Source organism: Planococcus dechangensis (assembly GCF_042654465.1).
Classification (GTDB): Bacteria; Bacillota; Bacilli; order Bacillales_A; family Planococcaceae; genus Planococcus; species Planococcus dechangensis.
The window spans coordinates 1-57178 of sequence record NZ_JBHSGL010000001.1 but is presented as its reverse complement, the minus strand read 5'-3'; the positions used below and the strand labels follow the sequence as shown (position 1 = coordinate 57178).

At 48.5% G+C, this 57178-nt stretch carries 57 protein-coding genes, 1 rRNA gene and 2 riboswitches (1 of these 60 cut by a window edge); of the genes, 9 read left to right on the top strand and 49 right to left on the bottom strand.

Translation table 11 applies throughout. The features are described from left to right. Window positions 1-44, bottom strand: the start of a protein-coding gene (locus ACFO5U_RS00290) for a pseudouridine-5'-phosphate glycosidase (protein ID WP_377275653.1). It extends 868 nt beyond the left edge of the window; only the first 44 of its 912 coding nucleotides appear in the window; the start codon lies at window positions 42-44; its stop codon lies beyond the left edge, outside the window. Next, window positions 41-1135: a carbohydrate kinase gene (locus ACFO5U_RS00285; RefSeq protein WP_377275651.1), complete on the bottom strand. Its 1095-nt coding sequence runs from the start codon at window positions 1133-1135 to the stop codon at window positions 41-43. Before ACFO5U_RS00285 ends, ACFO5U_RS00290 begins: the two co-directional genes overlap by 4 nt. A gap of 146 nt (window positions 1136-1281) precedes the next feature. On the opposite strand from ACFO5U_RS00285, the gene ACFO5U_RS00280 reads away from it, so the two are divergent. The 4 genes from ACFO5U_RS00280 to ACFO5U_RS00265 all read left to right on the top strand — a co-directional run bounded on the left by ACFO5U_RS00280 (window position 1282) and on the right by ACFO5U_RS00265 (window position 4478). Continuing rightward, complete coding sequence (locus ACFO5U_RS00280) at window positions 1282-2514, top strand: aminopeptidase (protein WP_377275649.1); 1233 nt, start codon at window positions 1282-1284, stop codon at window positions 2512-2514. 84 nt (window positions 2515-2598) lie between these two features. Continuing rightward, window positions 2599-2739, top strand: a complete 141-nt coding sequence (locus tag ACFO5U_RS00275) for a hypothetical protein (RefSeq protein ID WP_377275647.1) — start codon at window positions 2599-2601, stop codon at window positions 2737-2739. A gap of 124 nt (window positions 2740-2863) precedes the next feature. Continuing rightward, entirely contained in the window at window positions 2864-3871 is a 1008-nt protein-coding gene (gene mreBH, locus ACFO5U_RS00270) for a rod-share determining protein MreBH (protein ID WP_377275645.1), read from the top strand. Between the two features lie 31 nt (window positions 3872-3902). After that, window positions 3903-4478: a beta-class carbonic anhydrase gene (locus ACFO5U_RS00265; protein ID WP_377275643.1), complete on the top strand. Its 576-nt coding sequence runs from the start codon at window positions 3903-3905 to the stop codon at window positions 4476-4478. A gap of 8 nt (window positions 4479-4486) precedes the next feature. On the opposite strand, the gene ACFO5U_RS00260 is transcribed toward ACFO5U_RS00265, so the two are convergent. The 3 genes from ACFO5U_RS00260 to ACFO5U_RS00250 form a co-directional block, all read right to left on the bottom strand. Then, window positions 4487-4969: a DinB family protein gene (locus tag ACFO5U_RS00260; RefSeq protein WP_377275641.1), complete on the bottom strand. Its 483-nt coding sequence runs from the start codon at window positions 4967-4969 to the stop codon at window positions 4487-4489. A 76-nt stretch (window positions 4970-5045) separates the two neighbouring features. Then, window positions 5046-5594: a GNAT family N-acetyltransferase gene (locus ACFO5U_RS00255; RefSeq protein ID WP_377275639.1), complete on the bottom strand. Its 549-nt coding sequence runs from the start codon at window positions 5592-5594 to the stop codon at window positions 5046-5048. Window position 5595: 1 nt separating this feature from the next. Further along, window positions 5596-7386 (bottom strand): M3 family oligoendopeptidase, encoded by a 1791-nt coding sequence (locus ACFO5U_RS00250; RefSeq protein WP_377275637.1) that lies wholly within the window; start codon window positions 7384-7386, stop codon window positions 5596-5598. 186 nt (window positions 7387-7572) lie between these two features. Here ACFO5U_RS00250 and ACFO5U_RS00245 point away from each other — a divergent pair, with 186 nt between their 5' ends. Further along, window positions 7573-8313, top strand: a complete 741-nt coding sequence (locus tag ACFO5U_RS00245; RefSeq protein WP_377275635.1) for a tryptophan-rich sensory protein — start codon at window positions 7573-7575, stop codon at window positions 8311-8313. Between the two features lie 54 nt (window positions 8314-8367). Here the strand turns inward: ACFO5U_RS00245 and map are convergent, their stop codons facing one another. Then, complete coding sequence (gene map, locus ACFO5U_RS00240) at window positions 8368-9120, bottom strand: type I methionyl aminopeptidase (protein ID WP_377275634.1); 753 nt, start codon at window positions 9118-9120, stop codon at window positions 8368-8370. Between the two features lie 154 nt (window positions 9121-9274). Then, window positions 9275-9853, bottom strand: a complete 579-nt coding sequence (thiT, locus tag ACFO5U_RS00235; RefSeq protein ID WP_377275632.1) for an energy-coupled thiamine transporter ThiT — start codon at window positions 9851-9853, stop codon at window positions 9275-9277. Window positions 9854-9951: 98 nt separating this feature from the next. After that, a riboswitch (TPP riboswitch) is annotated at window positions 9952-10050 on the bottom strand. Between the two features lie 138 nt (window positions 10051-10188). Between thiT and ACFO5U_RS00230 the strand changes: the two genes are divergently transcribed. Then, a complete protein-coding gene (locus tag ACFO5U_RS00230) occupies window positions 10189-11271 on the top strand; it encodes a M20 family metallopeptidase (protein ID WP_377275630.1) in 1083 nt (360 codons plus the stop codon). A gap of 62 nt (window positions 11272-11333) precedes the next feature. After that, window positions 11334-11483 carry a hypothetical protein gene (locus tag ACFO5U_RS00225; RefSeq protein ID WP_377275629.1) on the top strand — a complete coding sequence of 50 codons (150 nt, stop codon included), beginning with the start codon at window positions 11334-11336 and terminating at the stop codon, window positions 11481-11483. 54 nt (window positions 11484-11537) lie between these two features. On the opposite strand, the gene ACFO5U_RS00220 is transcribed toward ACFO5U_RS00225, so the two are convergent. From ACFO5U_RS00220 to ACFO5U_RS00205, 4 genes are all read right to left on the bottom strand, one after another. After that, on the bottom strand, window positions 11538-12503 hold the full coding sequence (locus tag ACFO5U_RS00220) for an SGNH/GDSL hydrolase family protein (protein ID WP_377275627.1): 966 nt from the start codon (window positions 12501-12503) through the stop codon (window positions 11538-11540). A gap of 12 nt (window positions 12504-12515) precedes the next feature. Next, window positions 12516-13739: an aminopeptidase gene (locus tag ACFO5U_RS00215; protein ID WP_377275625.1), complete on the bottom strand. Its 1224-nt coding sequence runs from the start codon at window positions 13737-13739 to the stop codon at window positions 12516-12518. Further along, entirely contained in the window at window positions 13736-14896 is a 1161-nt protein-coding gene (locus ACFO5U_RS00210) for a DEAD/DEAH box helicase (RefSeq protein WP_377275624.1), read from the bottom strand. Before ACFO5U_RS00210 ends, ACFO5U_RS00215 begins: the two co-directional genes overlap by 4 nt. 109 nt (window positions 14897-15005) lie before the next feature. Beyond that, the gene (locus ACFO5U_RS00205) at window positions 15006-16472 is read right to left on the bottom strand and encodes an MDR family MFS transporter (RefSeq protein ID WP_377275622.1); all 1467 of its coding nucleotides are present in this window, start codon (window positions 16470-16472) and stop codon (window positions 15006-15008) included. A 172-nt stretch (window positions 16473-16644) separates the two neighbouring features. Between ACFO5U_RS00205 and ACFO5U_RS00200 the strand changes: the two genes are divergently transcribed. Then, window positions 16645-17487, top strand: a complete 843-nt coding sequence (locus ACFO5U_RS00200) for a TetR/AcrR family transcriptional regulator (RefSeq protein ID WP_377275621.1) — start codon at window positions 16645-16647, stop codon at window positions 17485-17487. 44 nt (window positions 17488-17531) lie between these two features. Here the strand turns inward: ACFO5U_RS00200 and ACFO5U_RS00195 are convergent, their stop codons facing one another. From ACFO5U_RS00195 to ACFO5U_RS00150, 10 genes are all read right to left on the bottom strand, one after another. Then, the gene (locus tag ACFO5U_RS00195; RefSeq protein ID WP_377275619.1) at window positions 17532-18977 is read right to left on the bottom strand and encodes an amidase family protein; all 1446 of its coding nucleotides are present in this window, start codon (window positions 18975-18977) and stop codon (window positions 17532-17534) included. A 99-nt stretch (window positions 18978-19076) separates the two neighbouring features. Then, on the bottom strand, window positions 19077-19235 hold the full coding sequence (fbpA, locus tag ACFO5U_RS00190) for a Fur-regulated basic protein FbpA (RefSeq protein ID WP_377275617.1): 159 nt from the start codon (window positions 19233-19235) through the stop codon (window positions 19077-19079). A gap of 94 nt (window positions 19236-19329) precedes the next feature. Further along, complete coding sequence (locus tag ACFO5U_RS00185) at window positions 19330-19752, bottom strand: DUF1801 domain-containing protein (RefSeq protein WP_377275615.1); 423 nt, start codon at window positions 19750-19752, stop codon at window positions 19330-19332. Between the two features lie 133 nt (window positions 19753-19885). After that, on the bottom strand, window positions 19886-20365 hold the full coding sequence (locus ACFO5U_RS00180; protein WP_377275613.1) for a GNAT family N-acetyltransferase: 480 nt from the start codon (window positions 20363-20365) through the stop codon (window positions 19886-19888). A 40-nt stretch (window positions 20366-20405) separates the two neighbouring features. Next, the gene (locus ACFO5U_RS00175; RefSeq protein WP_377275612.1) at window positions 20406-21320 is read right to left on the bottom strand and encodes a prenyltransferase/squalene oxidase repeat-containing protein; all 915 of its coding nucleotides are present in this window, start codon (window positions 21318-21320) and stop codon (window positions 20406-20408) included. Between the two features lie 53 nt (window positions 21321-21373). Next, a complete protein-coding gene (locus ACFO5U_RS00170) occupies window positions 21374-21853 on the bottom strand; it encodes a flavodoxin family protein (RefSeq protein WP_377275610.1) in 480 nt (159 codons plus the stop codon). Window positions 21854-22169: 316 nt separating this feature from the next. Then, on the bottom strand, window positions 22170-23531 hold the full coding sequence (rlmD, locus tag ACFO5U_RS00165) for a 23S rRNA (uracil(1939)-C(5))-methyltransferase RlmD (RefSeq protein ID WP_377275609.1): 1362 nt from the start codon (window positions 23529-23531) through the stop codon (window positions 22170-22172). Between the two features lie 89 nt (window positions 23532-23620). After that, a complete protein-coding gene (gene cydS, locus ACFO5U_RS00160) occupies window positions 23621-23731 on the bottom strand; it encodes a cytochrome bd oxidase small subunit CydS family protein (protein ID WP_377275607.1) in 111 nt (36 codons plus the stop codon). Window positions 23732-23746: 15 nt separating this feature from the next. Continuing rightward, on the bottom strand, window positions 23747-24775 hold the full coding sequence (locus tag ACFO5U_RS00155) for a cytochrome d ubiquinol oxidase subunit II (protein WP_377275605.1): 1029 nt from the start codon (window positions 24773-24775) through the stop codon (window positions 23747-23749). Next, entirely contained in the window at window positions 24772-26118 is a 1347-nt protein-coding gene (locus ACFO5U_RS00150; protein WP_377275603.1) for a cytochrome ubiquinol oxidase subunit I, read from the bottom strand. The genes ACFO5U_RS00155 and ACFO5U_RS00150 overlap by 4 nt, the downstream gene beginning before the upstream one ends. A gap of 195 nt (window positions 26119-26313) precedes the next feature. On the opposite strand from ACFO5U_RS00150, the gene ACFO5U_RS00145 reads away from it, so the two are divergent. Then, window positions 26314-26748, top strand: coding sequence for an NUDIX hydrolase (locus ACFO5U_RS00145; RefSeq protein ID WP_377275601.1), 435 nt, complete (start codon window positions 26314-26316; stop codon window positions 26746-26748). A 67-nt stretch (window positions 26749-26815) separates the two neighbouring features. Here the strand turns inward: ACFO5U_RS00145 and ACFO5U_RS00140 are convergent, their stop codons facing one another. From ACFO5U_RS00140 to rrf, 28 genes are all read right to left on the bottom strand, one after another. Then, complete coding sequence (locus ACFO5U_RS00140; protein WP_377275599.1) at window positions 26816-27730, bottom strand: diacylglycerol kinase; 915 nt, start codon at window positions 27728-27730, stop codon at window positions 26816-26818. Window positions 27731-27833: 103 nt separating this feature from the next. After that, window positions 27834-28394 carry a thioredoxin family protein gene (locus ACFO5U_RS00135; RefSeq protein WP_377275597.1) on the bottom strand — a complete coding sequence of 187 codons (561 nt, stop codon included), beginning with the start codon at window positions 28392-28394 and terminating at the stop codon, window positions 27834-27836. Window positions 28395-29490: 1096 nt separating this feature from the next. Next, window positions 29491-30921: an Asp-tRNA(Asn)/Glu-tRNA(Gln) amidotransferase subunit GatB gene (gatB, locus tag ACFO5U_RS00130; protein ID WP_377275595.1), complete on the bottom strand. Its 1431-nt coding sequence runs from the start codon at window positions 30919-30921 to the stop codon at window positions 29491-29493. Then, window positions 30918-32387 (bottom strand): Asp-tRNA(Asn)/Glu-tRNA(Gln) amidotransferase subunit GatA, encoded by a 1470-nt coding sequence (gene gatA, locus ACFO5U_RS00125; RefSeq protein WP_377275594.1) that lies wholly within the window; start codon window positions 32385-32387, stop codon window positions 30918-30920. The genes gatB and gatA overlap by 4 nt, the downstream gene beginning before the upstream one ends. Window positions 32388-32405: 18 nt before the next feature. Continuing rightward, window positions 32406-32696: an Asp-tRNA(Asn)/Glu-tRNA(Gln) amidotransferase subunit GatC gene (gatC, locus tag ACFO5U_RS00120; RefSeq protein ID WP_377275592.1), complete on the bottom strand. Its 291-nt coding sequence runs from the start codon at window positions 32694-32696 to the stop codon at window positions 32406-32408. A 101-nt stretch (window positions 32697-32797) separates the two neighbouring features. Continuing rightward, window positions 32798-33925: a CamS family sex pheromone protein gene (locus ACFO5U_RS00115; RefSeq protein ID WP_377275591.1), complete on the bottom strand. Its 1128-nt coding sequence runs from the start codon at window positions 33923-33925 to the stop codon at window positions 32798-32800. A gap of 13 nt (window positions 33926-33938) precedes the next feature. Then, window positions 33939-35945, bottom strand: a complete 2007-nt coding sequence (gene ligA / locus ACFO5U_RS00110; RefSeq protein WP_377275589.1) for an NAD-dependent DNA ligase LigA — start codon at window positions 35943-35945, stop codon at window positions 33939-33941. Window positions 35946-35960: 15 nt separating this feature from the next. Continuing rightward, window positions 35961-38174 carry a DNA helicase PcrA gene (pcrA, locus tag ACFO5U_RS00105; protein ID WP_377275588.1) on the bottom strand — a complete coding sequence of 738 codons (2214 nt, stop codon included), beginning with the start codon at window positions 38172-38174 and terminating at the stop codon, window positions 35961-35963. Between the two features lie 31 nt (window positions 38175-38205). Then, on the bottom strand, window positions 38206-38907 hold the full coding sequence (gene pcrB / locus ACFO5U_RS00100) for a heptaprenylglyceryl phosphate synthase (RefSeq protein WP_377275586.1): 702 nt from the start codon (window positions 38905-38907) through the stop codon (window positions 38206-38208). Window positions 38908-39036: 129 nt separating this feature from the next. After that, entirely contained in the window at window positions 39037-39357 is a 321-nt protein-coding gene (locus ACFO5U_RS00095) for a YerC/YecD family TrpR-related protein (RefSeq protein WP_377275584.1), read from the bottom strand. A gap of 32 nt (window positions 39358-39389) precedes the next feature. After that, entirely contained in the window at window positions 39390-40433 is a 1044-nt protein-coding gene (locus ACFO5U_RS00090) for a DUF3048 domain-containing protein (protein ID WP_377275582.1), read from the bottom strand. 5 nt (window positions 40434-40438) lie between these two features. Beyond that, entirely contained in the window at window positions 40439-42169 is a 1731-nt protein-coding gene (locus ACFO5U_RS00085) for an adenine deaminase C-terminal domain-containing protein (protein ID WP_377275580.1), read from the bottom strand. A gap of 146 nt (window positions 42170-42315) precedes the next feature. Next, window positions 42316-42906 (bottom strand): GNAT family N-acetyltransferase, encoded by a 591-nt coding sequence (locus ACFO5U_RS00080; RefSeq protein WP_377275579.1) that lies wholly within the window; start codon window positions 42904-42906, stop codon window positions 42316-42318. A gap of 190 nt (window positions 42907-43096) precedes the next feature. Next, entirely contained in the window at window positions 43097-44347 is a 1251-nt protein-coding gene (gene purD / locus ACFO5U_RS00075) for a phosphoribosylamine--glycine ligase (protein ID WP_377275708.1), read from the bottom strand. A gap of 18 nt (window positions 44348-44365) precedes the next feature. Continuing rightward, window positions 44366-45901, bottom strand: coding sequence for a bifunctional phosphoribosylaminoimidazolecarboxamide formyltransferase/IMP cyclohydrolase (gene purH, locus ACFO5U_RS00070; protein ID WP_377275577.1), 1536 nt, complete (start codon window positions 45899-45901; stop codon window positions 44366-44368). A gap of 11 nt (window positions 45902-45912) precedes the next feature. Continuing rightward, window positions 45913-46497: a phosphoribosylglycinamide formyltransferase gene (gene purN / locus ACFO5U_RS00065; RefSeq protein WP_377275575.1), complete on the bottom strand. Its 585-nt coding sequence runs from the start codon at window positions 46495-46497 to the stop codon at window positions 45913-45915. Next, window positions 46487-47548, bottom strand: coding sequence for a phosphoribosylformylglycinamidine cyclo-ligase (purM, locus tag ACFO5U_RS00060; RefSeq protein WP_377275574.1), 1062 nt, complete (start codon window positions 47546-47548; stop codon window positions 46487-46489). The genes purN and purM overlap by 11 nt, the downstream gene beginning before the upstream one ends. 11 nt (window positions 47549-47559) lie before the next feature. Next, complete coding sequence (gene purF / locus ACFO5U_RS00055) at window positions 47560-48981, bottom strand: amidophosphoribosyltransferase (RefSeq protein WP_377275572.1); 1422 nt, start codon at window positions 48979-48981, stop codon at window positions 47560-47562. Then, window positions 48957-51182 (bottom strand): phosphoribosylformylglycinamidine synthase subunit PurL, encoded by a 2226-nt coding sequence (purL, locus tag ACFO5U_RS00050; protein ID WP_377275570.1) that lies wholly within the window; start codon window positions 51180-51182, stop codon window positions 48957-48959. The genes purF and purL overlap by 25 nt, the downstream gene beginning before the upstream one ends. Continuing rightward, the gene (gene purQ / locus ACFO5U_RS00045; protein ID WP_377275568.1) at window positions 51166-51849 is read right to left on the bottom strand and encodes a phosphoribosylformylglycinamidine synthase subunit PurQ; all 684 of its coding nucleotides are present in this window, start codon (window positions 51847-51849) and stop codon (window positions 51166-51168) included. The genes purL and purQ overlap by 17 nt, the downstream gene beginning before the upstream one ends. Beyond that, window positions 51846-52100 carry a phosphoribosylformylglycinamidine synthase subunit PurS gene (purS, locus tag ACFO5U_RS00040; protein WP_377275567.1) on the bottom strand — a complete coding sequence of 85 codons (255 nt, stop codon included), beginning with the start codon at window positions 52098-52100 and terminating at the stop codon, window positions 51846-51848. The genes purQ and purS overlap by 4 nt, the downstream gene beginning before the upstream one ends. Further along, window positions 52100-52813: a phosphoribosylaminoimidazolesuccinocarboxamide synthase gene (purC, locus tag ACFO5U_RS00035; RefSeq protein WP_377275566.1), complete on the bottom strand. Its 714-nt coding sequence runs from the start codon at window positions 52811-52813 to the stop codon at window positions 52100-52102. The genes purS and purC overlap by 1 nt, the downstream gene beginning before the upstream one ends. Window positions 52814-52828: 15 nt before the next feature. After that, window positions 52829-54124, bottom strand: coding sequence for an adenylosuccinate lyase (gene purB / locus ACFO5U_RS00030; protein ID WP_377275565.1), 1296 nt, complete (start codon window positions 54122-54124; stop codon window positions 52829-52831). Between the two features lie 16 nt (window positions 54125-54140). Continuing rightward, window positions 54141-55265, bottom strand: a complete 1125-nt coding sequence (purK, locus tag ACFO5U_RS00025; RefSeq protein WP_377275564.1) for a 5-(carboxyamino)imidazole ribonucleotide synthase — start codon at window positions 55263-55265, stop codon at window positions 54141-54143. Further along, complete coding sequence (purE, locus tag ACFO5U_RS00020) at window positions 55262-55750, bottom strand: 5-(carboxyamino)imidazole ribonucleotide mutase (protein WP_377275562.1); 489 nt, start codon at window positions 55748-55750, stop codon at window positions 55262-55264. Before purE ends, purK begins: the two co-directional genes overlap by 4 nt. Before the next feature lie 136 nt (window positions 55751-55886). Then, window positions 55887-55987: riboswitch (purine riboswitch) on the bottom strand. 85 nt (window positions 55988-56072) lie between these two features. After that, on the bottom strand, window positions 56073-56261 hold the full coding sequence (locus ACFO5U_RS00015; RefSeq protein WP_377275561.1) for an NETI motif-containing protein: 189 nt from the start codon (window positions 56259-56261) through the stop codon (window positions 56073-56075). Further along, the gene (locus tag ACFO5U_RS00010) at window positions 56258-56779 is read right to left on the bottom strand and encodes a DUF2179 domain-containing protein (RefSeq protein ID WP_377275706.1); all 522 of its coding nucleotides are present in this window, start codon (window positions 56777-56779) and stop codon (window positions 56258-56260) included. Before ACFO5U_RS00010 ends, ACFO5U_RS00015 begins: the two co-directional genes overlap by 4 nt. 170 nt (window positions 56780-56949) lie before the next feature. Next, window positions 56950-57065, bottom strand: a 5S ribosomal RNA gene (rrf, locus tag ACFO5U_RS00005). Window positions 57066-57178 lie beyond the last annotated feature (113 nt).

Sequence of the window (57178 nt, the reverse complement as noted above, 5' to 3'; positions counted from 1 at the left end):
ATGGCTTCCTGTACTTCTGCTGAATAGCTGATCATGTTTTTCATATTAATTCCTCCATTTCATTTGTTAATACCGTTTCATTCAATTCAGGTCGCACGGTCCGGTTACTGCCAAGCGTCTTGGCTGCATTGACCATGCCCATCTGCACTGCTTTCGTGAAATCATAACCTGATAGATAGCCGTGCAATAGCCCGCCTGTGAACGCATCTCCTGCGCCTGTTACATCTTCCACATGCTGTATGTCGATGGCTTTGAAAAGATTTACACCTGCACCGTTTCCAGCCATTGCCCCGTCTTTTCCTCCGGTTACCACAACAGCCGCCGCTCCTTGTTCAAGCAGCAGCTTCACCGCATTTTCCCAGTCAACCTCATTACGAATTGGTTGGCCGGTCCTTAAAGCCGCTTCGTCTCGGTTTAAAATCAACCAGGAAATGCCGATCAAACTTTCTCCAAGACGGTCCATCTTCGGAGCTGATACTGGGATGACCGCAAGAGGTACGTTTGCGCTCGATGCTAAACTTTGCAGATAGTGCACGGTTTCTTTCGGGCAATTCAAATCAACAACCAACAGTTTTGCACGCAACAACTTCGCACGGTGAGGCTCCAGGTATGCAGGCGTCAGTTCACTATAGATGTCCATATCTGCAAGCGCCAAGGTCATCTCGCCGTCGGGTTCCAATACAGCCGTGTAGCTGCCGGTCACCCCGTGGACTAATGTCTTTGTCAACGCAGTATCCATAAAAGCAGCTGAACTTTCTTCAATAAAACGCCATTCGGGATCGTCCCCCGCAACGGTAACCAAGCGGACATGATGCCCGAGCCGCCCTAAATTTTCTGCGATATTGCGTGCGACGCCGCCGACGCTCCGGGTCACTGTCGCCGGATTCGATGTTCCTGGAACAGAGCTCGCTTTCAAGTGGAATTTGCGGTCGACATTCGCGCCGCCGATACATAAAATCGCATCTTCTTCCGGCAGCACGTAAGCTCTTCCGACAATACGACCTTGCCTGATCAATCCGGATATTAAATTGGCCAGTGACGGTCTCGAAATCCCTAAAGCATCAGCCATCTCCTGTTGTGACATATACGGATTGCGTTCTATCAGAGACAGGATTTGCTGTTCTTTTTGACTCATAGGCTCTCCACCTTTTAAACATTTGTTTATATTATAAACTTTTATAATTAATTAAGCAAATCATTTTTCTTCCTAACCTGCTCATCTATTGCGCTACCTGTTTGAATATTGCTACTATAGAAAGGATGAGAGGAGTGTTTTTGAAAATGTTCACATTTGAAGAAAAGTTATCTCGCTATGCTGAATTAGCTGTAAAAGTAGGTGTCAATATTCAGCCGGATCAAAAGTTGTATATTGCAGCTTCTATAGATGCAGCGCCGTTCGTACGGTTGATCGTCAAAAAAGCCTATGAAGAAGGCGCAAGACAAGTTTTTGTCGACTGGAGCGACGACGCTATCTCCCGTACACGTTTTGAAAAAGCACCGGAAGATTCGTTTACGGAGTTTCCCGAATGGAAAGTGCAAGAGCGCGAACAGCTGGCTGAACAGGGCGCTGCATTTATCAGCGTTGTTTCGCAAAGCCCCGACCTGTTGAAAGGGATCGATTCAAAGCGCATCGCCGCGTCTCAAAAAGCTGCCGGCCAAGCGCTCAATAAATACCGCCAATATGTACAATCCGATAAAATCAGCTGGTCGGTTTTAGCAGCCCCTTCCGCCGCATGGGCGCAGAAAGTCTTTCCGGAGCTGCCGGAAGATGAACAAATGGATGCTTTATGGGAAGCTGTGTTCAAAGCTGTCCGGGCAGATTTAGAAAATCCGATCGACGCTTGGCTCGAGCATGACCGCACGCTTCATACAAAGGTCGATTATTTGAATGCAAAAAAATATGCGAAGCTTCACTATACTGCACCAGGTACAGACCTTGAAGTGGCGCTTCCAAAAGGCCATTTATGGGCTGGCGCCGGTTCCACTAACGAAAAAGGCGATGCGTTCATGGCCAATATGCCGACAGAAGAAGTGTTTACGGTTCCTCATAAGGATGACGTCAATGGCTATGTTTCCAGCACAAAACCGCTCAGCTACGGAGGCAACATCATCGATGGCTTTAAAGTGACGTTCAAAGACGGGCGCATTACAGACGTCGTTGCAGAACAAGGCGAGGAAGTACTCAAACAATTAATCGGCACCGACGAAGGCTCGCACCGCTTAGGGGAAGTTGCACTCGTCCCGCATCAGTCGCCGATCTCGGATTCTGGCATTTTATTCTTCAACACACTGTTCGACGAGAATGCATCCAACCATTTCGCCATTGGCAGCGCGTATGCGTTCTGCTTAGAAGGCGGCAAGACGATGTCACCTGAAGAGCTTCAACAGCACGGCTTGAACCAAAGCATCACCCATGTTGATTTCATGGTCGGCTCTGCCGATATGGACATCGACGGCATCTTGGAAGACGGCACGCGCGAACCGATATTCCGCAGCGGCAACTGGGCGTTTTAAAGGTCGTTAATTCGACACTTAATTTTCTTCAGAGTTTCATGTATACTGAGTATGATAATTACAGTTTAGAGAGGAGTTATCATTATGTTCTACGGTATAACTGCTGTTCTTGGGTTTATGGTCGTAATTTTCCTATTCTTCTTTACGCTAATGCATTTTCTGGGCAAAGAGCTTCATAGCCACGATGCAGAGCACATCGATCCACTACCTAAAGAGCGCCACTAAAAAAGCTTTGCCTCCATACACGGGGCAAAGCTTTTTTTCTATTGGCCATGCCACTATCACAACTAACAGGAAAGTGATAAAATTTGAATAAGCATTGTTCATACCGATTAGGAGGAATCTATTCATGTTTTCTGCAACGGATATCGGGATCGATCTCGGTACCGCAAACATTCTTGTTTACACCAAATCCAAAGGCGTTATCTTTAATGAGCCCTCCATCGTCGCACTCGATGCGCGAACAGGAGCAGTCATCGCTATCGGCACCGAAGCTAAAGCGATGCTCGGCAAAGCACCCGATTCGATCCGCATTGTGCGGCCGATGAAAGAAGGTGTCATCGCTGATTTCGACGTTACGCGCGAACTGCTGAAGCTGGTGATGCAAAAGGCTTCGAAACAGCTTGGCGGTTCTCTCCGCAAACCGAATGTCATGGTTTGCACTCCGTCTGGTGCCACAGCAGTCGAACGCCGCGCCATCCATGATGCAGTCAAGCAAAGCGGCGCAAAATCAGTTCATTTAATTGAAGAAACCGTCGCGGCAGCCATAGGGGCGGACTTGCCGATCACTGAACCAGTCGCATCGGTTATTGTCGATATCGGCGGGGGCACGACGGAAGTGGCGATCATCTCATTTGGCGGTGTCGTGTCTTCAAGCACGATCAAAATTGCCGGTGACCGGATGGATGAAGACATTCTCCAATATGTGCGCAAGCATTATAATTTACTGATTGGCGAGAAAACGGCCGAAGCGATCAAAAAGGAAATTGGCTATGCACCGATCTCTCATGAACCGAAAATGATGAACATCCGCGGGCGGGATGTGTTGAGTGGCTTGCCAAAAACGATTGAATTGAGCTCTGTTGAAATGCAAAAAGCATTGAATGAATCCTTATCGGCGATTTTGGAATGCATCCGTGCCACGCTGGAAAATTGCCCCGCGGAACTATCAGGCGATATGGTCGACCAAGGCGTCGTCATTTCAGGCGGCGGAGCCCTACTGAAAGGATTGCAGGAATGGCTGTCAGAAGAAATTTCTGTACCGGTCCATATTGCTCCCGATCCACTTGAATCTGTCGCTATCGGCACCGGCCGTTCGCTCAGCATGATCGACCAACTTGAAAAAATGTCCCGCTAGTTACTCAAATCACTCTCAAGGAGGAAATGACATGTCTTTATTGAACGAGATTTTGAGCTATAACGAAGAATTTGTACAAGAAAAAAAATACGAGGAATACCGCACGACCAAATTCCCCGACAAGCGCATGGTCATTTTGACTTGCATGGATACCCGCTTGTTTGAACTATTGCCAAAAGCGATGAACTTCAAGAATGGTGACGTCAAAATCGTCAAAAGCGCCGGCGCTGTCATCAACCACCCATTCGGCGGCATTATGCGCAGTTTGTTCGTGGCTGTCTATGAATTGAATGCCGACGAGATCTACATCATCGGCCATCACGATTGCGGCATGGCTTCCGTTAAACCCGAAGGCATCATCGAGAAGATGAAGAGCCGCGGCATTGATCAAAGCACCATTGAACTGATGGATTATTCGGGCGTCAACTTGGATGAATGGCTGATGGGCTTTGACGATGTTACTGAAAGTGTACGCCATAGTGTCGACATGGTGCGCCACCATCCGTTGATGGATAAAAAGGTCCCGGTTCACGGTCTTGTCATCGACCCGACAACCGGAAAACTTGATGTAGTGGTAGATGGCTATGAAGAACAAAAAAACCGCTGAGATTTTTCTCAGCGGTTTTTTCTTTGGAAATGGATATAATCAAGCGGAATGCCCGATTGCCCGAATTGCCGCAGCAAAGATGTCACTTGGCCGCGGTGGTAACTCGCGTGATTGATGACTGTAAACAGCATCTCATCGCGGGTATGGGTAAACTCTAAACCTTTCATGTTATGGTACGTAAACGACTGTTCCCAACTTTCTTCACTTAACGAAGCAAAATACAGCTCCATTTCCGCATGCAGCAACATGAATGCTTCCATGGCTTTTTCCACCGTTTCGACATCGAATTGTTCGAATGCGGGATTTTCCGCTCCGTTCATCCGCTTGAGCCATAGTTTCTCCACACCGATTACATGGGCAATGGTGTCGTGAATTGACGGGAACGAACTTGTTCCTGTTTGCGTGTAATGCGTTTCACCCAGTTCCTGGACGTGTCCCAACATTCGCTGGGTTGCCCATTTATGGTAATCAAACTGTTTTAGCCGATCCATCCCAACCACTCTCCCCTCAAGTTTCGAGCCATCTCCGCACATTTTTCCACCATTTTAAATAGGTGGCCTTACCCTTTCAAAAGTCATCTTCAAGAAGTGCGTAGTAATAATGGTCTTTCCATTCTCCGTTGATAAATAAAAAGCGCTTGAGCAGTCCTTCTTTTTGAAAACCTGCCTTTTCGAGTACGCGCAGCGAACCTGCATTATCTGGAGATACGTACGCTTCAATCCGGTGCAATCGCAATTGTTCAAATCCAAAAGTGGTGACTAGTTTGACAGCTTCGCTGGCAATGCCGCGGCCGATAAACTGCTCGTCCATCGAATAGCCCACCAATGCGCTGAGGAAAGGCAACCGCTTGATGCTATAAATGGAAATATGCCCGATCAACTGATTGGATTCATGTGAAAAAATACCGAAACTGTACTCACGGTTTTCGCGCGCCTGATAAATCGATTCGCGTATCTTTTCACGCTGTACCGCTATAGTGAAATAGCTGTCCCGGTGCCGCGGTTCGTAAATCGCCCAGTAATTGCGGTTTTTCTGCAATACACGCACCATATCTTCTGCGTCCTCGACCGTAAGCGTCCTGAGATAACATGTTTTTCCTTCAAACAGCAGATTCATCTTATCCCTCTTCAGCAGTCAATTTGATAAACTCTTCGACATCTTGTGTGCACAATGCAATACCTTTTTCCCAGAAAGCCTTTTGGGTAATGTCCTCCCCGAGATGCTTCATCGCTAAGTCTTCTGTACTCATGATCGCCGTATCGCGAAGCAACGCCATGTATTTTTCTTCAAAGCCCTGTCCTTCTTCAAGCGCTTTTGCATAGACACTTAATGAGAAGACATAACCGAACGTATACGGGAAATTATAAAATGGCACATCAGTAATATAGAAATGGAGTTTCGATGCCCAAAAATGCGGGTGCGTACTCGATAAGCCGCCTGCGAACGCTTCTTGTTGCGCTTGTTCCATCAATTCATTCAAGCGGCTTGCCGGAACGACGCCATTCTTGCGCTCTTCGTAAAACCTGGTTTCAAACAGGAAACGGGCATGGATGTTCATGAAAAAAGCGACGCTGCGCTGAATTTTATCTTCCAGCAAGGAAATTTTCTCTTGTGTTGTTTCAGCATTTTTCACCGCAGCATCCGCCACGATCATTTCCGCAAATGTTGATGCTGTTTCAGCAACGTTCATCGCGTAAGAACGGTTCAAATAATGTGCAGGACGCAATGCATATGTGTGGAACGCGTGGCCAAGCTCATGTGCTAATGTGGCAACGTTTGACATCGATCCACTAAAAGTCATAAAAATACGGGATTCCTCACTTTTTGGCAGCGATGTGCAAAATCCGCCCGGCATTTTATACGGACGATCTTCCGCTTCGACCCAGCCGTTCTCCAATGCATGGCGAGAAAATTGTTCCAGTTCCGGCCCGAACTTGCTGAATTGCCGGACAATAAAGTCAGCTCCTTGCCCATAGTCGAATTGCTGAGAGTTCTCGCTGATCGGGGCATCGATATCGTGCCAAGCAATTTTGTCTTTTCCGAGAATTTGCGCTTTGCGTGTCAAATAATCGGCGAAGGGCTGTTTATGTTCGCTGATTGCCTGCCACATGACATCCAAGGTTTCCTGTTTCATGCGGTTCATGCGAAGCGGCTCTTCAAGCACATTTTCCACTCCGCGCTTGTCGTACATTTGAAGGCGGAACCCGGCCAAGGAATTCAAGGTTTTCGCGAAAAGCTCTTCTTTTTCGGTCCAAGCCTCCTCCAATTTATCGTAGGCTTGTTTGCGGACTGCCGCCTCTTTATGCGAGCTCAAGTTATTCGCTTGTCCGACCGACAATGTTTTAAGTTGCCCATCCACTTCGACATCGACATTGGTTGAAACAATCAACAGGTCATATAATTCGCTCCAAGCGTGGTAGCCATCGATGCCAAGATCGGTGATCAACCCTTCTTCTTTTTCGGACAGCAGCCGTTTCGCTTCCTGGCGCCATTCCTCCAATACGAAAGCAAATTCTGTTAAGCTATCAGACGCCAATAACTCATCCCACACTGTTTGTTCAGTCGCCATCAGCGCCTGCTTGAACTTCAGGAAGGCACTTTGGAAACGGGATCTCAAAAGTGCCTGTTCACTTTGCAGCAATGCCGCAGGCTTGTCTTCTGTGTTTTGTGCCATCAAACAGCCGATATACGCGCCAGCTTGGCGGACATCCACTGACACCGCGGCTGTCTGCTCTATAAATTCGGCAATTTGTACGGCTTGTGTCGGCACTTCAAATTGCTCAGCAGCCTGTTCGAAGCTTTTAAGTTTTTGGTCGGTATCCTCCAAATGTTTTTTCAGTTCAGCCGAGTCGCTGCCCCCTTGAAAAAGACTGTCAAGCTCCCATACTTCCGGATAAATAGTGGTCATGTTGTTTCCCCCTGGTATGACGAATTTTCAAAATACATAAACTAGTATAACATTTACACTCGCTTAACGGGAATGGTGAGCAGCTTGCACTTTTCACGATATCGCCATTTTTAGGAAACTTCCTTCACTTTCTTATTGGTCGTACCCGCTTGCGAGTTTATACTGATACATGAGGAGGGATTTCATATGATTCGCATACTGCTGATGACAATCGCCTTTATCGCCGTCATCACAATGAATGCCTTGGCTAATATACTGCCGATCAACGGTCAGGCTACCGGTGAAATCTCCAACCGGCTTCCGGTGCTGTTTACACCGGCCGGTTATGCGTTTTCCATTTGGTCTGTTATATATATTCTGTTGGCTGTCTGGATCGTCGGCTTTTGGCTGCGCTCGAAAAAAGGAGTTTATCCATCAGCGCAAGTTACATTGTTTTTCGTATTAAGCGCTCTATTCAATATTGTCTGGCTGCTTTGCTGGCATTACGAGTATTTTATATGGTCAATTGCCGCGATGCTTGCTTACTTGCTATCGCTGATCGCCTTGTATCTGCAATACAATAATTTTGAGCGCGGCTTTACTGAGCGCTTGCCCATTTCTGTCAACCTTGGTTGGATCAGCGTGGCGACCATCGCCAACATCAGCTATGTCCTGACATATTATAGCTGGAGTGGCTGGGGCCTGAGTGATCAATTATGGACAGTGATTATGTTGACAGTGGCCACTGCACTTGCGCTCCATATCCGCTTCCACTACTCGGACGTCCCGCTGACGCTGGTATTTATCTGGGCGTTCGTGGCAATCGCTGCCAAGCATGGCATGGACGAGATGTTAGTCAGCACGGCAGCGCTGTTTTTGAGCGGCGTTCTAGTTACTGGCATTTTATTGATCAAGAAAAAACCGGTCCAGCAAAACTTTACACCATAAAAAAACAACCATCCTCCGATGGTTGTTTTTTTCGCTTTATTTTATTCGTACGTTTTAGCTTTCCAGTTTTGTCAGCAAAACGGGTTCGCCTTTTGTGACGAGAACGGTATGTTCGATTTGTGCGACGAGCGACTGGTCTGGTGTGATGAATGTCCAGCCGTCACCGGATTCGATGATATGTTCTGCTTTTTGGGAAATAAACGGTTCGACGGCGAGTACCATTCCTTCTTTTAAAATCGTCGTTTCCCACGCATCGTAATAATTAAGGATGTGCTGAGGCGCTTCGTGCAATGATTTCCCTACACCGTGACCAGTCAAGTTTTTGATGACAAAAAACCCTTGGTCTTTCGCTTCCCGCTCGACAGCTTTGCCGATCTGGTTGAGCTTCGCGCCAGCTTTGACTTTCAGCATGGCGCGGTCAAATGCAGATTCTGCAGCTTTGCATAATTTCTCCTTCGCATCATGCCCCTCGCCGACAACAAATGATATGCCGGTATCGGCAAAATAATCGCCGTAAGAACCCGATACATCAATGTTGACGATATCGCCTTCTTGGATGACCCGTTTACCGGGAATGCCGTGCGCCACTTCTTCATTGACGCTGATGCATGTGTAGCCTGGGAAATCATATTCCGATTTCGGCGCGGACACGCCACCCCACTCTTCAAACAAACGGCCGCCCAGTTCATCAATTTCTTTCGTTGTAACGCCTGGTTTCACAGCTGCCTTCATGGTTTCACGGATTTCAGCCACCATGCGGCCAGCTTTTTTCAAACCTTCAATATCTTTTTCAGTAGATGCTATCATACTTACCCTTCTTTCAATCTATTCTATTTGTGCATTATAACATAAATTCGGCACAAACTGCCCTGCCATGCCAGTCTAGACCGTATACCGAAAACCGTACCTTTCTCACAATTCACTGCCATAAAAAAACCGCCTAGTATTAGGCGGTTTTCTCTTATTGCGATTCCGGCTGCGTCAAGCGCGGTGCGGTAACAAAAAGCAGCGAACAGACAATGGCTGCGACGATGGCGACAGGAATCATATAAGTTGCGTTATACAGCGCCGAGTAGATAAACACGTTACCTTCAGCAAACATGCCGAAAAACAAGATGCCGGTGATGACATGCGTCACATAACGCAAAAATGAGCCAATTAATACACCGAGCGCCACCATTAATATGATTTGGCCGGTCTGCTTCGTGCGGACGGCTTGCAAATACTGTCCGCGCACGATGCCCGCGAGCCCGACAACACTATAGGCAACTAGATAATCCAGGAATACTTGCATGACGACAAAGCCGAAAGATAACGGAGCCACCGAAATAAATCCGGTGACAATCTGCAGCAAGCCGACCAGAAAACCGGTGGCAATGCCCGCTAAAATCCCTCTTCGGAACGCCATTAGCACAATCGGGATCATCACCAAACTGACCGATCCGCCCTGCGGCATACGGAACGCAATAAAGTCCAGTACAAAGCCAAGCGCTCCAAATATCGCGATCTCGACCATTAATAATACGCGTAAATTTCTCATTCCAAACTGCCTCCCTATGGATTTGCACATCACCAGAAGGGCCGTTTTTGCCGAACAATACTAAAACGGCGCCAGGACAGATCCTGGCGCCGTAAGGGCCGGTTTTCCATCCACATCCCTGCGCAAGTGTTAACTTACAGGTTCGAAGGGTAAGAACAAAACGTTCACTCTCAGCTATAGCTCCCCTTGTGGTGTATACAATTAATTCGGTATTATGTGTATTGTACACAAGGGATTTCAAGCTGGCAATCGTTTCAAGCAAAAAGGATAGGGTAGGTAGTAATTAGTAGACATTGACGAAAGGTGGTGGAGGCAGCTTGTGGGCTGCCGAATAAATGATTGATTTGTTAAAAGACTTGATTAAAATCCAGAGCGATACGAAAGAAGGGGCAAATGAAGCGTTGATGTTTTGTTCTGCCTGGTTGAAAGCCAAAGGCGAAGATGTGACGATACACGACAATAAAGGTTATTTGATGTTGACCGCGACCAAAGGAACAGGCACAGAGAAAATCATCTGGAACGGCCATGTAGATGTTGTGCCAGGACACCCCGAACAATTTTCCCCTATGGTTGAAGGCGATAAACTATACGGACGCGGCTCTGCCGATATGAAAGCCGGCGTTGCTGCGATGATGCAAGCTTTCATCGAGTTGGATGAGGCATCATTGAGACGCGAAGTACAGCTTCATATCGTGACCGATGAAGAAATCGGCGGCCGCAATACGTCCAAATGGCTGGTGGACGAAGGCTATTATGGTGATTTTGTCATTTGCGGCGAGCCGACCCAGTTGAAGATTGGCCTTCAATCAAAAGGCATTCTAAGAATGGATTTGACGTTTAAAGGAAAGCCGGCTCACGGGTCACGCCCTTGGGAAGGCATCAATGCCATCGAATCCGCGATGAAATTCCATGCCGGCATGGCCGATTTGCCGTTCCGTCAAGAATCGACGAAATACTATGAGCAGCCATCGGTTAATCTGCCGATCATCAACGCTGGCGACCGCTATAATGTCGTACCGGAAATCTGCACCATGTCGTATGACATCCGTTTTATGCCTGGGCAAGACAAAGATGAAATCGTTCGCCAAATGGTCGAGCTTGCGGAAACGGTCGGTGTCGACATGGAATACAAGGCGAGCGGCTCGACGCCTGCTTTGACAACGACGGACGAGCATCCGTATATCAAAACCTTAATGACAGCAGTCGAACAGACCACCAACGAAAACCCAATACTCTTCGGCCAGCATGGTGCGGCCGATACTCGTTATTATGCTGAAAAAACCGGCGGCGAGGGCGCTATCGAATTTGGACCGAGTGGTGACGATTGGCATGGCAACGCTGAGTACGTAGTGATTTCGAGTGTCCATGCCTATAAAAACATCTTGATCACCCATGCAGCCGCTCCGACAAATGTTTAGATCATGGCGAAAACGGGAAGTTACTATTAAACCCTTAATTGAAAATGAATGGAGCGATAAATATGGCTATTGGAAGACTTCTTAGGTCAGCAATCAAATACGGACCGATTGCATACCCGATCATCCGTAAAGTGATGAACAATAGAAAAAAGAACAACGGTGAAGTGACAGATGCATCACGCACACGCACTGACTCGAATAAACGCCGCTAAAAAAAGAAAAGGACGGAGAAAATGAATCATTTTCTCCGTCCTTTTTTCTATGTTCTATACAAACGGCAATGCCTGCCGGATGACTAGATAATCATTTCTTATGTGATGAATCGGCCCTGCTGCAGCTTCATCAACTTGCTCTTCACTATCCGGTGCTACAACTTCATCGGGAGCATCTTGTTCAACACTTTGCGCTTGCTCCGGTTGTTCCGCATCAGCCTCTTCTTGCATTTGCTGGATTTCTTCAAAGCTGAGCGGTGCTGGCGGCGGCAGTTCTGCATCTTCTACCACAAAGCCTTCGGCGTATTGTTCAAAAAAAGCATTCGCCATTTCTTGATAGCCGCTTATGTTCGGATGCACATCGCCCGCATTCGGCACCAACTCCACCGCATCTTCGCCGAAGCGCTCTGAAACACCGACGAATGTCGCACCTGCTTTTTTTGCTTCCTGCTCTAAAATAGCATTCAACTGATCGAGCTGTTTCGCAGTGCCCTGCTTTTGGCTGTCACGGGCATGCGGATACGCGAAATAATAACCCATTACATAAACATCTGCAGATGGTGCGCTTTCTGCGAGTTCCCCCAAAATCTCTCCGATGTTCTCGCGGGCGGCATTCAGCGCATAATCTGCCTGGATCTGCCCGAAGCTCAAGGAGCCATCAACCGGGTTCGGCTGCACGAGGCGCAATAAATCATTGGCTCCCGCAGACACGGTAACAATATTTGCTGAACCAAGTAATTCTGCTGCTTCGTCGGATTGGATGCTGTCCAATACGTCCGCTGTAGTGAATCCCGGAAACGCAAGGTCTTTTGAAAATAAAGCGACTGGCTGATTGCGTGTCAATTCCTGGGCAATCAAATCAGTATAGCCGCTGTCGATGGCACGGTCCGGCGTCTGCCCGGCAGCCAGCGAATCGCCGATCGCGACGTAGACGGCCGGCACCTGCATTTCAGCAGATGCCGCAGCCGCCGAGCCTGTGAATAAAAGTCCTGCCAATAACACACTTACTGTTTTCTTCATTTGCTCACCTCGCTAGAATGCCCAATTGCCGCTGCGGAAAATCGCTTCGGTCTTGCCATCGGCCGTAATGCCGTCAATATCCATGCTATTCGATCCGATCATAAAGTCCTCATGGACGATCGATGTATTCAAGCCATAGTCCTTCAACTGTTCACGTTCCAAGTCTTTGCCGCCTTCAAGGCAGGTCGGATAGGAATCGCCAATCGCTAAATGATTCGACGCATTTTCATCAAACAAAGTATTGTAAAATAAAATGCCGGAAGCTGATATCGGCGACTGGTGCGGCACAAGCGCCACCTCGCCAAGGTAAGCTGCACCTTCGTCCGCTACAATCAATTCATCAAGCAGTTCTTGGCCGACCGCCGCTTGTGCTTCTACAATGCGGCCGTTTTCAAAACGCAAGCTAAAGTCATCGATGCGGTTGCCTTGGTAAATGAACGGCTTCGTGTTGCGCACGACACCGTTTACTTGTTCTTTCAACGGGACGGTATACACTTCTTCTGTCGGCATATTGGCGATAAATGGAACTCCGTCCGGCGTGCGGGATGCGCCGCTCATCCAAATATGGGCTTTCGGCAAACCGATGGTCAGATCAGTGCCAGGCGCTCGGTAATGCAGTTTTTCATAGCGCCTTTCGTTGAGCAGCGCTGCCCGTTGTTCGAGTTTTACAATATGCTGCTGCCAAAGTGCAACTGCATCCTCTTCCCCGATGCGCACCGTCTGAAAGATTGCCTGCCATAAAGCGGCCATTTGGTCTTCTTTGTCCGGAAATACTTTTTGTGCCCATTTCTCCGATGGAATCGCTACGATCGACCAAGCGATTTTATCGGATCCAACTGCTTGTCGGTATCGTTCCAGCGCTTTGCCAGATGACTTTTGCGCATCGCTCAAACGCTTTGCCGGAATCCCCGTCAATAAATCGGGATCTTCAGCGTCGATCCATAAAAATGCGCCTTTCTTATCGATAACTGCATCGCGCTGAGCGACGACCCAGTCCGGAAACTCATGGAACGCGCTATCCGGCGCGAGTTCATAATGCGTCCGCGTAATAATTGGGTCCGAAAATGCGACATGCACATGTTTTGCGCCAGCCTCATAGGCTTTTGCCACAACCAAGCGCGTAAATTCCACCGTATCGGTTGTCGTCGCAATCAACAGTTCCTGGCCCCGCTGGACATTGACGCCAACACGGACTGCCAGTTCTGCATATTGCGCTAACTTTTCTTCAAAAGTCATCGGTTTTTCCCCTTTGCCGAAATGGTTTTGCTATTGCCTTCGACTAATTCCCCGCCGTGCATGATTTTCTGCACCGCTTTATCCGGCAATTGCTTGATTAATTTCTTATAATACTTCTCATCCGCATACGCAAGAAGCGTCAGTACTTCGCCGTCGGCACCTGCGCGTCCGGTTCTGCCTGAACGGTGCAAATATTGCTCAATCGACATTGGTACATCGACGTGGACGACATGCGTCACTTGGTCGATGTCCAATCCACGCGCCGCCACTTCCGTTGCAATCAATACAGCCGTGTCGCCTTTGCGGAAATCATCGAGCGCTTTTTTGCGTTCTTCTTTTTTCATTTCGGAATGCAAAGTCGCGATTTTGGCATCGCGGAACTTCAATTTACTTTCTTTCATCAGCACTTGGTCCAAGCTATTGACAAATGCCAAGGCTTTGACGCCCTTCATATGCGACAGGCTGCGCAATAAATCGGTCTTGTCCCGCTCATCCACTTTGATGAACGAATGCGTCACTTTTCCTTGCTTCGGCAAATCTTCCGCCGACACTTGCAGGCGCGTCGGATGCTTCATAAGGCGCTCCGCCACCAGTTCGATTTCTTCAGTAATCGTCGCCGAGACCAACACTAGCTGGCGTTCCTGCTGTGTTTTTTCGATCAAATCTTTCATGACGCCGCGGTGCTCACGCGCCATCAATTGATCGCCTTCATCCAAGACCATAATGCGGACTTCATGCATTTTCAGTTTTTTGCTTTTGACCAGTTCATTTAATCGGCCTGGCGTACCGACGACAATTGTCGGCTTTTTCTTAAGCTTATCCAATTGTCGCTGGACGTTTGCGCCGCCGATCAGTGGCGTGACCGTGACATCCGTTCCCTCTGTCCATTCGCGCAAGACGTTGACGATCTGCATCGATAATTCTTGCGAAGGGGCGATAATCATCGCTTGGGTATTCGGTTTTTTCGGATCGACGCGCTGGAGAATCGGCAGAATATAAGCCAAAGTTTTTCCTGAACCTGTCGGCGATTCAGCAACGATGTCATTGCCGGCGACCATTTCAGGAATCATCTGTTGTTGAATCGGCATCAACTCGGTAAAGCCTGTTTCTTTCCATTTTTCCTGCCATACAGGGCTCAAATCTTCTATACATTTCATGTGCCATTCCACCTTCTTTTCAATGCCTTAAGTGTACCATATCCAGCGCGCATACGCCTTTTTCGGCATAGGAAAAGGCGGCTCCATCTCCGGAAAACCGCCTCCTTCTCTAATCTGCGTAACGCTGTTTATAGACCCGTTCTTTTTCTTCTTCCGTTGCATGCAAGTCCGGCTTTTTTATGAACAACGCCAATATTAATGATGCGATTGCAATAAAAGTCGACACGGTGAAGGAAAAATTGATGCCTTCAAGCATTGCCGGTATCATCGCCGCCTGTTCAGTAGCACCGGCAGCGATCAAGTTTTGTGCTGCCGATTCAGTCCGCGTATTCATAAGCGTCACAAGAAATGCCGAACCGATGGCACCGGACACCTGCTGCAAGGTATTATTGATCGCCGTGCCGTGCGGATAAGCCGTTGCCGGCAATTGATTGAGGCCGTTGGTCATGACGGGCATCATGACCATCGAAATACCGAACATGCGCAAAGTATAGATTGCCATAATTTCATAGTAGCCCGTTTCAAATGATAAATTGCTGAACAGGAATGTCGTATAGACGACAATCGTCAACCCCGATATCGCCAGCACCTTGGCGCCGTAACTGTCAAATAACCGTCCTGTCACCGGCGACATGATGCCCATGATGATCGCACCGGGCAGCATCAACAGGCCGGATTGGATCGGTGAGATGCCCATGATGGTTTGGACATAAATCGGCATCAAGATCATTGCCGAGAACATCGCCATCGACAAGGTCACCGAAATGATCGACGATAGCGCAAACATCGGATGCTTGTAAACACGCAGTTCGAGCAGCGGTTCATCAAGTTTCAGTTGCCGGAGTGTGAACATCAACAAAGCGACGAGGCCGACCGCGATCGTCGCATAGACAGCCGGGCTAGCCCAGCCGAGTGAACCGGCAGAACTGAATCCGTAAAGGATGCCGCCAAAGCCGATACTCGACAAAATGAGCGACAGTGGATCCAGCGTCAGTTCCCGGTTTTGGAACGTTAAATTTTTCAACTTAAAAATGCCGAGCAGCAGCGGAATGAGCGCCACCGGCAAAACGATGAAAAATAACACGCGCCAAGAATAATTCTGGACGATAAAGCCGGAAAGCGTCGGCCCGATTGCCGGCGCGACGATCATGACCATCCCGAACAAGCCCATCGCTTGCCCTCTCTTTTCAATCGGAAACGCAGCGAGTATGACGTTCATCAATAAGGGCATCATCAAAGCAGAGCCGGATGCCTGGACCATGCGCCCTGCAAGCAGAATGCCAAAGCTCGGTGCAAGTGCGGCAAGCAAGGTCCCGAGTGAGAACAAGGACATCGCGACGATAAAGATGGCACGGTTTGAATAGCGTTGAATCAAGTAGGCACTGGCCGGAATCAAAATGCCGTTGACGAGCATATAGCCGGTGACCAGCCACTGGACCGTGGCGGCATCGACTTGCAAATCGTTCATGATTTCCGGCAGCGCAATGTTTAATAAGGTTTGATTGAATATCGCCACAAATGCACCTGTGAACAGGATGGCGATAATTCCATATGGTGGTTTCGTTGTATCTTTCATCTTTCTTTTCCTCCGTCTCGCCGACTGCATTCGGCAAATTAAACTCTATCGACATATTTTATACTCGCAGTATAATTATTACAAGAAAGATGAATCAACAAACTGAAAACATTGATTTACCCAACCTCAGGCGTTATGCTTTTGCTATACTAACAGTCCAAAAGGGGATATTATGAATCCTAAAAAACAGCAAATCGTTCATGCCGCTCACCGCTTATTCATCCAAAAAGGCTATAACGCCTCCTCGATTCAAGACATACTCGATGAAGCCGGCATTTCCAAGGGCACATTCTATAATTATTTTACGTCCAAGTCGGAATGTTTGATCGCCTTGATGGAAGCGATCAGCGAAGATATCCGCACAGAGCGCATCGCTGCCGCATTCGGCCGGTCGCCATCCGATGCGGATCTGCTTGCCAAGCAATTGGCGATCCGCATCCGCATGAACCACGAGAAAAATTTGTTCTCGCTTTATGAAAGCATATTCTACTCGCAGGATGAAGAGCTGAAGGCGTTCGCCAAAAGCCAGTACATTAGTGAATTGAACTGGATCAAGGATCGCATCATCGACTTGTTCGGTGAACAGGCACGGCCCTATGCTCTTGAAAACGCCGCCATGGCAAACGGTGCGCTCCAGCAATTGATGCACGTCTGGCGACTCAGCACAGACCAGCAATTGCCGCTCGAAGAATTGACCGACTATATCGTGCGCCGCATGAAACAAGCAGTGGAAATTCAGTTAACCGACGGCGAACGTTTCTTGTCCGACTTATTTCTCCAGGAGCCATCTGAACAAACAACGCTGGTGGACAGCTTAAAACAACTCGAGCGCTTCGCCGTTTCAGCCGAGCTGCCCGAACAGCAAGAGCTATTAACGTTCCTCGCACAAGAACTTGCTGCCCAAAAGCCGCGCATGGCTCTTATCCACAGCGCATTGACGACTTTAGGGACGCATAAAGGCTTAGATGGTCAATTGCAAATGACACTTGAACAAATATGGCGGCAATTGAAATAAACTGAAAACAGCCTCTTCGCATACTATGCGAAAAGGCTGTTTTCTTATGGACGTTTACGCCCTTTTGTTGTTTGTTCAAAGGCATAAGCATATTCGATGAGCTTAGGTTCATCAAACGCCTGCCCGGCAAATGTGATACCGAACGGTTCGCCATTTGGCGTCTGGCAATATGGCACGGTAATCGATGGGAATCCAGCAGCCGCTCCGATATTGCAGCCAAAATCCTGCGGCAATAACAGCGCATCAACCCCCGCTTTTTGAAGGCTTGTCTTCATCCCTTGCTGCGCCGCCAAAAACCGGTTGCGCTCAAGCGCTTCGACGTATTCCCTTTCTGTCAGCATGCCGCTTAACCGATCGGCTTGTTCGAGCAGGTTGTGTCCGAACTTCAGCATCGTATCCGCATGTTCTGTATTAAAGGCGATTACATCAGTCAATGAACGGATCGGCTGTTGTGGGTTGGAAGCGGCCAAATAGGCATTCAGGTCAGCTTTGAATTCATGAAGCAATACCGCAAAACCGAGATCTTCCTGATCGGCTCCGAGGCTGATGTCCTGAATGTCCGCACCGCTTATGCGCAGCTGTTCCAGCGCTTTTTCAAACGCATCCAATTGGTCGCTGCCGATCTCTTTGAATAACTCACGATCAACACCGAAACTGACACCGGACAGCCCATGTGGATTCAAGTGCTGATGCCAATCGTAGCCTTTAAACATTTCAGCGAATGCAGTAATCACATCGTCATCGTCTGTACCAATCAATGTCTCGAACACCGTGACGGCGTCTTCTACAGTTCGGGCGAGCGGCCCTGCCGTATCTTGTGTGTGCGACAAAGGGATGATGCCGGAACGGCTGATAAGCCCAATGGTCGGCTTGATGCCTACTAAGCTATTTTGCGCAGCCGGATTGATGATCGAACCCGATGTTTCGGTGCCGACTGCAGCAGCTGCCAAATTCGCAGCGACCGCGGCTGCTGAGCCTGAACTCGAACCGCCAACATCGAATGCGCCGTAAGGGTTTTTCACTTGGCCGCCGCGCGAACTATAGCCATTGGTCATTTTATCGCTCATGAAATTAGCCCATTCGGTCATATTCGTTTTGCCAAGAATAACCGCTCCCGCTGCACGCAATTTTTCAACCACTTTGGCGTCGCGCAGCGCATAATTATTTTCCATGGCCAGCGATCCGGCACTTGTATGCATCTTATCATTCGTATCGATGTTATCTTTAATGAGCAGCGGAATGCCATGAAGTTTCGAGCGCGGACCTCGTCGTCTTCGTTCAAAATCGAGCGCTTGCGCCGTCTGCAATGCGTCTGGGTTGATTTCCAGCACAGCATTGAGGTTCTCGTTGCGCAACGAAATATTTTCTTTGTACATCAACACCAGTTCTTCCGAAGTGATATTGCCCAACTGCATTTCTTCCTGCATTTGAGCGATGCTCATTTCGTCCAAATTGCCTGTGCGATAGCTTTCCAGTTTTTGATGATGCATGCTTGTCCCTCCTGTAATATCTAGAATGGGCAGTCATTTTTCTGCAAAAACAACAAACAAACCAGCATTTGCTGCTGTGAATATTAAAAAAGCCTGAGCTCATGAGCTTAGGCTTTTATCGGTGTGTTCTTTTAGCAGTTCGTATAAGGACAGTTCGTAAAGCTGTCGGCCGTTAATCTTAAAAACATTTTTAGCAACCAGTTCTTCGATCACCAGCGACCGTTTATCCTCAAACTTGGATGTGGGTATGTGTTCCATCTTGCCTCAACTCTCCTTGCACATAATCTCACTCCTTCTATACCCGAAATGAAATACCCCTAAAACCTGCCGACCGAAAAAAATCCATTGTTTCTCATTTTTCGGGGTAGGTTTCCTGTAAATACTGCACGGCATTGCGAATCAGAACTTTTAATACTTGTGGATCAATATCGCTAAGCTTATTGATATAGACGCATGATTTCCCTGATGTGCATTTGCCGAGCCGTTCAAGTGCATCCGGTTCGCGCTCCGCACAGCCGGTAAGATACAAGCTGATTTTCGCTTTGCGCGGGGAAAATCCAGCAAGCGGTGCGTCGCCTTCATGGCCCGTCGCATAACGGTAATGGTAAGATCCGAATCCGATAATGCTATCTCCCCACATTTTCGGCGGATAACCGGTCGACTGTTCAAAAATTCCCAATAATTTATAGGCATCCTCTTTCATGTCTGGTTTTTGAACTGTTTCGATGAACTCGGCTACATCGCCGCCATGCTCTTTCGTTTTCTGTTCATACATGGTCATTCCTCCTCTATTTAGTTGTCTTACAGAATCTGCTCTCTCTTCAATAACATCTTGAACTTTGCGAGTTTTTTCCAATTAACCCCATTCGACTTGCTCTGTGGTATGGAGCTCGGCTATGTGTTTCCAGTCATTTATCTGGAGGATTCTTCAACTCGAAATCAAAGTGACACACATTTTCCCGGATACCGAGCGACTCGTAAAGTATTACAGCAGCTGTATCGATGGGATCCGCTTGGACGAAAACTACCCTGGCTCCCAATTCGGTGGCTTCTTTTTTCAAAAAAACAATAAGCTCTGTAGCGATCCTTTTTCTACGATGTTGGCTATCCACTGCTAAATCATAGATATATACTTCGCTCCGCTGCTGCTCGAACTTATCCAACACATAGGCAACAAGCCCTCCGGCAACGCGGTCATCCATGAGTGCTACACAGACGATGACATGATCTTTCGATAACAATGACAGCAAATATTCATCCGTCGGCTGGTGTCCAAGATACGTGTCGGTCTCATCAAAAGCCTCAGCAAAAAGACTGTTCAATTGCCTGAAAAAACTGAGCGAACCGGCATCATTGATGAGCCGTTTGTATCGAATACTTTGTGTCATATTCGTCGTTTCCCCTTTCCTCAAACCACTGTGCAACTCCCTAGATAGCAATTTCCTTGCGCAACACTTCTACATAAACATCGAAGTCATAATGCTTCAAGACCATCAAACCCCTCAAGGTATTCATAGCTCCAATTTTGTTCGTCTCCATTTGGAAATGCACACGCCCCGAATATTGAGATCCTCTCGTTAAATAGCCTTTTGTGAATTTTTTCTTAAGGACATCCAATCCTTCCTTTAACGCTGGATCATAAGGGTAACGGATAGCCGCAAAATAACTTAGTGATCGCAAGACGTCATATTTCCATCTCGTGGGAAAATGAAAATCGACGATGTAGGGCAAAATGAGTTCTCCGGTCGACTCTCTCTTCATCAGTTTTTTGCGCAGCAAATACGCTTGCCCCGTTTGGATTTGCTCTTTGATTACTGGAAGCGAATGAGTATAGCCATGATTTTCATAATCCGCATAAGCTTCAAGAACCGATAAGGTGGTGTGAATAGAGCTTTTTCTGCTTGGCCCGTGAACGGCAGCACAATTCCAGCCACCATCCGGCATTTGCATACTACGTAAATAATGAATCATTTCCTCAATAATGGAGGCAGGCTGCTGGCCATAGCTTAGTAAACTCACGAGCATCGCCACGACACAGACATCATCTTCCACAGACTGTTCCGGATTCCACATGTTATGGAGCAAGGTATTCAACCCATGCTGATAAACGGCATGGTGAGGGTCTATTTCCAGAGATTTTAGATCTCTCAGTGTGTAGAAGGTCGATGTCCATTTAGGCCCATAAATACCGTTCCCCCATGTTTGATGCTCGCTATCGTACCGAGAGAGAAATTTACCGATCCAACCGTCTTCTGTATAAGGACTTTGTTCACCCAATAAATAGATCTGTGCCTGCCTTTTGACGGCAGGATCGCTATTCAACAAAATATCGATAATCTTCATAGCCTACCCCTCCCACTGAAACGACTCACTTGCTATCAGCTTCCACTCAAGATTCAAGCATCAAATTGTTTTTTAAAACGGGAAACAAGCTCCTCAATTTGTTGTTCTCTTTTCTTATTGGACCAATTGATGACGCCCGCTGCGTCGACCTGACCGCCTTTTTCTTTGATCAGTTTCTTCATTTTAGAAAGAGCAAAACTGCCGCCCATCCACTTGTAGCGGAATTGCTGGGTTAGGAAACACGATACATGCTTCGCCTTAATTTCAGGCACTTGTTTCATATACTGCGAAAATCCAGGACATAAATTAAAAGCTTGCACCCATGCACCAAAAATCAAAGCATCATATCCCGCGACTTCTGGCATAAAATCCAATTCAACATGTTTCGGGTCGGCTTTCGACTCTGCATTGTCGATGTTCTGCATGCGAATCAACGTCACTTTATGGCCATCCATCCTCAATTCATCTCGTAGTTTTTCACCGACAAGTAACGTGTGTCCTGTCTGAGAGTGCACGATAATACCGATATTCATAATTTAATGCCTCCTATTCATTTAAATGAGCCGATTTGAGTAATTACTCTCAATACAGCTTTTGGCGATGGAAACAAAGAAATTCACTTTATCAACCCCGGTTCTAGCAACTCAATTCACTACTTACTTCCATATGTATTCTAAATTTCCTTTATTCCACGCCTTTTATTGCAGGATGGTTGTTCGCAGCTAGTTCCTGAGCTTTTTCTCAATATCTTTACTGTCCACTAAAAACAGAAAAAACCCGCGATGCTATGATCGCGGGCAAGCTTAGAACAGTTCATAATAATAAAGTTTTGTGTTCATTCTTCAGCAGTCAGCTTCTCGTCAGCCACGCAACACATTCGACGTGCGTGGTTTGCGGAAACATGTCGACCGGCTGAACTTCCTGCGTCCGGTAGCCGCCATCTTCCAAAATGCGCAAGTCGCGTGCAAGTGTCGCCGGATTGCAGGACACATAGACGATGCGGTCAGGCTTTTGTTCAAGCATCGTCTGCAAGAGCGCTTCGTCGCAGCCTTTTCGCGGTGGGTCGACGACGAGTACATCGGCTTCCTTGCCATCTTTATACCAGCGCGGAATGACTTCTTCTGCCGGCCCTGCCTCGAATAAGGTATTGGTGAAACCGTTCAAGTCGGCGTTGCGCTTCGCGTCTTCGATCGCTTGCGGGACGATTTCCACGCCCATGACGAATTTCGCACGCTGTGCAAGGAACAGCGAAATCGTACCGATTCCGCAATACGCATCGATCACCGTTTCGCTTCCCGTCAGCCCCGCGTAGTCAAGCGCCTTCCCGTACAGCACTTCCGTCTGTTCGGGGTTGACCTGGTAGAACGAACGCGCAGAAATTTCAAAGCGCACATCGCCGATACGGTCTTCGATGATGTCCTTGCCCCATAGCTTGATGGTTTCGTTTCCGAAAATGACATTGGTTTTTTCCGAGTTAACGTTTTGCATAATCGATGTCACCGCCGGTAATGCCGCACGGATCAATTCCACGGCGCGCTCGGCTTGAGGGAATTTCTGCTTCTTCGTCACCAATACGATCATCAACTCACCCGTCACGCGGCCTTTGCGGATGACGACGTGTCGCAGCATGCCGCGGTGCGTCTTTTCCTCGTAAGGCTCGATGCCCATATCCTGCAGATTGCGCTTGAGCGATGCCATCAAGGTGTCCGCTTCCGGTGTTTGGATCAAGCAGATGTCGGTATCGGCAATGCGGTGCGAGCGCGGTTGGTAGAAACCGGCGACGACACGGCCGTCCTCTTGGCCGAACGGAATCTGTGATTTATTGCGGTAGCGCCACGGGTTGTCCATGCCTTTGACCGGATGGACCGGCACGTCCGGCAGTTTACCGAGACGCGCCATCGCATCACGGACGACTTTTTCTTTGTATTTCAATTGGCCTTCGTAAGACAAGTGCTGTAATTGGCAACCGCCACAAATCTCAAACACAGGGCACGGCGCATCGATGCGATCAGCGGATTTTTCTTCGATCGAGATTAGTTTGGCAAAGCCGTATGATTTTAAGGTTTTCAACACATGCACCGTGACAGTTTCCCCGGGCAATGCCTCTTTGATAAACAGCGGATAGCCGTCTACTTTGGCGACGCCGGCACCGTCATGCGTCAAGTCTTCGACATAGACCGATAAGCGGTCATTTTTCGTTACTGGTTTCATTACGTTCACTCCATTTCACATTTCCTTATTGTATCATATCCGCTTTTCACACAGTAAAAAACTGCGGCGGGAAGTTCCCGCCACAGCTTTTATTTTCTGCCTTTCGTTACCGGCCCGTCTTTCAGCGATATCCAAAAGCCGACGACAATCGCCAAAATGATCACCAGAAACGGCGCATAGAAAATGAAAAAATTGGTCATTCTTGTTGGCCTCCTTTAGGCGTGGTAATCCGATTTCCCTTTGACATAATCTTTGTCGAACAGGAACAAACGGAATAGCAAGTACAAGGACGGCAAGAGAAGCCCGAGCCCTGCAATAAAGGCGATGATCAACGCAATCGCCATCGATTCATTGGTAAAGCTATCGTAAATCGTCAAATGCGGATACAGCAAATATGGATAATGCGATGCACCGTAAGCGAAAAACGCGGTAAAGAACTGGCCGACGAGCAAGATGAACGCCATGCCGTAATTGCGCCGCTTCCAAACCAAGTAGACGGTGCCGAGGAATAATAGGAACGACAGCGCGAACATCCACCAAAGATCGAGCAGATTGGCGTAATGTTCCGGGTTATGGCCGCGCAGCTCAAAGATGATGCCCGTCGCCGTGATGATGGTCGGCCCTGCCCAGATAAGCGCATATTTACGCAGCAGATCCGTCGCTTTGTCGTCGCCCGCTTTCCACGAATACCAGGTCAGGAATACAGCCGAAATATAAAGAACTGCGGCAATGCTCAAAACGACGATGCTCCACATCAAGGGGCTAGTGAACAGCGCCCAATAATCGAGCGACGGCTGTCCGCCTTCAAGCCTCATAAAGCCGCCTTCCGAAATGGCCAGTACTGGCGACAATGCCGCCGGCAACAACAAGCCGGATAAGCCGTACATGTAGATATAACCGCGGTGATTGATTTTCGCGCCGTACGTCGCAAACGCGTAGTAGGACCCGCGTATAGCAAGCAGGATAAGCGCGATGCTTGCCGGAACGAGCAAAGTCGTGCCGTAATAAAAGGCGGTTTGCGGGAAGAACCCGATAATGCCGACAAAGAAGAACACGAAAAAGACGTTCGTCACTTCCCATACCGGCGACAAATACCGCTGGATAACTCCTGTTAAAATATGCTGTTTGTCTGAAAAAGCACTGTAGGCATTAAAGAATCCAGCGCCGAAATCAATCGACGCCACAATGACGTATAGGAACAAGAACAACCACAATACCGAGATTCCGATAATTTCTAGTGTCATTCTTCTTCACCGCCTTTGTTCGATTCACGCATTGCCAATTCTTCTTCCACTGGATTGCGTTTGTACATGCGGGTCAAGACAACGACCGTCCCGATGCCGAGAATGACGTACAGCCCGGCGAACAGCACAATCATCAAGTCGACGTTTCCGCTTGTCGTCGCACCTTCGCTAGTCTTCATATAGCCGCGCAAAATCCACGGTTGGCGCCCGACTTCAGTGAACCACCAGCCGGCTTGAATTGCCAGCATCGCCAGCGGTCCGCTCATAACCGTCAGCCAGCGGAACCAAGTCTTGGTGATGATCGGCCAGCCACGCCATGCCCCGACAACAAACACGAAGGAGAAGAACGCCAGCCACATGCCGAGGGTGACCATCGTATCGAACAAGTAATGGATCCACAGCGGCGGAATTTCATCTTCCGGGAATTCATTCAAGCCGATCACTTCTGCATCCGGCACACCGTGCGCCAAAATGCTTAATGCATATGGAATGCGGATTGCGTATTTTGCTTCGTCTCCGTCCAATATGCCGAACAGGATGAGATCCGCTTCCGATTCTGTTTCAAAATGCCACTCGGCAGCCGCCAATTTTTCCGGCTGGTATTCTGCCAAGTATTTTCCGGAAAAGTCGCCGATGATCGCGGTTGCGATCGAAAAGACCAATCCAAGCTTCATCGTCAAGAACAAAGCTTTCTTATGGTAAATATGGTTCGACCCGCGCATCAACCGGTATGCAGCAATCGATGCCAGCACAAACGCGCTCGTCATGAATGCCGTCGATAATACGTGCGCCACTTTCGTCGGCACCGCCGGGCTGAACATCGCAAGCAGCGGGCTGATGTTGACCAGTTCGCCGTTCAACACTTCAAAACCTTGCGGTGCGTTCATGAATGAGTTGACGATGGTAATGAACACCGAGGAAGCTGCCGCACCCAGTGCTACCGGAATCAACAGCAGGAAATGCTTGCGCTGGTCTTCAAAGCGGTCCCACGTATAAAGATAGATTCCAAGGAAAATCGCTTCAAAGAAAAAGGCGAATACTTCCATAAACAGCGGCAAAGCGATGACATTCCCTGCCATCTGCATAAAGTTTGGCCACAATAAAGATAACTGAAGGCCGATTGCCGTACCGGTCACAACGCCGACCGCGACGGTGATGACAAATCCTCTTGCCCAGCGGCGTGCCAGGAGGATATAATGCTCGTCGTTTTTCCGAATTCCCACCCACTGGGCAATCATGATCATGAGCGGGACCCCGACACCGACCGTAGCGTAGATGATGTGGAAAGATAAGGTCATTAAGGTCAATATACGGCTCTGTAAGGCCACATCTTCAAATCCCAAAATTCTCGTCCCCTTTACTTGGGCCAAGGCCCGTTATATGTTTTATTGTACCTCAAAGGGCTATATGGAGACTTCTCAAAGGCATTAGAAACGCGGCTATGTTTGAATAAGCTGTGACAAATTCCAATACATGGGCATTGAAATTTCCCTGAATTTTTAGTATTCTATAATGAACAAAAGAAAAGGATGATTTATATGGAAAAAAAGAGAAAGGTGTTTGCCTATATCACCAAAGGCGATGAAAATAACCGTGAACTGCTTGTCTTCGAATACAAGGGAGAACCGGAAGTCGGACTTCAGGTGCCCGGCGGATCGATTGGCGAGGACGAGCTATTGATCGATGCACTTTATCGTGAAGTCAAAGAAGAAACCGGCTTGCCGCGACATGTTTTGGAGTTTGTCGGCAAAATCCATAAATACAATTACTATCCGCCGCACAAAGACAAAGCATACGAGCGCAACATCTTCCACTTTGAATACACCGGCGAAGATTTCGATGCATACGAGCATACGATCAAAAGCGAAGGACGCGATAACGGGCTGGTAGTTCAATACCGTTGGGAGCCGATCGAAAACTTGCCGAAACTGGCAGCTGACCAAGACGAAGCGATCGAGCTTTTGGAGTACTGACCCCCACAATTGTGCCACCATAAAAAGCGATCCACCGTCCAGAGTACTGGATGGTGGATCGCTTTTATCATTTCCGGTCGACTTCGCGGATGTAGTCGAGCGGTACGAACATTTCGATATGGCGCTCTAAGTTTACGAATGTCGCCGGCAAAATCCCGCCGAATTCGCCGTCTAAGTTCAACAGGACACGTTCATCGGATGTCACCGAGATTTTGCTCGCTTTTACATATACAACATGTGGGTCTGATAAATGCTCGCCTCTTAGCGCAAGTGAAGCAACTCGGATAAATTCTGCCATATTGAGTTCTTTCAAGATGAGCAATGTGAATTTACCGTCGTTGATGCTGGCGTCAGGCGCTAATTTTTCAAATCCGCCGACCGAATTCGTCAAGCCGATCAAAAACATCATCACTTTATCTTCAAACACTACGCCGTCATATTCAATCCGGACACGGGACGAACGGATGGAAGGAATCATTTCGATGCCTTTTAAATAATACGCCAATTGCCCGAGCACCGTTTTCAGTTTGCTCGGCACTTCATAGGTCAATTCCGTCAAGCGCCCCCCGCCCGCGATATTGACGAAATAGCGGTCGTCATTCATGACGCCGATATCAACAGGGATCGAGTCGCCCTGGATAATGATATCAATCGCACGGTTAATATCCCGAGGAATATGGACAGCCCGCGCAAAATCATTGGTAGTGCCCATCGGAATCAAGCCCACTTTCGGACGCTCCGGGTATTTGGCGATGCCAGAGACCACCTCGTTAAGTGTTCCGTCCCCGCCAACCGCAACGACCAAGTCGAATTTGCGCTCTACTGCGTATTCCGCTGCCTTGATCGCGTCTCCTTCACATGTCGTCGCGTGGCAAGAAGTTTCATATCCTGCGACCTCCATTCTTGCTAGAACTTCCGGCAGGTGGCGTCGGAACAACTCCCTGCCGGATGTCGGGTTGTAAATAATGCGTGCTCGCTTCATCAGATTCAGCCTTTCTGGACCATTCTATAAAACAGGACATGCAATAGCTGCAGAAAGTTCCCTTATAAGGGCTTTCTGCAGCCCGCCGTTCCATTCATGACATTCAAGCTAAACTTTCTTTCAAGGTTTTGCTCAAATCTTCGTACGTATCTTGCCACAGTTCAGGATCCGATGTGAAGCGGTCGGATATTTCGCCGATTACGGTTTTCCAGTGCAGTTTGTATTGCGGATCCGCTTCTTCCGGCAGCCTTGATTTTTTCTCCTCTACCATATCTTGCACTTTCGCTGACCTTGGCCCCCACGACCCAAGAACATCCCCATCTTGAGAGAGGAAAACATATTTCGGAATCGATTTTCCGCCATCGGTCAAATAACGCTCTATCAGTTCCGGATTGTCATCGCGGTAGACGCAGCGAACTTCGACATCCCCAGCTTCAGCTATTTTCCGGAGAATCGGGTTGACCATCATTGCATCGCCGCACCAATCTTCAGTGATCGCCAAAATTTTCGGCTGCTTTTGCTTCAGCAAATCGAATAGTTCGGGATGATCCGGCAAGTCGAACTTTTCATATATCGCGTATGTTTTTTCTTGATTGGATTCCATTTGCGCCATGTATTTTTCAAGTGTAATGGCGTGTTCAAAATATTCCAATTCAGTCATCATGCTATCACATCTCCTTACAAAACAGTTTACCTGTTCTTTTCCCTTTGCGGCAAACTTTTAAGCAAAAAGACAGGGAAATGTTCCTATTTGTTGGTTAAGTTGCGACGGTCTCGCATGTTTTGAAGGCTTTGCTGCGTTGAGTAGTGTACGTGTTGCAGTAAGCGATGCATTTGCTCGAATATATGGAATACGTTTTACACCTACTCTTCTAATGAGTCTATTAGGTGATCGCTCATAGCTGGACTTTGGAGTGAGGTATGGCCATCTTTGTTTGTCTCATCTAGGAATAGCCGCCTCCCGCTTGGGGCAGGCCTCTCGCGATGAGCCGAGAAGAATGCGCGGTTCGGCTGTTAGATTTCATTGGGTATTGTGTGCGAACTAGTATCGCTGTTGATTGTGTTTATCCGCTGATTGTCGACGCTTAGCTGGACTTGATAGCGAGCTGGATTGTTCGTTGATTATTTCATCGTGAAGCAGTCGCCTCCCGCTTGGGGCAGGCCTCCCGCAATGAACCGAGAAGAGCGCTCGTCTCATTGCTTCGGCTCGCCCTTATGCGCGGTTCGGCTTTTCGATTTCACTATATTTCGCATGCCAGGAAGTGTCGCTGTTAATTGACTTCATCCGATTGTGGGGACGCTTAGCTAGGCTTGATAGTAGTGAAGTTGCCATAGCTATCCAATTTGGACTTATGAAATGACACAAACTTATTCACACTAAGTCCAATGTCAAATGCATTTTATTTACTTTCTAAAAATAGAGATGTAGCAGAAAGGGGCGAATGGATGGCGAGGAGGAGCCGAGTCCATTCATTTGCGACGCATCTGCGTAGCAGATGTGGGAGCAACGCTTTTCATGTGATGTTCGAACGCAGTGAAATTAGGGCCTCGGCCTGACACCCGCCCCTTATCCGGGCAGCTGAACACGCGACGTCCTGTCGCATCAGCTGCATGACCTGCATCCTGCAGGCCCAAAGCGTGCCCCTTGAAGCGCAATCTCAAGCAATACTATTTCTCATTAACATTCAAACTTCCCGAATCCACTTCACTAAAACAACCCACAAAAAAAAGGATGGCTCAGTGAGCCATCCTTTTCCTGATTAACGTTTCGAGATTTCCTCGAGGAGGATTTTGTTCAAGAGCGGCGGGTTGGCCTGCCCTTTTGTTGCTTTCATGATTTGGCCAACAAGGAAGCCGACTGCGCGGTCTTTGCCGTTTTTAAAATCTTCGATCGACTGCGGGTTGGCATCCAAGGTATTGGTGACGTATTCCAACAATACGTTTTCGTCCGAAATTTGAACCAAGCCTTGCGATTTGACGATTTTATTCGGGTCGCCGCCTTTTTCGATCAATTCCTTAAAGACTTTTTTGGCAATCTTAGAAGAAATCGTGCCTTCTCCGATCAATTTGATCATGCCGGCAAGTCCTTCTGGTGTCAGTTCCGTATCTTCAAGCTCTTTATTCTGGGCATTGAGGTACGCGGACACTTCGCCCATCAGCCAGTTGGACGTCAATTTTGCATCAGCGCCGGCTTTGACGGTTGCTTCAAAGAAATCAGAGATTGGTTTCTGCAGCGTCAACACCATCGCGTCATAAGAGGACATGCCAAGCTCGGAAACATAACGGGCTTTACGGGCATCCGGCAGTTCCGGAATTTCTGCGCGAACACGCTCGAGCCATGCATCGTCGATGACGATATCGACCAAATCCGGTTCCGGGAAATAACGGTAATCATCCGAGCCTTCTTTAATGCGCATAAGCAGCGTCTTGCCTGTCGATTCATCATAGCGGCGTGTTTCCTGCTCGATAATGCCGCCCGACAACAACACTTGCTCTTGGCGAATCTGTTCGTGCTCCAAGCCTTTTTTAACAAAGTTGAACGAGTTTAAGTTTTTCAATTCGGTTTTTGTGCCGAACTGCTCCTGACCATATGGACGCAAAGAAATGTTGGCGTCGCAGCGCAGCGAGCCTTCTTCCATGCGGACATCGGAAACGCCCGTGTATTGGATGATCGACTTGATCTTCTCCAAATACGCATATGCTTCTTCCGGTGTGCGGATATCCGGTTCTGAAACGATTTCGATCAATGGCGTTCCTTGACGGTTAAAGTCGACAAGTGAATGACCGTTGCCGGTATGCGTCAATTTGCCGGCATCTTCTTCCATATGAAGGCGCGTGATGCCGATGCGTTTCTTCTCGCCGTTTACTTCGATTTCAAGCCAGCCGTGTTCGCCGATCGGCTGGTCAAACTGTGAAATCTGATACGCTTTCGGGTTATCCGGGTAAAAATAGTTTTTACGGTCGAATTTGGTGTGGCGCGTAATCTCACAGTTGAGTGCAAGTGCGGTTTTCATTGCCCAATCGACTGCCGTCTTGTTGACGACCGGCAACACGCCTGGGTAGCCAAGGTCGATGACGTTGGTATTGGTATTCGGTTCAGCACCGAAATGTGCCGGGGAAGGCGAGAACATTTTGGATTCCGTCTTCAGTTCGACGTGGACTTCAAGCCCGATAATCGTTTCGAAATTCATTGTGCTGCTCCCTCCCATGTTTGCGGTGTTTCTTTATGGAAATCGGTCGCCTGTTCGAAAACATCCGCGACGCGGTAAATCGTTTCTTCATCGAAATAATTTCCGATGATCTGCAAGCCGAGCGGCAAACCGTTATCGAATCCGCATGGGACCGAGATGGCCGGTACGCCTGCCAAGTTGACAGGAATTGTCAAAATATCATTTGCATACATCGTCAAAGGATCGTCGATGATTTCACCGATTTTAAATGCCGGTGTCGGCGTTGTCGGCCCGACGATAACATCGAAGTTTTCGAACGCTTTATCGAAATCCTGCTTGATCAAAGTACGCACTTTTTGCGCTTTTTTATAGTAAGCATCGTAATAGCCAGAGCTGAGCGCGTATGTTCCGAGCATGATGCGGCGTTTTACTTCGTCGCCGAAGCCTTCAGCACGCGTATTCATGTAGAACTCAAGCAAGCTGCCGGCTTTTTCCGTACGGTAGCCGTAGCGAATGCCATCAAAGCGGGACAAGTTGGACGATGCTTCAGATGAAGCCAAAATATAATATGTGGAAAGTGCATATTTGGAATGAGGCAAGGAAATCTCTTCCCATGTTGCGCCTTTTTCTTCCAATACTTTCAATGCATCTTTCACTGCTTGTTTCGATGCTTCGCTGACGCCTTGTGCGAAATACTCTTTCGGCACACCGATGCGAAGACCGTTGATATCCCCAGTAAGTGCTGCTGTAAAGTCCGGCACTTCAACATTGGCGGATGTCGAATCTTTTTCATCATGGCCCGAAATGGCGTTCAGAAGTAAAGCATTGTCTTTGACTGTGCGTGTAATCGGCCCGATTTGGTCGAACGATGATGCATATGCGATCAGCCCGAAACGTGACACACGGCCGTATGTCGGCTTCATCCCGACAACGCCGCAAAAAGCAGCCGGCTGGCGGATCGATCCACCAGTATCGGAGCCGAGTGAAAACGGCACTTCGCCTGCTGCAACAGCCGCAGCCGAGCCACCCGAAGAACCGCCTGGAACGGTTTCCAAGTTCCATGGGTTTTTCGTATTTTTGTAATAAGAGTTTTCGTTGGAAGAACCCATGGCAAATTCATCCATATTCAATTTCCCGACGATGACCATTCCGGCTTCGCGCAGCTTGTCCACGACCGTTGCATTATAAATCGGGTTAAAACCTTTCAGGATCAAGCTCGATGCTGTTGTTTCCAATCCTTCTGTGACGATATTGTCTTTCACGCCGATCGGCAGGCCGTAAAGCGGTCCGCGCCCTTGCACTTCGGTTTGATCCATTTCAGCAGCCTGTTGTAAAGCCTGCTCTTCGTTCAATGCCAAAAAAGCATCGACTTTCGGATCCAATTCCTTGATGCGGCCAAAGGTTTGTTCCGTCAGTTCCGCAATCGTTAATTTTTTGCTATGTAGTAACTCCTGCAATTCGGCTGCAGTTTTTTCAGCTAATTTCATCCTTTACCCTCCTCACATTCAGTCCAGAATTGTCGGCACCCGTACTTGTCCGCCTTCATGCTCTTTTACGTTTTTCATCACAAGTTCACGCGGCAATCCTTCGATTGCTTTGTCTTCACGCAAAACGTTGACCAGCGGCAATACATGCGTCGTCGGTTCCACATTTTCCGTATCCAATTCATTCAGTAATTCCATTGCATTGGTGATTGCTTCCAATTGCTCTGCAAAATGCTCCGCGTCTTCATCGGTAATTGCCAAACGCGCCAAGTGAGCCACTTCAATTACTTCTTCTTTTGTCATTTTCGCCATTTTCTACACCTCCGGATTCCGTAAACATACGGTCTATCATAACATTTTTCTAAAAAAATGAATAGAGACAGCCAGCCGGCTGCCCCCGTAATATGGCGGATTTATTCATAAATATGAACGATTGGTTCCGCCTCTCCAGCTTTTCGCAAAATGAGCGCTTCCGCTCCGTTAGTCGAAGTGACATTCACTTCAAGTTCAATATTGTCGGGGAAATGGTCCATCAATAGGCCTGTCACATATTGTGTGAATCCGATCACTTCGGAAGACCCGTAAAATTGGATCGGAATCTCAATCTTCAACTCGTGCAATTGATTGTCCTGATAAAATCCTTTGCCGATGACGCTGGTAAAATTAGAGAAATAAAGTTCCACGTCTTGCTTGAAATTGCGGAATGCAGTATCGATATCTCGGTATTGTTCATTCGTTCCAGATGTCGGGAACACTACGAACGCTTCATTGATGGCGTTCCAATTCGCTATTTCGCTCTCGCCTCTCGGGGCGGCACCGTAAGCGAAATAAGTACCCGGCGTCATCGCATTGCGGTTGTTTTGAGCGAACAAAGATACCAGTATCGGCACATTCGCCATTTCTTCTTTCTCTCGCAGGCGGCTGACGATTTCATCTGCCATGCGCTTGCCTTCTCTCTCGATTTCTTCTTTGGAAATGGATTCCTCGTAAGGAATGCCATCGATCGAGCTGTAGTAGACTGTATTCATCGCGAGACCGATCGATACACCACCAAGGCGAATCTTGTCTTCCTCGGTCTTGACGAGATAATTTTGCTCAAGGATATGGGCAAGCAGTTCCGGATCCGGGCGTTCGCCTTCTTCCTGTTGCGCTGAAGAGCGTCCATCTTCCGGATTTAAGCCGTTGGGATTGTCCGCGCTCGTGCGTTGCAGCCAGCTCGTCGCCTCTTCATCGGTGATCATCTGGCCTTCCTGGAAATAATAATCGTCCGGCGAGAATTGCTGCTGTGACAAACGCAACAACCCATGTTCGGCTTCTTTAATGTCATAGCGAGAATTCAGGCGGCTGACGATCTTGCCGCGTGTCGCGCTTTGCTTATAAGGCAATAGCGTCCGGTAATACTGTTCGTCGAGCTGCATGCTCGGGATGATTGCCGTTTCTACCTCTTCTTCTGTGCCAACCACTTCCGCTTCGTCGTTGCCGGAAGGGACACATCCCGTAAGCAGCAAAACACCGATCGGGATCCACCAAATGCGTTTCATGTGCTTAATCTCCTTATACGTTCAATTCCATAAGCAAGCGCTCTTCATTCCATACTTCTATGCCCAAGTCCTGCGCTTTGTCGAGTTTTGAACCCGCTTCTTCACCGGCAATGAGCAGATCGGTTTTCTTGCTGACACTGCCTGTCAATTTGCCGCCGAGCGCTTCGATGCGTTCCCCGGCTTCTTGGCGCGTCATGTTTTCCAGTTTCCCGGTAAGTACAATCTTCTTGCCCGCAAAGGCATTGGCGCCTTCCTCCACGCGGACGATTGTGCCCGTATACGATAGATTGACGCCTCGCTCGCGTAAACGTTCCACAAGCGCCACAACTTCTTGTTTTTCAAAATACGTAACGATTGCATCCGCCATCTTATCACCGATTTCGTGGACAGCCACCAGCTCTTCAAGGCTTGCTTGCATCAAACTGTCCATCGTGCCGAACTGTTCGGACAAAATGCGCGCACCGCGTTCGCCGACATGGCGTATGCCAAGGCCGAACAGCAGCCGCTCCATTGAATTGCTTCTCGACGCATCAATCGCATCGATCAAATTCGAAGCCGATTTTTCGCCCATCCGCTCCAGCTCCAGCAATTGCTCTTTCGTTAATGCATACAAATCCGAAATGTCTTGGATCAAGCCTTCGCGGTACAATTGCTCGACAACTTTCTCGCCGAGCCCGTCAATATTCATGGCGTTGCGCGACACAAAATGAACCATGCCTTCGACAATTTGTGCTGGGCATTTTGGATTGACGCAGCGCAGCGCCACTTCCCCTTCGATGCGTACAAGTTCACTTTGGCACGCAGGGCATTCGGTCGGCATTTCGAATGGCTGTTCGTCACCCGTTCGCATGTCCACCAAAGCACGCACGACTTCTGGAATGATGTCACCGGCCTTGCGGATAATGACTTTATCGCCAATGCGGATATCGCGCTCGCGGATCAAGTCTTCGTTATGGAGCGACGCCCGTTGCACGGTCGTACCCGCTACAGCGACCGCTTCTAGAATGGCGGTTGGTGTCACGACCCCGGTTCTGCCGATGCTTAGTTCGATGTCACGAACTGTTGTCATCACTTCTTCTGCAGGGAATTTATAAGCGGTCGCCCATTTCGGGCTTTTCGCTGTAAAGCCAAGATCCTGCTGGTGAAGGAAGCGGTTCACTTTAATGACGATGCCATCGATTTCATAGCTTAATTTGCTGCGCTCGGCAGTCCAAGTTTCGATGTAATCGAGCACTTGTTCAACTGTCTTGCAGACTTTGCGTTCCGTATTCGCTTTAAAGCCTAGTTTTGACAAATAGCTCAGCGATTCATCGTGATTATTCAATCCATAATTTTCACCGTCGCCACCGATTCCATAAATGAAAACATCCAAATTACGTTTGGCCGCAACCTTCGAATCGAGCTGGCGCAGAGAACCAGCAGCGGCGTTTCGCGGATTGGCAAAAAGTTCTTCGCCTTGCTTTTCGCGGTCTTCGTTCAACGCATGGAATGAGCTTTTAGGCATGAACACTTCGCCGCGCACTTCGACCGATACCGGCTCTTTCAATTTGAGCGGAATCGAACGTACCGTCCGCAAATTGACGGTAATGTCTTCTCCGACACGGCCATCACCACGCGTCAAACCGCGCACGAATTTCCCGTTTTCATAATGGAGCGAAACGGCCAGGCCGTCGATTTTCAATTCACAGACATATTCGACGGAATCCCCAGCCCCTGCACGGACACGCTTGTCGAAATCACGCAAATCGTCTTCATTGAAAACGTTGGACAAGCTGAGCATCGGGCGCTCATGCTGCACCTTTTTGAAATTCGACAAAGGCGTTCCCCCAACGCGCTGTGTAGGCGAGTCAGGGAAAATCAAGTCCGGATATAAATTCTCCAGCTCGATCAATTCGTTCAGCAATTGATCGTAAACGGCATCCGGCACGACCGGCTTGTCAAGGACATAATATGCGTGACCGTAATTGCGCAATTGATCGTTTAATTCGATGACACGTTCTTCAGCTTTGATGCGGTCCATTCAAGTTCCTCCAGATCATTCTTTTTCTATCGGCGCAAATTTCGCCAGTAGCCGTTTGATTCCAACCGGACTAGGAAAGGCAATATCAAGTTCAGTTTGTTCGCCTTCGCCTTTCACGTTGACGACAGTTCCGACGCCCCATTTTTTATGCGTTGCACGGTCGCCGGTTTTCCAGCCTAGTTTATCGCCGCCTGATTGTTGATAGCTAGGTTTGAAGACGGCTCTTCTCTTCGGCGCCTGCTTATAGCTTGTCGCTGCACCCGCACGGTGGTTGGCAAAAGTTTGTTCAATCAGCTCTTCAGAGATTTCCGAGATAAAGCGGGACGGCATGTTGAAGCTGCTCTTACCGAAAATCGTGCGTGACGAAGCATGGGTCAAATACAAACGCTGCTCTGCACGCGTGATGCCGACATAAGCCAAACGGCGCTCTTCTTCAAGTTCATCGTCATCGTTGTTCGAACGAGCATGAGGGAAAACATTTTCTTCCAAGCCAATGATGAAGACCACCGGGAATTCCAATCCTTTTGCCGCGTGCATCGTCATGAGGATAATCGGGCCATCAGTCGGCTCCTCGTCATCCAGTGAATCGATATCGGCGATCAATGCCAAATCAGTTAAGAACGCCACCAATGACTTATCATCGCTTTGCTTTTCGAACGCTTGTGTGACGGTCAAAAATTCATCCAAGTTCTCCAGGCGACTTTCACCTTCGATGGTTTTGTCGTTCTGCAGCATTTGGCGGTAGCCGGATTTTTTCAGTACTTCTTCCACCAATTCGGTGACCGATAAATACTGCTGCATCTCCGTGAATCCTGCAATCATAGAACGGAATTCCAACGCGGTCTGTGCGGTTTTCGCAGTCAGTCCCATGAAATCCGCTTCTTGGAGCGAATCCATGATGGTCCGGTCTTGTTCGATGGCAAAACGCGCCATTTTTTCGAATGAAGTCGCTCCGATGCCGCGCTTCGGTTCATTGATGACACGCGCCAAGGATAGGTCGTCGTCGTTATTGGCGATCAAACGCAAATAAGCCAGCAAATCCTTGATTTCTTTGCGGTCATAGAATTTTGTGCCGCCAACGATCGTATAGGCCATATTCGATTTGACGAACATTTCCTCCAATATCCGTGACTGTGCATTGGTCCGGTACAAAATCGCAAAATCAGAGGTTTTGTACCCTTCTTCTTGCATCAGCGTTTGGATCGTCTGCACGATGTATTGCGCTTCCTGGCGTTCATCTCCTGCTTTATGAAGCGTAATCGCCGGGCCTTCGTCGTTATCGGTGCGCAATTCTTTCGGGTAACGGCTCGTGTTTTTCTGGATGACATCGTTTGCCGCCTGCAAAATGCGCTTGGTCGAGCGATAATTCTGCTCAAGCATGATCACTTTTGCATCCGGATAATCTTTTTCAAACGACAGGATATTGGTGATGTCCGCGCCGCGCCAGCGGTAGATCGACTGATCGGAATCGCCGACGACGCAAATATTCTTGAACTTTTTCGCCAGCAGCTGGACAAGCTGATACTGTGCGTTGTTTGTATCCTGGTATTCATCCACATGGATATAGTGGAATTTGTTTTGATAAAACTCCAGCACTTCCGGTTCGCTTTCAAACAACTTTAAAGTCACCATGATCAAATCGTCGAAATCGAGCGACTGGTTTTTCTGAAGGCGCTTCTGATAGCCTGCATAGACATCCGCGACGGTTTTTTCGTAAGGATTAAACTGATTGGCGTTCGCAGTGAACGTGTCTACGTCGATGCATTCGTTCTTTGCCGATGAGATGGCATTCAACATCGTCCGCGGTTCGTATTTTTTCGGATCCAGGTTTTGCTGCTTCAAGACGTTTTTGATGACCGTCAATTGATCGGTCGTGTCGAGAATCGAGAAGCTCTTAGAATAGCCCATCCGGTCGATGTCGCGGCGCAAAATACGCACGCACATCGAGTGAAATGTCGACACCCACATGCGGTCGCCTGTTCCGTGGCCAAGCAGCCCATCGATGCGGTTGCGCATTTCCCGTGCTGCTTTATTGGTGAATGTAATCGCCAGAATATTGGACGGATATACTTGCTTCTCGAGGACCAAGTATGCGATGCGATGCGTCAACACGCGTGTTTTGCCGGATCCTGCACCGGCCATGATCAACAACGGCCCTTCTGTCGTTTTGACTGCTTCTTCTTGTTCAGGATTCATTCCCCGCAACAAATTTTTCGTAATTAATTCCATTGTGCACCACCTCGAACATTCGTTCCTATTATTATAGCGATTGCTCAGCCGTTTCCGCAACTGCCTTGACGGTCGCAAGCGCTTTTTTCAAATCTTCATATATAATATTGCCGACGACGATCGTATCGCAAACGGCTGCCATTTCTTTTGCTCGGTTCACGGAGTCGATGCCGCCACCATAAAACAAGCGGGTATCAGACAGCTTAGCCTGAACTTTTTCAACCAGTGCCGGATCGCCGTATGTGCCACTATACTCCAAATAAAATACCGGCAGTCTGAAAAAGTGCTCAGCCATGCGAGCATACGCCAAGACATCTTCCTCAGTCAGTGCGGTATCAGCTTGTGTCAACTTGGCTGCCTTACATTCCGGGTTCAGGATGCAATAGCCTTCCGGGACAATTTCTGTCCAATCCATAATATCGCCGTATTCACGTATTGCTTCATGGTGAAGCCCTTTGATCCATTGCGGATTGTCACTGTTTAAGACGCTCGGGATGAAATAATAATCAAAGCCGGGTGTCACCGATTCCACCGTCGACACTTCCAGTACGACCGGCACAGAATACCGGCGTACGCGTGCCATCAACTCCAAGACATTGTCGAGTGTGACAGCATCGCTGCCGCCAATCAAGATGGCATCGGTCCCGGATTCGCAAATTCGTTCCAAATGTTCATCTGCAAGTTCTTTTGCTGGGTCTAGTTTAAAGACATGCCGCCATGTTTGAAAGTCCACGCCTATTCTCCTTACTGTACTTTTGGTTTCATCTGTCCATTATAACAAAAGATGAGCCAACTCTCTGTTCTCATCCATTGTAATCTCGGTAAAATCCCCATAAAAAAACTGGCCAGCACGAAGCACTGGTCAGTCTTTTGTCGTTTCAATCGCTTTTTCTTCCGGATACAGCACATCGAGCATTTCTTCGTACGCATCGTTGCCGTAATTCAAACAGCGGCGCACCCGTGAAATGGTTGCGGTGCTTGCGCCCGTTTCATTCTTTATTTTTTCGTAAGTCTTTTTTAAACGCAGCATATGGGCCACTTCAAAGCGTTGCGATAATGACTGGATTTCACTGATGGTGCATAGATCATCGAAAAAGCGATATGCTTGTTCTTTATTGTCTAATGCCAGTATCGCTTCGATCAATTGATCGGTTTGCGGACCTCGGATTTTATCAATCTGCATGCATATTCAACGTCCTTTCATTTCTCTTAAGTCTAGGGGGTGTATTGAACGGCCTGGCTCAAGCCTGGCGTCTCGGGAATAATGTGGATCCATGTTTTGCCTTCCGCGAGATCAGCTGTACCGCTATCGTCAATCGGTACAAGCATGCCGTTTTCCTCACGCCAGTTGAGCTCGCGCACAACGCCTTCTTGGAACAATAACGCACTTCCGCCGCTTGTTAAATCGATTTCCTGGCGCCCTTTAGCATCGATGGTGCGGTGCTCTGCCTCGATGACCAGGACATTGGCGACTTCTATGCGCTGCAAGCTTTCTTTGTCCGCTGAAATCGTACCGCCAGAAGCGCGTGTGTAAGTTCCAGCCTCGGAGTCATACGCATACGTGCTCGTAAAGTCCGGATCTCCTCCGTATGCCACTCTAACGGAAGTTGCTGGTTCCCCTAGTCTATCATTTTCCCCCCGTGCAGAGAAAGTATAAGGTGCTTTTACACTGTAATTGGTTGAAGCGCTGGTCATATTCATTGCTAGTTTAATATTTTCATAAGTGATATAGGAATTATGCGGCGCCACCCGGTCAAGCGAACGCTTGAACAAAGTGCCGTCGTATTGCATGCCGTTCACATGGTCAACCTTTCCGGAATCGAGCAGGCGCTTCGCTTCCGGGCTATAGCCATGCGCCACAAAAAATGCATCATATGCGGATGCCAACTCCACGAAATAATCGCGTGCGCTGCGGATCGGTCCGATATTGACCGGAAACTGGCTTTGATAAAGCGCCAAGAACCGCGTAATATTGTATTCCGCAATCAATTCAAATACCATGTCCGCTTCGGCCAAGCCTGTTTGCGGCCGAGCAGCTGGATGGTTATTGATGACAGCCATTACTGCTCGTGCATCGTAAGGGCCGTCTCCTTGAAGCCCGGTGAACGGAGCAGTGGTCAGCACTTCCTCTGGCACTTGTTCAGGTGCCTCCGGCGCTTCCGGGGTTTCCGGTTGCGCAGTTTGGTCCCTATCCATCAGCCAATAAACGATCAATCCCGCGGCGACTAAAGCAGAGAGCACGAGCAGCCATTTTTTCATCTTGGTCACCTCATGAACGCTGGGAATAAGATTTTTTTATTCATTACATCATAAATTCCTTTTTGGGTAATGCGGACATACGGCAAATGCGTCGCCATCAGGAACAACAGCGTATAGACGGCATCGCCATGTTTATAGCCGCGTTGTTTCAAAGCACTCTTCAATGCGGTTTCCTGTTCCATCAACGGCTCCATCGGTAAATCCGACATGATGCCGCCGATCGGCAATGGCAAATCACATACAATCTCGCCATTTTCCATCAACACGATGCCGCCCTTTAACTCTTTCACACGTTCAAAGGCTTTCCACATATCCTTGCGGCTTTTCCCGATCAATACGATATCGCCTGTATTCGTATAAGAAGAAGCAAAGCCATCAACGCCCGGTGCGAATCCTTTGATCAAAGTGTTGACGCGCCATTTGCCGTGGCGGTCGACCAGCATGAGAAAGCTTTCCCCATGCTCTTTCGACAAGCGTTCCACATTTGTGTCGACACTTACTGAATATGGTTTAGTGATGACGTCATTGACCATCTCTACGCCAAACGGCATCGAAAACTGGAAGTCATCATCCGTCAATTCAAACTCTAGTTCGAGCTCAGGCAACACTGACCAGTCGACATCGTCGAGCGAGCGTACTTTTTGGCCGTCGCGCTTGAGCCATACGCCTTTAGAGATGACTCCGCTCGGCACTGGATTGTCGATCGAATCGAGGATGTTCAGGCTGGCGTAACGGCCCGTCGCGATCAATCCGTGCAAGCTTGTCAGGTTATAATAGCGCGCCACATTATAAGAAGCCATCATATAAGCATCGATCGCAGGAACACCCGCATCAAGCGCAATTTGAATGCAAAGATCCATAACGCCATCTTTATGGAATGCAGGTGTCGAGCCATCAGTCGTCATCATCAATTTATCGAAAACGTTCAATTCGCGTGCCACGATTCCAGACAGCAATTCTGGTAAATCCGGCCGAATTGATGAATGCCGCAGCGTGACGCCGTATCCGTGGAGCAGGCGCATCTCTACTTCATCAACGGTCATCGCCTCGTGGTCGCCATCCGCCCCGAGCAGTTTCATGCGCGCCAATGTCATTTCCGAAGCTCCTGGAAAATGGCCTTCGATTTTCTTCAAGCTGATTTTCGCTTTTTGAATCCAGTAAAGCATTTGATCGTCGCCCGCCAGCAGCTTCGGCCAGCCGGTCAATTCCCCTCCGAGTATCACGTCGGGCCGCTCCAGCCATTCGCCGACCGACTTCGAAGTGAATTTTTGATCTTCCTCAAGCAATTCCGTCTGGGAGTCAAAACGAGTCCACCAATAAAACGTGAACGGCAGCTCGGCCAGCCGGTCAAGCAATGTAAACGCTTTCTCGTTTTCTAGCGCTAAAAACAAAGGCAAGTTGTCGGAAATGAACCCTGTTGTTCCTCCCTGTGCTGCAAAATCAGCAAAACGCTGCGGATTGTAAAGCTGGTACGGATGCACATGCGGTTCGATATAGCCAGGCACGATGAATTTGTCGCTGACATCGACGACTTCTGTCGCCCCGTCCACTTTCGGCATTTCTTTACCCGCGTAAATAATCCGGTCGTCACTTATCCAAATATTTCCTGTTACCCATTTTTTGAAAATCCCGTGCAGATAAGTAGCATTCGTCAGCACAAGATCCGGGGACAATTCTTTAGAGACAATCTTCAATTGTTTCCGTATTTCTGTATTTCTCCATAAAGGGTTCACCATCCGAAGGCACCTGCTCTCTCTTCAATATCTATACATCATATCGTAGCATAATTATGCAGTATTTTACAGAGAAGCACTGCAAAAACGACTGCCTGTCGACCAATTTTGGACATAAAAAATCCACGCCCTAAAGACGTGGATTTTGCTTAGTTATTGATCGGATTGCTGAAAGGTTTCAAGATGTCTTTTTGGTCTTGTTCTTTTCTCGTCAACACATCAGAAACCGGATCGTAGGATTCGCCGTAGAAATGCTCGTCTTTGTACGTATGAATATCTTCGTACATCGTCTTCATCGCTTCGAAAATCTGTTCTTCGGTTTCGTTGTTCGGCGCCCAATAGAGAATCTCCATTGAGTTTTCTTCGCCTGTCGCAAGCGAACGGCGGCTATAGCCGATCGATGACGCATGTTCGAAACCTTCACGTGCATAAAAGCGCAAGCGTTTTTCCGAATCGGTGTCTTCATAATCAACCGGTTCAACTTCTAGGATGATCGGTTTGTTCTTGTCTTTCAAAAACTGCAGCGCTTTTTTACCGATCCCCATGCCGCGCGATTCTTTTGAGACGAATAGGTAATCGACGAATGAAAAGTTCGGGAATTCCGCATACATCAATACGTGGTAAGGACCTTCGTCCTTGTAATAGACACTGCCTTTTTCTTTCAGCAAAGAATCCATATGTTCTTTCGATTTCATTTCCTCTACAGGAAAATACTGATTCAGTTTTTCATACCAGTTCATCATTTTTGCTCCTTCCGAGTTTGAATGCCCTGCTGGTTTTGTTACTTCCGGGGTAATGCTTGGTGGAAAATGGAGTTTAGTAATAGAGGTAAAAGTGGGCTTATGAAAATCCTCCGCGGCATTTGCCGCATAAATAAAATGACACAGCTCCGTGACGAAATTGTGTCATTTTATTATAGCAATTATTCACTTAGATTGCACGCCAGCCGATGTCCTTGCGGTAAAAGAGGCCGTCCCATTCCAATGAGCCGAGCGCTTGATACACTGCTTGTTGTGCAGCCTCTAGCGTGTCCCCGCTTGCCGCAACCAAGATGACGCGGCCGCCGCTCGCGGTAAAAGCATCCCCCGAACGGCTTGTGCCGGCATGAGTCACCGTGACTCCCTGCAATTGCGCAAGCTCCGGCAAGACTGTCCCTTTTTCCACAGTTCCCGGATAGCCGTCCGCTGCAATGACCACACCGAGCACAGGGCGCACGTCCCATTCAAGCTCCATTTCTCCGCCTTCCAGAATGGCCGAAATAAACGCGCCGAGGTCGGTCTTCAGGCGCGGCAAGACCACTTGCGTTTCCGGGTCGCCGAAGCGTGCATTGAATTCGATCACTTTCGGGCCACTGGCCGTCAAAATAATACCGGCATATAAAATCCCATTGAACGGAGTGCCTTCGCTGTTCATCGCCTCCACTGTCGGACGGACAATTTTCGCGAAAGTCTCATCTATGACTGTTTGTGAAATTTGCGGCACTGGCGAGTAAGCGCCCATGCCACCTGTATTCGGCCCCTTGTCACCGTCGTATGCACGCTTATGGTCTTGAGAGATGACCATCGGGTAGATCTGGCCGTCCTGGACGAACGACATGAAGGAAAATTCTTCTCCGTCCAGAAACTCTTCGATGACGACAGTCGATCCCGATGCGCCGAATTTTTGGCCATCAAGCATGTCCTTCACCGCAACGATCGCTTCTTGTTCGTTTTGTGCGACGACGACGCCTTTTCCCGCTGCGAGCCCATCCGCCTTGATGACAATCGGCGCGCCTTGCTGCTTAATGTAATTTATAGCTTCCTCGGTATCCGAAAAGCTTTCGTAAGCTGCAGTCGGGATATTGTATTTCTTCATCAATTCCTTGGCGAACGCCTTGCTGCCTTCGATGCGCGCCGCCGCTTTGTTCGGCCCGAAAATCTTCAAGCCGTGTGCTTCGAAGAAATCAACGATGCCTTCTGAAAGCGGCTGTTCCGGCCCGACGAATGTAAAGGCGATGTCGTTGTCCTTGGCGAACGCTGCTAAAGCTTCAAAATCCGTTTCGCTAATATCGACAAGCTCTGCGTCCTGTGCCATACCAGCATTACCAGGCGCTGCGTAAACTTTTCTGACCGATGGCGAAATGGCGAATTGATGGGCAAGCGCATGTTCACGCCCCCCTCTTCCGATAACCAATACGTTCATCATCGTACACCTCCCCGATTAATGTTTGAAATGGCGGACGCCCGTGAAGACCATCGCGATGCCGTGTGAATTCGCTGCATCGATCGATTCCTGGTCTTTTTTCGAACCGCCCGGCTGGATGATCGCTGTAATGCCGGCTTTTGCTGCCGCTTCTACCGTATCGGACATCGGGAAGAATGCGTCCGATGCCATCGCTGCGCCTTGCGCTTTACCAGCTGCCTGCTCGAGTGCAATGGCGGCTGCGCCGACGCGGTTCATCTGCCCTGCCCCAACACCTAACGTCATCGACTCATCACAAACGACAATGGCGTTTGATTTGACGTGCTTGACGACGCTCCAGCCAAGTTTCAAAGCTTCGAGTTCTTGCTCTGTTGGCTGTCTTTCCGTCACGACGCGGATATCTGCATCTTCATAGCCGAACGCATCCGGCTCTTGGACGAGCAATCCGCCTTCGACTGTTACCGTGTTCCATTTGTCGCGGCGTTTCGTTTCAAACGGCACCGTCAACAAACGGATGTTTTTCTTTTTGCCGAGTTCTGCGAGTGCCTCTTCCGTAAAAGATGGCGCAATGACGATTTCAAGGAAAATCTGCGACAATTGCTGTGCCGTCTCGAGGTCGACTTCACGGTTCAAGGCGACGATACCGCCGAAGATCGATGTCGAGTCCGCTTCATAGGCTTTCTTGAAAGATTCAGAAAGAGTAGCACCAGTCCCGACGCCGCACGGGTTCATATGCTTCACTGCGACGCTTGCCGGCATTGAGAATTCCTTAATGATCTGCAGCGCAGCATTGGCGTCTTGGATATTGTTATAGGAAAGCTCTTTGCCGTGCAATTGCGTGGCATGTGCGATCGAGAAATCCGAACCGAGCGCGCTCTTATAGAACGCTGCTTTTTGGTGCGGGTTTTCCCCGTAGCGTAGCGCTTGGGACAATTCATATGTAAGGGTCAACTGCTCCGGATACTGTTCATCCGTCAGTTCCGTCAAGTAATTGGAAATATACGCATCATACGCCGCGGTATGGCGGAATACTTTCGCTGCGAGTTTCCGGCGCAGCTCGGGGCTCGTTGTTTGCTGTTCACGCAATTCCGCAAGCACCGCTTCGTAATCACCGGAATCGACGATAACTGTCACGTAAGCGTGGTTTTTTGCAGCCGAACGCAGCATCGTCGGGCCGCCGATGTCGATGTTTTCAATCGCATCATCCACTGTCACATCCGGTTTTGCAATCGTTTCGCGGAATGGGTACAAATTGACGCAGACAAACTCGATCGGTGCGATGCCGTTATCGTTCATTTGCTGCTGGTGTTCGCTATCGTCGTGTTTCGCGAGCAAACCGCCATGGATTAGCGGATGCAAAGTTTTCACGCGTCCACCTAAAATTTCAGGGAATCCGGTCACTTCGTCGACTGCCGTCGTCGGAACGCCGTTGTCTTCCAAATGCTTGCGCGTCCCGCCTGTCGACAAGATTTCCACATCCATCTTCACTAATTCACGGGCAAACTCCAAAATGCCGGATTTGTCCGATACGCTCATCAATGCTCTTCTTTTCATTCATGGACCTCCTAGACCGACTGCTGCCGGCTGAATAATTGCTGCAAACTCTCAGGGTATAATTGGTGCTCGATTTCATGGATTTTGCGTTCTACTGTCTCACGGTCCGCACCGTCAACAGGAAACGAGCGCTGTGCGATGATCGCTCCCGTGTCCATGCCTTCGTCGACAAAATGCACGGTAACTCCCGCCTCTTTCGCCCCTGCTTCTAGCGTCTGGCCGATTGCATCTTTTCCAGGAAACGCCGGCAGCACCGATGGATGGATATTGACGATGCGGTTTTCATAAGCAGCGAGCAAAACAGGTCCGATCAAACGCATAAACCCGGCCAGCACGAGCCACTCGACACCCGCTCTATCTAATTTTTCCACCAGCATCGCTTCATATGCCTGTTTGGACGCATAATCACGCGGTGTAAACGAAAATGCCGGCACTCCTGCCTGCTTCGCCCTTTCCAACACAAATGCAGACGGCTTATCCGCCACGACCAAAACGATGTCCGCATCCAGCCTTCCGTCTTGAGTTGCTTCGTAAAGCGCTTGAAAATTAGAGCCGTTTCCAGAAGCGAAAACGGCCATTTTTGTTCTATTTTTCATGTAGAGTCCCATCCTGACTGCCTTGGAACTGGACACCCTCAATCTGCGTCACTTTACCGATTACATAGGCTTTGTCACCGCTCGCTTCAGCTGCTTGAATCGCCGCCTCAGCATCCACTTCAGAAACGGCCACCGCAAATCCGATGCCCATATTGAATACGGAATACAAATCACGGTCTGCCAGTTCGCCTTTTGCTTTCAATAGGTCGAACACCGGAAGCACCGGCCAAGAGCCAAGCTCAATCTCTACACCAAGTCCCTCAGGCATCATGCGCGGCAAGTTTTCGATAAACCCGCCGCCCGTGATATGCGCCATGCCGTGGACATCCGCTTTTTTACGGATCGATTGAATGGTTGTGGCATAGATTTTCGTCGGCTCGAGCAGCAAGGATTCGAGTGTGCCGAGCTCTTCAAAGCCCGCCACTGTCACGTCCAATGAGCCTTCCTCATCGCCGAATAAAATATGGCGGACGAGCGAATAGCCATTTGAGTGAATGCCGCTCGAAGCAAGCCCGACCAAGACATCACCCGCTTGGATCCGTTCGCCCGTCACAATATCTGCTTTTTCCGCAGCACCGACCGCAAAGCCGGCGATGTCGTATTCATTCTCATCGTAAAGCCCCGGCATTTCAGCCGTTTCTCCGCCGATCAATGCCGCGCCTGCATCTACGCAGCCATCGGCGACGCCTTTGACGATTTGTTCGATCTTTTCGGGAACCGCTTTGCCGCAAGCGATATAATCGAGGAAAAACAACGGTTCCGCACCTTGTGCGACGATGTCGTTGACGCACATCGCGACGCAATCGATACCGATCGTATCGTGCTTATCCGCCATAAAGGCCAGTTTCAGCTTTGTACCGACACCGTCTGTTCCGGAGACGAGAACCGGTTGTTTCAAATTCAGCTCGGACAAATCGAACATGCCGCCGAATCCGCCAAATGCACCGAGCATTCCCGTGCGTGCGGTGCGTTCGACATGGGATTTCATCCGCTTGACGGCCTCATAGCCCGCTTCGATATTGACGCCTGCTTTTTCATACGCTTTAGACACTTCGGTTCCCCCTATTTCACTTTTTCTTTTTCATGCGGCAGGACGGTATCCGGATAGATGTTCGTTGGATATTCGCCTGTAAAGCACGCCAAACAATGGCCGCATTTCGAGCCTGGGTCGGTACGTCCGATGTTTTGGACCATGCCATCAACCGATAAAAATGTCAGCGAATCGGCACCGATGATTTCACGCATTTCTTCTACTGTATTATTCGAGGCGATCAATTCGCCGGATGTACTGATGTCAATGCCGTAAAAACAAGGATTTTTGATCGGCGGCGAGCTGATGACGACATGCACTTCTGTTGCACCCGCTTCTTTCAATAAAGCGACAATGCGACGGGAAGTCGTGCCGCGGACGATTGAATCATCGACCATGACGACTCGTTTGCCTTTGACGACTTGCCGCACTGGAGACAGCTTCATCTTGACGCCGCGCTCGCGCATTTCCTGTGACGGTTGGATAAATGTCCGGCCGACATAGCGGTTTTTGATCAGCCCAAGTTCGTAAGGAATGCCGCTTTGCTCAGAAAATCCGATCGCGGCAGAAATACTGGAATCGGGAACACCCGTGACGACGTCCGCTTCGATATGGACTTCTTTCGCCAATTGCTTGCCGAGCCGTTTTCTAGCCGAGTGGATATTGATACCGTCAATATCGGAATCCGGACGGGAAAAATAAACATATTCCATCGTGCAGATCGAACGCTCCGCTGGATAGGCAAACCGTTCCTTGCGCATGCCATCATTATTGATGACTAAAAATTCGCCCGGTTCGACCGAATGGACAAACTCTGCCCCCACAATATCGAATGCACAAGTTTCTGAAGCGACGACCCAAGCATCTCCCATCTTGCCAACAGACAATGGGCGTAAACCATTCGGGTCAAGCGCCACGAACATTGCTTCCTCTGTCAAGACCAAGCAAGCAAATGCGCCTTTTAAAAGTGACAGAGCATTTTTCGCTTTTTCCTCAAAGCTTTCATAGCCGCTGCGCTTGATTAAATGAGCGAGCACTTCCGTGTCGGATGTCGTTTGGAAAATACTTCCTTGACGCTCCAAATGGCCTTTTAATTGCGTGGCATTGACCAAATTGCCGTTATGGGAAATCGCCAAGCTTCCCGTTGTCGAATTAAACAGCAAAGGCTGGACATTTTCGATGCCGCTGCCGCCTGCCGTTGCATAGCGGACATGGCCGATTGCCGCCATGCCCGTTATTTTCTCCAACTTTTCCGGTGTAAAAACTTCACTGACCATGCCTTCGCCTTTTAAAGCACGAAGAGCTTCTCCATCAGTCGAAACGATTCCTGCGCCTTCTTGGCCGCGGTGCTGCAAAGCATGAAGCCCATAATACGTGAGTTGCGCTGCGTTGGTGTGGCCCCAAATGCCAAAAATCCCGCATTCTTCGTTTAAGCCTCTGATTTCAGCAAGCATGGTATAGCCCCTTTCCAGGCGGAGCGGAGCGTTTCGACCGATTCATCGATCCAGACGGTTCCGTCTTCCCCTTTGACGATCATTCGATCACCCGTGACTTCACCGATTTTCCGTGCATCTATAACTGTTTTCTCGAATGCTTCCGCGTGCTCAGGTGATACCGTCAGCAAAAAGCGTGACTGGGTTTCACTGAATAGCGCAGTCGTTTTCGAACCTGTCAATGTCACTTCGACACCCAGCCCGTTGCCGAATGTCTTCTCAGCCATCGCGACTGCGACGCCGCCTTCTGCCGTATCATGCGCCGAAGCGACCAAGCCTTGCTGGATCGCAGAAAGAATCTGCGATTGGCGCTGTGCTTCGACTTCTAAATCGATGGATGGTGCTTTACCGAAAATGCGGCCTTCCACCATTTTCTGCAATTCGCTGCCCCCGAATTCGGTCATGCTGCCGCCGACAAGATAGACGAAATCCCCTTGCTTTTTCGCATCTTGCGTCGTCACATGCTTCAAATCTTCAACCAAACCGACAAGCCCGATCGTTGGCGTCGGGTAAATCGCCGTGCCGTTCGTTTCGTTGTATAAAGAGACGTTTCCGCCGATGACGGGTGCATTCAATGTAAGGCAAGCTGCGGACATGCCATCTGCCGCTTTTTCCAACTGCCAGAAAATCTCCGGCTTTTCCGGGTTGCCGAAGTTCAGGCAATCCGTAATCGCAAGCGGGCGCCCGCCTGAAACGACAACATTTCGCGCCGCTTCTGCGACAGCAATTTTGCCGCCTGTCTCAGGATCTAAATAGATATAGCGTGAGTTGCAATCCGTTGTCATCGCGAGCCCTTTATTCGTGCCGCGCACGCGGATGACAGCTGCATCGGATCCAGGCGAGACGACCGTGCTCGTGCGCACTTGATGATCGTATTGGTTATAAACCCATTCTTTCGAAGCAATCGTTGGTTGTTGCAAGAGCGCAAGAAGTGTCGCTTGATGATCTTCAACGTTCGGCTCTTCGTTCGGCAAACTTTGATATTCGCGGTAATATTCCGGTTCGCTCGATTTCTGATGATAAACTGGTGCATCTTCAGCTAGTGCGTCCACTGGTACTTCAGCGACGATTTCACCTTTATGCTTCAAACGTAGCGTAGAATCGTCCGTCACCCGTCCAACTGTCACAGCATCCAGTCCGTATTTTTCAAACAACTCGACGATCTCCGGCTCGCGTCCTTGCTGGACAACAATCAGCATGCGTTCCTGGGATTCCGACAGCATCATTTCATAAGCAGTCATGCCCGTTTCGCGCTGCGGTACATGATCAAGGTCCATCTCGATTCCAGATCCGGCTTTTGACGCCATCTCCGCCGAAGACGAAGTGAGTCCTGCGGCGCCCATATCCTGGATACCGATAAGTGCATCGGATTTCACCAATTCAAGGCATGCTTCCAACAGTAATTTCTCCATGAATGGGTCGCCCACTTGAACGGCCGGACGTTTCTCGTCGGATGCGTCCGTCAACTCTTCTGAAGCGAAGGTCGCACCGTGAATGCCGTCGCGGCCAGTTTTTGCACCGACGTACATGACCGGATTGCCGGTTCCTTTAGCGACGCCTTTTTGGATATCTTTATGGTCGATCAAGCCGACGCACATCGCATTGACGAGCGGGTTGCCATCATACGATGCATCGAATTGCACTTCGCCGCCCACAGTCGGGATGCCGATGCAATTGCCGTAACCGGCGATGCCTGCAACCACTTCTTCGAACAGATATTTCACACGCGGTGTTTCAAGTTCACCGAAGCGCAACGAGTTCAATAATGCAACTGGACGTGCGCCCATCGAGAAAACATCGCGGATGATTCCGCCGACACCTGTTGCTGCGCCTTGGTATGGCTCGATGGCAGACGGATGGTTATGCGATTCCATTTTGAATACGGCTGCCTGGCCATCACCGATATCAACGATGCCCGCGCCTTCACCTGGCCCCTGCAAAACATGATCGCCTTTAGTCGGGAATTTAGAAAGTACCGGCTTGGAGTTTTTATACGAACAGTGCTCAGACCACATAACAGAAAACAAACCGGTCTCGGTGTAGTTCGGCGTTCTGCCAAGTATGTCTTCGACCATTTTGAATTCAGCGTCCGATAAACCCATTTGCTTATAAAGCTGTTGCTCTTTAATCTGCTGTGTGTTCGGCTCAAGCGTGACTGACATGTGATTCCCTCCACTGTTTAACGATTGATCTGAATAATGGCAAGCCGTCCGTTCCGCCGATCAAGTCGGAAACGGCACGCTCCGGATGCGGCATCATGCCGAGCACATTGCCGCGGTCGTTGATGATGCCTGCAATATTATTGCGGCTGCCGTTGAAATCCTCTGCATATGTGAAAACGATTTGGTTATTGTCCTTCAAATGCTGGTAAGTTGCATCGTCGCAATAATAATTACCTTCCCCGTGTGCGACCGGAATGCGGATTTCTTCGCCTTCTTTATATTCGTTAGTGAATAAAGTATGGGCGTTCTCCACTTTCAAGCTGACCGTTCCGCAAGTGAATTTTAAATTCTTATTGCGCATAAGCATTCCCGGTAGCAACCCTGCCTCCGTTAGAATTTGGAACCCATTGCAGATGCCGAGAACCGGTTTGCCGGCTTCCGCCGCTTTGCGCACTTCGTCCATGACACCTGAAAAACGGGCAATGGCGCCGGCGCGCAAATAATCACCGTACGAAAAGCCACCCGGAAGCAAAATGCCGTCATAGCTGCTTAAGTCGTGCGTATCATGCCAAACGTATTCCGCTTCTTCTCCAAGCTCATCTTTGATGGCGTGATACATGTCCAAGTCACAATTCGATCCTGGGAAAACAATCACTGCGAATTTCATTGCGAGACAACCTCCTCGATTTCGTACCTGTAATCTTCAATCACCGTATTCGCCAGCAGTCGGCTGCAAAGTTCATCGACCAAAGCATCCACATCACGTTCACTGTCTCCGATGACCAATTCCAAATATTTACCGATCCGGACATCCTGTACCTCGTCATAGCCCATCTTATGGAGCGATCCCATCACAGCAGATCCTTGTGGGTCAAGTACACTTTCACGCAAAGTCACATACACTTTTACTTTTTTCATCAGTTTTGTCCTCCCAGTCGAGATAAAATGAGTTCATAAGCATCGGTCAAGTTGCCGAGGTTACGGCGAAATACGTCTTTATCGAGTTTTTGTTTTGTTTCTTTGTCCCACAGCCTGCATGTGTCCGGTGAAATTTCGTCAGCCAATAGAACTTCTCCGTTTTCATCACGGCCGAATTCAATCTTAAAATCAACCAAATCAACACCAATATCTTGGAAAAAGCCGATCAAAACATCATTGATCTTTCGTGCTTTGTCTTTCAGTACAGCGACTTCCTGTTCCGTCGCTAGCTCCAACATATCTATATGGTCATCCGTAATAAGCGGATCGCCCAGCTCATCGTCTTTCAAGTAAAATTCCACGACAGGCTTTTGGATCTCTTTGCCTTCTTCGATGCCGAGGCGTTTTGCCATGCTGCCGGCCACGATATTGCGGACGACGACTTCGATCGGAATGATGCTCACTGCGCGGACCAATTGCTCGCTTTCAGACAGCTGCTTTACAAAATGGGAAGCGATGCCAGCTTCTTTTAATTTCTCAAACAGCAAAGAGGTGATTTGATTGTTCAAGCGCCCTTTGCCTGAGATCTCTTCTTTCTTCTCTCCGTTGAACGCAGTGGCGGAATCTTTATATTCCACCCAAAGAATGCCTTGCTCGTCTGTTTTATACAGACGCTTCGCTTTTCCTTCGTACAATAGCTGAGCTTTTTCCATGATTGATGCCTCCGTTTAATTTAATTCGAGACGGTTGAAGATCATATCGACTTGCTGCAAGTGGTGGTTATAATCAAAGCAATCATCCAACTCTTCTTTTGTCAGCTGGGAAGTGATTGTGTCATTCGCTTCAACTACCTTACGGAAAGAAGTCTGTGTTTCCCACGCTTCCATCGCACAAGGTTGAACTGTATCGTAGGCTGCTTCACGCGCCATCCCTTTATCGATCAACGTCAGAAGCACACGCTGTGAATAAATTAATCCTAATGTCGAATCCATATTGCGCTTCATGTTTTCCGGGAACACCGTCAAGTTTTTAACGATATTGCCGAAACGGTTAAGCATATAGTTCAATGCGATCGTTGCATCCGGCAAAATGACGCGTTCTGCAGAAGAGTGCGAAATGTCGCGCTCGTGCCACAAAGATACGTTCTCGTATGCTGTCACCATATAGCCGCGGATCAAGCGCGCAAGGCCCGTCATATTTTCAGAGCCGATTGGATTGCGTTTATGAGGCATTGCCGATGAGCCTTTTTGTCCTTTCGCGAAAAACTCTTCCACTTCGCGTGTTTCGGACTTTTGCAAACCACGGATTTCCGTTGCAAATTTCTCGATCGATGATGCGATCAAAGCGAGCGTGCTCATATACTGTGCGTGGCGGTCGCGCTGCAATGTCTGTGTGGAAATGCGTGATGCAGCGATTCCTAAGTTTTTGCATACATACTCTTCAACAAACGGATCGATATTCGCATACGTTCCAACCGCACCGGACATTTTTCCTGTTTCGATCGACTTCGCAGCCGCTTCAAAACGTTCCAAGTTGCGCTTCATTTCCTCGTGCCAAAGTGCCAATTTCAAACCGAATGTTGTCGGCTCTGCGTGTACTCCGTGCGTACGGCCCATCATGACCGTCATTTTATGCTCTTTCGCTTTTACAGCGAGAATTTCGATAAAGTTCGTTAAGTCTTTGCGCAGAATTTCATTCGCTTGCTTCAATAAATACGAAAGTGCCGTGTCGACTACATCCGTAGAAGTCAAACCGTAATGAACCCATTTTCGTTCTTCACCAAGTGTCTCAGAAACCGCCCGGGTGAAAGCCACAACATCGTGACGTGTTTCTTCTTCAATCTCTAAGATGCGGTCTACTGAAAAACCAGCGTTCTCACGAATTTTTGCTACGTCTTCTTTCGGAATATCCCCAATTTCCGCCCAAGCTTCACATGCAAGAATTTCAACTTCCAACCATGCTTGGTATTTGTTTTCTTCTGTCCAAATGGCACCCATTTCCGGGCGTGTATAACGTGCGATCATAATCTATTTCCTCCAATTATTCCGGCCAAATGCCGGATGCGTCGATTTCGTTTAATGTTTCGTTTATATCATCGGTCAAAATGGTGACATGTCCCATTTTGCGTTTATGCTTCGCTTCGTCCTTGCCGTATAGATGAATCGACCAGTCCGGGTATTGCGCGATTTTGGTCGTAAGGGGAGCGACATGCTCGCCTAGCACATTCACCATTACCGCTGAACTCCAAAGCTTCGGCTTGCGCAATGGCCATCCGCAAATTGCACGGATATGCTGGTGAAACTGTGAAATATTTGTTGCTTCAATTGAATAATGTCCTGAGTTGTGAGGGCGTGGCGCTAGTTCGTTGACCAGAATCTCGCCGTCCGGCAACACGAACATTTCAACAGCGAGCGTTCCTACCATCTGCAAGTGCTCTGCAATCGCCTGTGCAGCCTCTTGCGCTTTTCGAATCGTTTCTTCATCAACACGTGCCGGCACGATCGTTTGGTGCAATATATGATCTTTATGGACGTTTTCGCCAATCGGCAATATCGCTGTTTCGCCTAGTGTATTTCGTTGGATTACTACAGAAATTTCCATTGTAAAGTCGATAAATGCTTCTGCAACGCAGTCTCCTGAATGGAATAAAGCTTCTGTTTCTTTTAGTCGTTCAGCATTTTTTACAATCTGTTGGCCTTTTCCGTCATATCCACCTCTTGCGGTTTTGACGACAAATGGATAATCCAACTGTCCAGCTTTTTCTTGCAACTGCTCAAACGAAGAAACTTCTATATAATCAGCAATCGGCACGCCCGCAGCACGGATTGCTTTTTTCTCGATAATTCTGTTTTGCGTAATCCCAATCAGTTCAGCACCTTGAGGTACATAAGCGATTTCTGCTAAATGGCGTAGCCCGTCCACATCGATATTCTCGAATTCATACGTGATAACGTCACTCACTTCCGCAAGTTCCTCAAGTGCTTGTGCATCATCGAATGGTGCCACGATTTGAACATCTGCAACTTGTCCGGTCGGCGAGTCCATTGCTGGATCCAAAACCGCGATTTTAAAGCCGGCTTCTTTTGCTGCCAACGCCATCATGCGGCCCAACTGACCCCCGCCAATGATACCGATCGTTTGTCCAGGTAAAATCGTTCTCGTCATATCAAATCACCTGAACTTTCCAAAACGGCTTCTGCAGTGCGCTTGCGTCTGTCTTCCAAAGCTTGCGCTGCTTCATTATCGACCGTTCCGAGAATTTGGGCAGCCAAGAGCCCCGCATTGATCGCTCCCGCTTTACCGATTGCGACAGTTGCGACAGGAACACCGCCGGGCATCTGAACAATCGACAATAATGAATCCAAGCCATTCAGTGCTTTCGATTGCACTGGAACGCCGATGACCGGTAATGTTGTTTTTGCAGCGACCATTCCCGGCAAATGAGCAGCTCCGCCGGCACCTGCAATAATGACATGCAATCCTCTGTCCCGTGCTTCCTCAGCGTAGCTGAACATCAAATCCGGCGTTCGATGTGCTGATACCACTCTTTTTTCATAACCGATATGCAGTTCATCGAGTATGTCGCATGTATGTTTCATTGTTTCCCAATCACTCGAGCTTCCCATAATAATGCCGATTCGCGGATCCATTCAATAACCTCTCTTTCAAAAGTAAAAAGCCCTCAAATAAACTGCTCACATGACGTGAAAAGCAGTTTACTTAAGGACTTTGATTCAACGAAAACATACGTGATGGCATAAAAAAGCACATCCTCCGTTATAAGTACCATAAGTTGCTTTCCCGCATAGTCCGGACATTTACGGTGTCCTGGTAGAGACGCAGAAGCCAATTCTTCTGCATATATGGGGTTTCCTCATTAATCATAACAAGATGGCTCGTAGGCGTCAATGATAAAGTCGAACATTGATAAGGTTGCTTTATTTAATGTTCGTGTTTTGTAGCCATCTTCTTCTATTTTTCGATTTTATTACCTTTAAACTTGATAATCTGTCGAACCGGTACTGGCTCACCGTTGATTTCTTCAAATAATGGCTCTTCCTTTCGGCCAACAGCCATATAGCCTGCCTGCTTCATGCGCTTCAAGCAGTCTTCCATCGATTCATGTTCTTTCACTTCAAACCAGAGCGTTTTTTTATTCATTTAAACAACCTGCCCCTTTTTACTTGTTTTACCCAAAAACCGCCATGAATAGTTTTCGGTTCATAAGCGATAATAAAGGCTTTAGGATCTATCTCTTGGATGGCTTTGTACAATTTCAATTCCATCTTTCGAGGTGTCAGGATTTGCATAGCTTGCCTGCCGCCATCTCTTCCGTTCGCATCCCAATCCGTCACACCATAGCCGTGTTCGCGTAGCTTTCGAGGGAGATAATCACTTTCATCATTGCTAATAACATTAACTGTTATATATCCAAGAGCCATTTTCTCTTCAATCTTGGAACCGATAATAACCCCGGATCCATAACCGATTGCGTAAGCGATCAAATTCTGTATTTGGTCAAGATTATCTAGTACAAGTCCGAGACCTACTATATATATAACCACTTCGACCATACTAACCAGTGCCGCCAAATATCGGAAGCCTTTCAATGTCATAATCATTCGCACCGTGAAAAATGTTACGTAAACGATATTGATTGAGAAGATAATTACAACCATCAACCATGGGTTTATATCCAAAATTTGCACCCTCTCTTTCACAATTAAATTTCATATTAGGTTAATCAAAGCATGATTGCAAGGGTGAATAGGCCTTATTAAATAAAACTCAAATTAAAACCATAAAAAAAAGCCGCTACCGAATAAACGGTAACGACTTTTCTTTGTGTGCCCAGCGACGTCCTACTCTCACAGGGGGAGACCCCCAACTACCATCGGCGCAAAAGAGCTTAACTTCCGTGTTCGGGATGGGAACGGGTGTGGCCTCTTTGCCATCGTCACTAGACTCTTTGAGCTTGTTCGCTCAAAACCGGATAAATCGACATTGTGAAACGCAATCAAATTTTGGTTAAGTCCTCGATCGATTAGTATTCGTCAGCTGCACGTGTCGCCACGCTT

Bases quoted from the DNA above. Each gene is read 5' to 3' on its own strand.
- ACFO5U_RS00185 (WP_377275615.1), bottom strand. From the start codon at position 19,752: ATGTATGAACAGAAAACGAAAGAGCATGGCGGCGATGTAGCCGAGTTC.
- mreBH (WP_377275645.1), top strand. From the start codon at position 2,864: ATGTTTTCTGCAACGGATATCGGGATCGATCTCGGTACCGCAAACATT.
- ACFO5U_RS00170 (WP_377275610.1), bottom strand. From the start codon at position 21,853: ATGAATATCGGTATTATCGTGCACTCTCAGACAGGACACACGTTACTT.
- ACFO5U_RS00255 (WP_377275639.1), bottom strand. From the start codon at position 5,594: ATGAATCTGCTGTTTGAAGGAAAAACATGTTATCTCAGGACGCTTACG.
- ACFO5U_RS00280 (WP_377275649.1), top strand. From the start codon at position 1,282: ATGTTCACATTTGAAGAAAAGTTATCTCGCTATGCTGAATTAGCTGTA.
- purH (WP_377275577.1), bottom strand. From the start codon at position 45,901: ATGAAAAGAAGAGCATTGATGAGCGTATCGGACAAATCCGGCATTTTG.
- ACFO5U_RS00115 (WP_377275591.1), bottom strand. From the start codon at position 33,925: ATGAAACGCATTTGGTGGATCCCGATCGGTGTTTTGCTGCTTACGGGA.
- cydS (WP_377275607.1), bottom strand. From the start codon at position 23,731: ATGACCAATTTTTTCATTTTCTATGCGCCGTTTCTGGTGATCATTTTG.
- ACFO5U_RS00260 (WP_377275641.1), bottom strand. From the start codon at position 4,969: ATGGATCGGCTAAAACAGTTTGATTACCATAAATGGGCAACCCAGCGA.
- ACFO5U_RS00015 (WP_377275561.1), bottom strand. From the start codon at position 56,261: ATGAATAAAAAAACGCTCTGGTTTGAAGTGAAAGAACATGAATCGATG.
- ACFO5U_RS00250 (WP_377275637.1), bottom strand. From the start codon at position 7,386: ATGACCACTATTTATCCGGAAGTATGGGAGCTTGACAGTCTTTTTCAA.
- ACFO5U_RS00285 (WP_377275651.1), bottom strand. From the start codon at position 1,135: ATGAGTCAAAAAGAACAGCAAATCCTGTCTCTGATAGAACGCAATCCG.
- ACFO5U_RS00245 (WP_377275635.1), top strand. From the start codon at position 7,573: ATGATTCGCATACTGCTGATGACAATCGCCTTTATCGCCGTCATCACA.
- purB (WP_377275565.1), bottom strand. From the start codon at position 54,124: ATGATCGCACGTTATACACGCCCGGAAATGGGTGCCATTTGGACAGAA.
- purE (WP_377275562.1), bottom strand. From the start codon at position 55,750: ATGGATCCGCGAATCGGCATTATTATGGGAAGCTCGAGTGATTGGGAA.
- map (WP_377275634.1), bottom strand. From the start codon at position 9,120: ATGATAGCATCTACTGAAAAAGATATTGAAGGTTTGAAAAAAGCTGGC.
- purK (WP_377275564.1), bottom strand. From the start codon at position 55,265: ATGACGAGAACGATTTTACCTGGACAAACGATCGGTATCATTGGCGGG.
- ACFO5U_RS00090 (WP_377275582.1), bottom strand. From the start codon at position 40,433: ATGAAAAAATGGCTGCTCGTGCTCTCTGCTTTAGTCGCCGCGGGATTG.
- pcrA (WP_377275588.1), bottom strand. From the start codon at position 38,174: ATGGAATTAATTACGAAAAATTTGTTGCGGGGAATGAATCCTGAACAA.
- ligA (WP_377275589.1), bottom strand. From the start codon at position 35,945: ATGGACCGCATCAAAGCTGAAGAACGTGTCATCGAATTAAACGATCAA.
- purD (WP_377275708.1), bottom strand. From the start codon at position 44,347: ATGAACGTATTGGTTATCGGAAGAGGGGGGCGTGAACATGCGCTTGCC.
- ACFO5U_RS00195 (WP_377275619.1), bottom strand. From the start codon at position 18,977: ATGCATCATCAAAAACTGGAAAGCTATCGCACAGGCAATTTGGACGAA.
- ACFO5U_RS00180 (WP_377275613.1), bottom strand. From the start codon at position 20,365: ATGACACAAAGTATTCGATACAAACGGCTCATCAATGATGCCGGTTCG.
- ACFO5U_RS00140 (WP_377275599.1), bottom strand. From the start codon at position 27,730: ATGAAGCGAGCACGCATTATTTACAACCCGACATCCGGCAGGGAGTTG.
- purS (WP_377275567.1), bottom strand. From the start codon at position 52,100: ATGAAAAAAGTAAAAGTGTATGTGACTTTGCGTGAAAGTGTACTTGAC.
- ACFO5U_RS00220 (WP_377275627.1), bottom strand. From the start codon at position 12,503: ATGAAGAAAACAGTAAGTGTGTTATTGGCAGGACTTTTATTCACAGGC.
- purL (WP_377275570.1), bottom strand. From the start codon at position 51,182: ATGTCAGTCACGCTTGAGCCGAACACACAGCAGATTAAAGAGCAACAG.
- ACFO5U_RS00095 (WP_377275584.1), bottom strand. From the start codon at position 39,357: ATGCAGATTGATAAAATCCGAGGTCCGCAAACCGATCAATTGATCGAA.
- gatB (WP_377275595.1), bottom strand. From the start codon at position 30,921: ATGAATTTCGAAACGATTATCGGGCTTGAAGTCCACGTCGAACTGAAG.
- ACFO5U_RS00135 (WP_377275597.1), bottom strand. From the start codon at position 28,394: ATGATGACTGAATTGGAATATTTTGAACACGCCATTACACTTGAAAAA.
- ACFO5U_RS00010 (WP_377275706.1), bottom strand. From the start codon at position 56,779: ATGGTTGTAATTATCTTCTCAATCAATATCGTTTACGTAACATTTTTC.
- fbpA (WP_377275617.1), bottom strand. From the start codon at position 19,235: ATGGAACACATACCCACATCCAAGTTTGAGGATAAACGGTCGCTGGTG.
- ACFO5U_RS00265 (WP_377275643.1), top strand. From the start codon at position 3,903: ATGTCTTTATTGAACGAGATTTTGAGCTATAACGAAGAATTTGTACAA.
- purF (WP_377275572.1), bottom strand. From the start codon at position 48,981: ATGCTTGCTGAAATCAGAGGCTTAAACGAAGAATGCGGGATTTTTGGC.
- purQ (WP_377275568.1), bottom strand. From the start codon at position 51,849: ATGAAATTCGCAGTGATTGTTTTCCCAGGATCGAATTGTGACTTGGAC.
- ACFO5U_RS00215 (WP_377275625.1), bottom strand. From the start codon at position 13,739: ATGACTTTTGAAGAAAAGTTAGCGCAATATGCAGAACTGGCAGTCCGT.
- ACFO5U_RS00145 (WP_377275601.1), top strand. From the start codon at position 26,314: ATGGAAAAAAAGAGAAAGGTGTTTGCCTATATCACCAAAGGCGATGAA.
- ACFO5U_RS00200 (WP_377275621.1), top strand. From the start codon at position 16,645: ATGAATCCTAAAAAACAGCAAATCGTTCATGCCGCTCACCGCTTATTC.
- ACFO5U_RS00210 (WP_377275624.1), bottom strand. From the start codon at position 14,896: ATGAAATGTATAGAAGATTTGAGCCCTGTATGGCAGGAAAAATGGAAA.
- ACFO5U_RS00205 (WP_377275622.1), bottom strand. From the start codon at position 16,472: ATGAAAGATACAACGAAACCACCATATGGAATTATCGCCATCCTGTTC.
- gatA (WP_377275594.1), bottom strand. From the start codon at position 32,387: ATGAAATTAGCTGAAAAAACTGCAGCCGAATTGCAGGAGTTACTACAT.
- ACFO5U_RS00175 (WP_377275612.1), bottom strand. From the start codon at position 21,320: ATGAAGATTATCGATATTTTGTTGAATAGCGATCCTGCCGTCAAAAGG.
- rlmD (WP_377275609.1), bottom strand. From the start codon at position 23,531: ATGAAACCAGTAACGAAAAATGACCGCTTATCGGTCTATGTCGAAGAC.
- ACFO5U_RS00085 (WP_377275580.1), bottom strand. From the start codon at position 42,169: ATGGTGAACCCTTTATGGAGAAATACAGAAATACGGAAACAATTGAAG.
- purC (WP_377275566.1), bottom strand. From the start codon at position 52,813: ATGGAAAAAGCTCAGCTATTGTACGAAGGAAAAGCGAAGCGTCTGTAT.
- ACFO5U_RS00155 (WP_377275605.1), bottom strand. From the start codon at position 24,775: ATGACACTAGAAATTATCGGAATCTCGGTATTGTGGTTGTTCTTGTTC.
- gatC (WP_377275592.1), bottom strand. From the start codon at position 32,696: ATGGCGAAAATGACAAAAGAAGAAGTAATTGAAGTGGCTCACTTGGCG.
- purN (WP_377275575.1), bottom strand. From the start codon at position 46,497: ATGAAAAATAGAACAAAAATGGCCGTTTTCGCTTCTGGAAACGGCTCT.
- thiT (WP_377275632.1), bottom strand. From the start codon at position 9,853: ATGAGAAATTTACGCGTATTATTAATGGTCGAGATCGCGATATTTGGA.
- ACFO5U_RS00230 (WP_377275630.1), top strand. From the start codon at position 10,189: ATGATTGATTTGTTAAAAGACTTGATTAAAATCCAGAGCGATACGAAA.
- ACFO5U_RS00080 (WP_377275579.1), bottom strand. From the start codon at position 42,906: ATGAACTGGTATGAAAAACTGAATCAGTATTTTCCTGTAGAGGAAATG.
- ACFO5U_RS00225 (WP_377275629.1), top strand. From the start codon at position 11,334: ATGGCTATTGGAAGACTTCTTAGGTCAGCAATCAAATACGGACCGATT.
- ACFO5U_RS00275 (WP_377275647.1), top strand. From the start codon at position 2,599: ATGTTCTACGGTATAACTGCTGTTCTTGGGTTTATGGTCGTAATTTTC.